The organism is Flavobacterium sp. ASV13 (assembly GCF_000745775.1).
Taxonomy (GTDB): domain Bacteria; phylum Bacteroidota; class Bacteroidia; order Flavobacteriales; family Flavobacteriaceae; genus Flavobacterium.
The window spans coordinates 1-57,671 of record NZ_JQJY01000010.1 but is presented as its reverse complement, the minus strand read 5'-3'; the positions used below and the strand labels follow the sequence as shown (position 1 = coordinate 57,671).

Genomic DNA, 57,671 nt, shown 5'->3' with positions numbered 1-57,671 from the left:
TACCGAACAGGCAGGTGTAAAGAACTATGGTTTATCATTAAGTGCCACAGTGGGCGATTTAAATAATGACAGCTGGCCTGATATCTATGTTTCAAATGACTTCAACTCACCAGATTTCCTGTATATAAACAATCAGGATGGAACTTTTAAAGAAGTTGTAAAAGAGGCAATGGCGCATAATTCATTCTACGGAATGGGCGTTGATATTTCAGATTTCAATAACGATGGAAATTTAGATGTTTTTCAGGTAGATATGGATGCGAAAGACAATCGTCGTAAAAAAGCAAATATGTCCAGTATGAATCCAAAACTTTTTTGGGATGTAATTGATGCAGGCTTTAATTACCAATATATGCACAATTGTATGCAGTTAAATACCGGAGTTTATGAAAACGGAATTCCGCATTTTGGCAATGTATCACGCATCACCGGAACATCATCTACAGATTGGAGTTGGGGACCTTTATTTGCCGATTTTGACAATGACGGAAACAAGGATTTGTTTGTAACGAATGGAACAAGAAGAGAAATCAATAACAATGATTTTTTTCATAGTCTTGAAACGTTAAATCTAAAACCAAAAGATTTGCTTAAAAAATCTCAGGAAATTCCATCTGAGAAAATCGATAATTTCATGTTTCAAAATAAAGGAAACTTAAATTTTGAACAGGCAAATAAAAAATGGGGAATTGAATTTAAAGGCTTTTCAAATGGCGTAGCTTACGTAGATTTAGATAACGATGGCGACTTAGACATTGTAGTAAATAATATCGATGATTATGCATCAGTTTTCGAAAATTCAAGTTCAAAACTCAACAATTATATCAAAGTAGATTTTAAAGGCAATTCAAAAAATATTTACGGTCTCGGAAATCGTGTTTATGTGAGAACCAAAAAAGGAACTCAAATGCAAGAGCTTACTTTAACAAGAGGATTTCAATCATCAGTGGCTCCTGAACTGCATTTTGGTGTAGGTAAAGAAAATACAATTGATGAAGTAAAAGTGGTTTGGACAAATGGTAAAGTACAAAAGTTAAACAATGTAAAAGCAAATCAAACGCTTCATATAAAAGAGCAGGATGCTAAAGAAGAAGCCGTAGCTGCTACAAACCCGAAAAAACAATTATTTACGACTGAAACCAAAATCTTCCCAGTTTTTAAACACGAAGAAAATAAATATGATGATTTTAAAGATCAGGTTTTGTTGCCTCATAAAATGTCAACTTTCGGGCCTGTCATTGCTGTAGGTGATTTAAATAAAGATGGTCTTGAGGATTATTTCATTGGAGGTTCAGCAACTTATTCCGGAAAAATGGTTTTTCAGACTAAAAATGGTTTTGTAGAAAAAAATATTCCGGCATTGGAACTGGATAAAGCTAGTGAAGATACGGGTGCGTTAATTTTTGATGCTGATAATGATGGAGATAACGACTTATATGTAGTAAGTGGCGGTTATGAATTTTTGATTAATGATCCAAAATTACAAGACAGATTATATATCAATAACGGAAAAGGCGATTTTACCAAAGCACCAGCAGGAGTATTGCCAAGAATGTTGGTAAGTGGTTCAAAAGTGTATCCAATCGATTATGATAAAGATGGAAAACAGGATCTTTTGGTTTTAGGAAGACAAGTTCCAGGACAGTATCCTTCGCCAACTACAACCTATTTGTTGCATAATTTGAGCACTTCAACACAGCCAAAATTTGAAATTTCTAAAAAGGCACCAAAAGAATTTATAAATCTGGGAATGGCGACAAGTGCCGTAATTACGGATTTCAATAATGATAAATTAGATGATATCATTGTAGTAGGTGAATGGATGCCAATCCGTATTTTCCAAAATACAAAAGCAGGTTTCAAAGAAGTTACAAAAGATATGGGACTTAACGATGACACGACAGGCTGGTGGTGGAGCATTCAGCAAGGCGATTTTGATAAGGATGGCGACATGGATTATATTGTTGGAAACAATGGATTGAATTACAAATACAAAGCGACTCCGAATGAGACCTTTGATATTTTTGTGAAAGATTTTGACAACGATAAACACAAAGATATTGTATTGAGCTATTATAATGATGGTAAGCAATATCCGGTGCGCGGACGTGGTTGTTCGTCACAACAAATTCCGAATATCAAGAAGAAATTCAAAGATTATGAAAGTTTTTCAGAAGCCACTCTTGTTGATGTTTATACCGAAAAATCGCTTAAAGAAGCCTTACATTATAAAGTAAAATCCTTTGCCAGTATTTATTTGGAAAATAAGAACGGAAAATTTGTAATTCATGAATTGCCTGTTGAAGCACAACTGAGTTGTATCAATCAAATAATGGTTGATGATTATGATAAAGATGGAAATTTGGATGTATTAATTACAGGAAATATGTTTAATTCTGAAGTCGAAACTCCTAGAAACGATGCCGGTCACGGATTGTATTTAAAAGGAAATGGAAAAGGAAAATTCAAATCGGTAACAGCGGTTGAAAGCGGATTTTTTACTCCGGGAGACGTTAAAAACATGGAAAAAATAAAAGTACAGGGAAAAACCTATCTCTTAGTCACTAAAAACAATTCGTTTTTACAAAGCGTCAGGATTAATTAAAAGCAAAAAACAAGTCAAGAAAAATTTTCGAACTCCTTGTTCTGGGTTCAGACTTGACTTTTAAAAACAATACTTACAGTATCATATAGACATTGTAAGGAATTGTTTTTAGATACTCCTAATTAATAATCCAAAACTTGAAGAAAAATGAAAACTACTTTTAACTCTTTCTATTTCTCATTAAGTGATAAAATAGGAAAACACAGTGTTTACTTAATGCGTATGGCGCTTGTCATAATTTATATTTGGTTTGGACTTCTTAAAATTTTCGGTCTTAGCCCTGCAGGTGACATGGTCGCAAAAACTGTTTTTTGGCTAAAGCCAGAATTTTTTATTCCAATTCTTGGAATTTGTGAAGTATGCATAGGCTTGGGATTACTCGTGAGAAAATTGATTCCGGTAACTATTGTACTGCTGTTATTGCATATGGCGGCTACGTTATCCACTTTTTTTATTCTAAAATCCAGTTGTTTTGAAATCTTTCCTTATGAACCAACATTAGCGGGTCAGTATATTATCAAGAATATTGTCTTGGTTGCAGGAGCGCTGGTTATTGCCGGAAAATACAACGAGGATTATTATACAGCAATGAGTTTGAAAAAAGAGCAGGAAAAGTTTACTGCAAATTCTGCCATTCAGAATCAGCAAATGCTAAATGAGTAAACAGAAACAAACTATTAACCAACAAAAACGAATTAAAAATGAAAAAAATATACTTGTGTTTTCTCTTCATAATTCCCCTTATGATGAATGCACAAACCGATATTGACGCGCTTATGATGAATAAAAATAATTTTTGTTTTGGGGCGGTCTATCAATATAGCAGTTGGGACAAATACTGGGAAGGAACTTTTAAAAGAGAAAATCGTAATCTTGGAACGGTATCTGCTCAAGGCCCTGCTTTTATGGGAGATTATGGAATATTAGACAAGCTGAATTTTCTTGTCAGCCTTCCTTATGTTGAAACCAAGGCTACAGCAGGAACGATGAAAGGTCAAAAAGGAATGCAGGATTTAACAATGACTTTGAAATACATGCCAATGAAAAAGAAAATTGGTTCAGTTACTTATTCTGTATTGGCTTTAGCAAGTTATTCACTTCCTACCTCAGATTATGTGGCTGATTATTTGCCACTAAGCATCGGGATGCGCAGCAATACTGGAACATTTAGATTAATGGGAGATGTGCAGTATCAGCATTTTTTCACCACTTTTTCTGCGGCTTATCTTAAAAGAGGGAACATCACAATTGATCGAAATTCTTATTTGGACGATGAAATTCATTATACCAATGAAGTAAATATGCCCGATGTTATAAATGTCAATTTAAGATTAGGATACCGTTCTTCAAGATTAATTGCAGAAGCTGTTCTCGATAATTCGGTTACACAATCGGGAGGTTTTGATATTACAAAAAACAACATGCCTTTTCCAAGCAATACGATGAATGCTTTCAAATTAGGTTTAAATGGAAAATACACGGTTATAAAACAACCTGAATTAGCAATTGTAGGCGGCTATAACGTAGTGACAGAAGGCAGAAATGTTGGCGAAGCAACTTCATTCTACGGAGGCATTTTCTATCTGATTAATTTTAATAAAAAAAGCAAATAAGATGAAAAATAGTATTCAAAAAATAGTCTTAAAAAGTCTGGTTCTTTTAGTTTTTGCAGCAGGACTACTATATTCCTGCGATGATGATATTATAGAGCGTAATGAGGAATTTCCACAATTGAATCCTAAAAACACAGATGCAGATGCGGGCAGCTGGAAAACATATCTTTTAACTGCGCCTGATGAATTCTCAATAGATGTACCTGTAGCGACAAATTCAGCTGCCTATACAAGGGAAATTAATGAAATTAAGAGTTTTCAGGTTAGTATCACCAAAGAACAAAAAAGCATTATAGAATACTGGAGTGCAGGAAGTGTACTGCGTTGGAATGAAATTTTGAGAACATTGGTTGCGAGACATAATCGTCCGCCATATCAAAATGAAGACGGAACTTATCCAGCTCCTTCAGCAGCAAATCCATTTGCTTATCCTCAATTTCCATTTTCTAATCCTCCTTATGCTGCGAGAGCTTATGCTTATGTAAGTGCTGCGCAATATGATGCGCTCATTGCTGCCTGGCATTACAAAAAACTTTATAATAGAGCAGCACCTTACACTGTTGATCCAAGTTTGCAGGTTTTAGTTCCTAAAAGCACCCTGCCATCTTATCCTTCAGAAGATGCTGTTGTAACGGGAGTTACTGTTGAACTTTTAAAATTATTATTTCCAACTGAAATCGCTTATGTAAACGAAAAAGCAGAAGAAGAAAAATTATACCGCATTATAAGTGGTGCCAATGTTCGTTCCGATGTTGACGCCGGAATAATTTTAGGAAGAAAGGTTGCTGCCAAATTTATAGCTCGAGCTTCAACAGATGGAGCCGGAGCAGCTATTGGTACACCGGCAATTTGGGCCGCATTAGAATCGCAAACTGCAGCAACAGGAGAAGTTCCATGGAAATCATTAGAAATACCAGCGAGACCGCCAATGTTGCCATTATTCGGAAAAGTAAAATCATTTTTGATGACAGAAGCAGATGTTGTGGCAAATCGTCCGCCTGCACCGCCATCCACAAAATCCGAAGCTTTTGCCAAAGAATTAGCAGAGATTAAAAATTTCAGTCAGGACAAGTCTCGTGAACATTTGGAAATTGTAAGTTTCTGGGCCGATGGAGTAGATACTTATACACCTCCGGGGCATTGGAACGCCATTGCTTCTGAAACTTTTGTACAGCAATCGTATAGCGAAGTTCGTTGGGCAAGAAATTTAGCTTTGTTAAATGTTGCCATGATGGATGCTGCTATTAGTTGCTGGGATGCAAAATATGCTTATTTCAATCCACGTCCATGTCAAATGGATCCTTCGATTAAAACCACAACAGGAGTTCCTAATTTTCCAGCGTACGTTTCGGGTCATTCTACTTTTAGTGCTGCTGCCTGTACAGTTTTATCACATTTTATTCCCGCTAAAAAAACAGAATATGAAGCTATGGCATTGGAAGCATCAAACTCAAGAATGTATGGCGCTATTCATTACAGAAGCGATTGTGAAAAAGGATTAATACTTGGTAAAAAAGTGGCTGGTTTTGCTGTTGCAAGAGCTACGACTGACGGAGCTGAATAATTGAAAAGTAAATAATTGATCGTAAAATAGAAATTATTGTTTCTAATTTTAAACCTGGCATGTGTCAAAACGTGTCAGGTTTTTTGTATTTAGTCGGATAAATAAAGGCCAGGCGATATAGAATGCTCCATAGTGAATTATAAACTTATTGTAGTTCCGTTCCTCTTCTCTCTTTTAGATCGGTTTCAATCTGGATTTCCATTTTTTTATCAATTACGTAGTAACATAATAAAACGGCACTTATAATGAATATAAAGCCCGGATAAATGCTTACAGAAAGTTTAATTCCTTCTACTGCTGCCGGAACCTGATTGACTTCTTCGGCAACATAGCCATATTTAGACAAAAAAGCGGCTCCTAATGCGCCACCAATACTGATTCCAATTTTCAGCCCCAATAACATGGCCGAAAAAACAGTAGCAGTTGCTCTTCGATTGTTTTTCCATTCGCTATAATCAGCCACATCAGCAATCATAGCCCACAATAAAGGAATTGTTATACCGTAAAGAAAGCCATGAACTAATTGTGTAATAAAAACCATTTTAATAGCAGTTCTGCTGTAAAAATTAAAAAGCAGCAAGCTAATTGCCGATAAAAAAATAAAAGCGATATAGATATTTCTCTTACCAAATAAATCTGCTAGCGATTTTGAGAAAATAATGCCTATAATCATAAAAATAATTCCTCCCGCATTAAAAAGACTAAACGCTGAAGTTGGAACATCTGTTGGCCACTGAAAATTTACAAATCCCATATTTATTAAAAGAATATTCAGTTTTTCGATGAATGAAGTAAAACCAATATCATTCAGAAAAACGGTTTGAGCAGTAGGATCCAGATAATATTTAAAGTAAAAAACATACATTCCGCCTTTTAATGAAAGGGTTATAAATACTAAAATTGTAACCAGAACCATAATCATCCAAGGTCCGTTTTTGCACAAATCCAAGAAATCCTGCTTCACAGATGATTCCTGATTTTTTGATGGTATGATTCTTTCTTTGGTTGTAAAAAAAGTAATCAGCAGACAAATTGTGCCAATAATGGCAAATAAAATCATGGTATTTTTAAAACCAATCGCTTTATCGCCGTGCCCAAATATCAACACTAATGGCAATAAAAGGGACTGAATTACAAATTGAGCAATCAATACCGCGACAAAACGATAAGAAGAAAGGCTGTTTCTTTCTTTCATATCACCCGTTAAAACACCACTTAAGGCTACATAAGGCAAATTGTTGGCGGAGTAAATCAGTACTAGGAAAAAATAAGTCAGTAATGTATAGATAATTTTACCGGTTTCAGAAAAATTTGGCGTTAAAAAGGTAAGAACAGAACCAATTCCAAAAGGCAATGCGGTCCATAAAATCCAAGGCCTGAATTTTCCCCAATGACTTTGAGTACGATCAGCAATAATACCCATGATGATATTAAAAAATGCACCAATAAAACCGCCAATAAATATGATAATACTTGCAGTTCCGGCAGGAATCTTATAAACATCGGTGTAAAAGAAAGCTAAAAAAGTAAGCAATGTTTGAAAAATCAAATTCGCCGCAAAATCCCCCACACCGTATCCTATTTTTTCTATTACAGAAAGTTTTTCAGATGTTTTACTAATACTTATGTATTGTTTTTTGTTTCTATCTGTGAATTGGTTTATAGTTAAAATAGTACTGAGTTTTCTCATCTGTCAAAAAATTTCCCTTCTTTATAATTTGAATAAAATGCTATCTGTAAAAATAGCTTGAAACTTGAAATAAGTTTGTCACTTTTGAAGCCTTTAATACAACATTTGAAGCATTCTTTTGTTTCGATAAATCTTTTAAATATAAATTGCTATTTTCGCTTCATAAGTTTTTAAAAGCTTCTAAAATTCAAATCATTATACTCACTTTTATATTTTATTTTTTATGCGCATTCTACACCGTTTACTACTTGTTTGCTGCTTTTTTTTAAGCTGCAATAAAAAACAGGATGATAAAGAATATCATAAATTTACAAATGATTTGATCAATGAAACAAGCCCGTATCTTTTGCAGCATGCGCATAATCCTGTAAATTGGAAAGCGTGGAATAAGGAAGCTTTAGATCTCGCAAAAGCAGAAAATAAACTTATTATAATTTCAGTAGGATATTCTTCTTGTCACTGGTGTCATGTAATGGAAAAAGAAAGTTTTGAAAACGATTCTGTTGCCAAATTAATGAATGACAATTTCATCAGCATAAAAGTAGATAGAGAAGAGCGTCCCGACATTGATCAGATTTATATGAATGCCGTACAATTGATGACTGGCGAAGGCGGATGGCCGTTAAATTGTATTGCACTTCCAGATGGCCGACCTATTTTTGGCGGAACTTATTTTACAAAAGAACAATGGACAAAAGCTTTAACCGAGATTTCTGATTTATATAAGAAAGATCCAAATAAGGCGAGTGAATATGCAGATAAATTAGTAAAAGGAATTCAAGAATCTCAATTGATTGCTGTCAATAATAAAGATGCAAATTTTAATAAAACTGAAATTTCGTCGGCTGTAAAATTATGGAAAGAACATTTAGATTATAAAGATGGAGGTTTAGTTGGTCAAACCAAATTTCCAATGCCGGCTTCTTTGCAATTTTTGCTTCGTTACAGTGTTCAGAATAAGGATAAAACAATTCAGAATTTTGTTGACAATACACTTACAAAAATGGCTGATGGCGGAATGTATGATGCTATTGGAGGAGGATTTTCGAGATATGCTGTAGATGCAAAATGGCACATTCCTCATTTTGAAAAAATGCTGTACGATAATGCGCAATTGGTCAGTTTATATTCGGATGCTTATCTGGTTTCAAAAAATGAACTTTATAAAAAAACAGTTTACGAAACACTGAATTTTGTAGAAAAAGAACTCATGGCTGTGAACGGAGCGTTTTATTCTTCGATAGATGCTGATAGCAAAAACAAGGAAAAAAAACTAGAAGAAGGCGCTTATTATGTTTGGGATAAAAAAGAATTGCAGTTTTTATTACAATCAGATTATCCGCTTTTCCAGGAATATTATAATATTAATGAACACGGTTTATGGGAAAACCAAAAATATGTCTTGTTTAAAAATCAATCCGATAAAGATTTTGCTGCCAAAAACAAATTGACTTCAGCTCAATTGGATTCAAAAATTAAAAATTGGAAGCAAGTGCTTTTAATAGAAAGAAACAAGAGAGCCCGACCGCATGTAGACAATAAGACATTGACTTCATGGAATGCTTTAATGATAAAAGGTTATATGTCTGCATATCGAGCATTTAAGAATCCACATTATAAAGAAATCGCTTTAAAGAATGCCAACTTTATTGTAGAGAATCAATTGCAAAAAGATGGAAGTTTGAATCACAGTTATAAGGAGGGAAAAAGCAGTATTTCTGGTTTTTCAGAGGATTATGCTACAGTTGTCGATGCTTTTATTTCGCTGTATCAAATTACACTTGACGAGAAGTGGTTGAACAAATCCAAACAATTGACAGATTATGCTATGAAACATTTTCAGGATAATAAATCAAGTCTATTTTATTTTACATCACAAACTTCTGCAGATTTAATTGCAAGAAAAATGGAAGTTGTGGACAATGTTATTCCGAGTTCTAACTCAATTTTTGCGCATAATTTATTTTTATTAGGACATTATTATTCTAACGATACTTATTCAAAAATGGCACAACGTATGCTGAATAATATAAAAACGAATGTTTTGGAATCTCCTATGGAATATTATTATTGGCTGGATTTAATGCTAAATTATACTGATAATTATTTTGAAGTTGCCATCTCAGGAAGAGATGCCATGGTCAAAACGAATCAACTTCAAAGTTATTATTTGCCTAATATTTTGATTGCCGGATCCACAAAAGAGAGTAGGCTTCCTTTATTAGAAAATCGTTTTGATGAAAATGAAACTTATATTTATATATGCGTAAACAAAGCCTGTAAAAAACCTGAAGTAGATGTTGTAACGGCGGTTAGTAAAATCAATAGCAATATTCAGTAAATAATATTTAAATGTTTCTGATTAATAGGGTTTTACTAGAAAAATACTTTTGATTTCTTTTTACGACTTGTTCAAAGAATATTTAATAAGGTTTGTAAATCTGTAATTTTTTTTATCAAAGCCAAAGATAAAATACAGATATTTTATTTTTTTACTATAAAAAAGATAGACATTGTTTTTTTAAGCTAATTTTTTTATCAAAAATTAATATTTTTTATCACACAACCGGTTGTGTATCGAATAAATTTTTTATATTTGTAATAAATACACTTATTCAGAAACACCAAATATTATCTTCAGTTTTAAAGCGAATAAATCGTCGCATGTTATAAATATTGGATAGCAATACATTGAATGAGAAAACTAAGTTCAGTTTATAATTAAAGTTATAAATATTTTACTGTGAGCCAGTTAAATATTGAAACATAAAAAATGGTTTAAAAGTTGGTTGTGGAGTTATAAGTGTTATTTTACAGAATTTGTTTATAACTAAGCGCCTGTTAGTTTTTAAATCGTAAAGCCGGAAGCTTAATCCCTTTCGGCTTTTTCATTCTTTAATAATCAGACTATTTATAACGTGATTAATCGATGAAATAATAATAACAGAATTATTTAAAATCATGAAAATAAAAATTATTGTACTGCTTTTCGCTTTCATAATCTTTTCTCCGGGTTGGTCGCAAAATATACTTCTACAGTCACCAAATAAAAAAATCATGGTGGCGTTGCAGGCTGTTGACGCAAATGCTAAAGGGGAATGGTATTTAGAAGTGTCTTATAAAACCGATGCTCATACAGTAAGTATAATTCCAAAAATAGATTTAGGTCTTTCAAGAAGCGATCAGGATTTTTCAAAAGAACTTCGGTTTTTAAAAGTATCAAAGCAAAAAGACATCAAAGAGCATTATGAACTCCCTTTTGGAAAGAAGTCACTACGTGAAAATGAAGCCAATGAAATAGTTGTTTCCTTTGAAAATCCCAGTAAAGCTAAGCTGAATCTTATTATTAGAGCCTATAATGATGGTATTACCTTTCGATATGAATTTCCAGAAAAAACAGGCAATTACATAATTAATGATGAATTAACGGCTTATCAAATACCAAAAGAAAGTAAGCGATGGTTAGAGAAATGGAATCCAGCCAATGAAGGATTATATGCTTCGAGCAGTGATGATAAAATACTTCAGCAAGAATGGTGTTATCCGGCATTATTTAATTCTTCGGATAAATCATGCTGGTTTCTATTACATGAAGCGGATTTAAACCGCAGTTATTGCGGGACAAAATTAAGCAATACCAAAGACATGAATATTTACAAACTTACATTTCCCGATCAACAAGATGCAAGAGGTACTGGCGAATCAAAACCAAAAACTGCACTTCCGTGGAAGTCACCATGGAGAGTGATTGCTGTAGGTAGTTTAGCCGATATTGTCGAAAGTACTTTAGTAGAAGATGTTTCAGCTCCAACTGCTTTTAAAACAACAGAATGGATCAAGCCAGGAAAAGTTTCATGGAATTACTGGTCTAGTAATCATGGAACTAAAGATTATAAAATTGTATGCGAGTTTACTGATTTAGCCGTAAATATGAATTGGCCTTATACACTTTTGGACTGGGAATGGGATGCTATGGCAAACGGCGGAAATCTAGAAGATGCTTTAAAATATATCCATTCAAAAGGTATAAAACCATTGATGTGGTATAACTCAGGAGGCGATCATACATGGGTGCCTTCGACTCCAAAAGATAGAATGCTGACGCATAAAAATAGAGTTGAAGAATTTACAAAACTTAAAAAATTAGGTGTAGCCGGAGTAAAAGTTGATTTTTTTGAAAGTGAAAAACAGGACATGATCAACTATTATTTGGATATTTTGGAAGACGCAGCTCAATTTGAAATGATGGTTTATTTTCATGGCTGTATTGTGCCACGCGGCTGGTCGCGAACTTATCCAAATTTAATGACTTATGAAGCTGTACGTGGGGCAGAATGGTACAATAACGGACCTGAATTTTCAACCACAGCGCCAGAACATAATACCATTTTGCCTTTTACAAGAAATGTTGTTGGAGCAATGGATTACACTCCAGTTACTTTTACGAATTCTCAATTCCCACATCATACTTCTTATGGACATGAACTGGCTCTTTCTGTGCTTTTTGAATCTCCTTTGCAACATTTGGCAGACAGGCCGGAAGGATATTACGAATTGCCTGATGAGGCGAAAACTTTCTTAAAAGAAGTTCCCACAACTTGGGATACTACCAAATTAATAGATGGCTACCCGGGCAAAGATGTGACAATAGCACGCAAAAAAGCAGACACTTGGTATCTTGGAGGAATTAGTGCATCTGATCGTGAGGAAATTACTAAAAAAATCAAGCTTGACTTTTTAAGTGCCGGGATTAAATACCGCGCCGTTGTTATTGCCGATGGTATTCATGATAAAGCATTTATGTCGCAAGTTTTGGAAGTAAATAAAGACAGTACTATTGAGGTAAAATTACTGCGAAGAGGAGGCTTTGCAATTTCATTGACTCCAATTAATCAATAGTTTCAAATGAATAAACATTACATGCATTAACTATAAAACCAAACCAAAAAACAATAAAATGAAAAACCAAACCAAAATTTTATTTGCACTGCTATGTTGTCTGTCAGTAATAAAAATAGAAGCCCAAAATCCTATCATCAAGGATATTTTCACTGCTGATCCGGCTCCAATTGTACATAAAGGAATATTGTATTTATATACAGGACACGACGTAGCAACGGAGCAGGATACGAATTATAAAATGGCCGACTGGCATGTGTTTTCGACAACCAATATGAAAGACTGGAAAGATCATGGAGCATTGCTTTCACCAAGCACATTTTCCTGGGCTACAGGCGATGCTTATGCAGCGCAATGTATCGAGAGAAATGGAAAATTCTATTGGTTTGTTTCTACGTTTCATAAAAAAAGTGATGTAAGTGCTGGCGGTGCGGCAATAGGCGTGGCAGTTTCAGATAGTCCTACAGGTCCTTTTAAAGATGCCATTGGTAAAGCGCTTATCATTAATGAAATGACTACCGATATGACATATGCTTGGGACGATATCGATCCGACTGTATTTATCAATGATGATGGACAAGCGTATCTATTTTGGGGAAATGGTAGCTGTAAATGGGTAAAACTTAAAAAGAATATGACAGAAGTAGATGGAGCCATTACTACTTTCAAACCTAAAAATTATATCGAAGGGCCTTGGGTTTACAAAAGAAAAGGACTTTACTATCTGGTATATGCGAGTGCAGGCACAAAACCAGAAATGATAGAATACTGCACCGCTAAAAAAATAACAGGTCCATGGACTTACCAAGGAATCATTCAGGAAAATGTACCCAATAGTTTTACCACACATCCGGGCATTATTGACTATAAAGGCAAATCCTATTTTTTCTATCATAACGGAAGCTTGCCAACTGGCGGTAGCTACAGACGTTCAATTTGCGTCGATTATATGCATTATAACAAAGACGGAACCATTCAGAAAATAATACAAACTACTGAAGGTGTAAGCGAAATCAAGTAAAAAAGTATTTCAATTTAATTTTTATACCATGAAAAAAAGTATTAGAATGATTTTTACCTTCTGTATTTTGATGATTCAGATGGTTACTTTTTCACAAGAAAAAAAGGCTCAAAATCCAATTATTTTTGCCGATGTACCTGATATTTCAATAATTAGAGTAGGGAAAAATTATTACATGAGTAGCACTACGATGCACATGAGTCCGGGTTTGCCTATTATGAAATCTACAGATCTTGTCAATTGGAAACTGATGAATTATGCCTATGATATTCTGGCAGATGTGCCGGAATTAAATTTAACCGAAGGAAAAAGTACCTACGGAAGAGGTTCATGGGCAAGCAGTTTGCGTTTCCATAATGGGATTTATTATGTTGCAACTTTTGCGCAAACAACAGGTCAAACCTATATTTTTAAAACGAAAGATATAGAAAAAGGAAATTGGCAAAAAGTTTCTTTTCAACCTGCTTATCATGATCATTCCCTTTTTTTTGATGACGATGGAAAAGCGTATTTAATTTACGGAACGGGTCAAATCAAATTAGTTGAGCTAAACGATGACTTAACTGGAATCAAACAAAATGTTCCTGAAAAAATTATCATAGAAAATGCCAGTGAACCCGCTGGAAATAATATCATGCTCCGAGCTGAGGGTTCACAATTATTCAAAATTAAAGGGAAATATTATTTATTTAATATCTGTTGGCCGAAAGACGGAATGCGAACCGTAGTTATACATAAAGCAGATCATATTACCGGCCCTTGGGAAGGAAAAATAGGTTTACAGGACTTAGGTGTTGCACAAGGCGGCCTTATCGATACTCCCGACGGACGCTGGTTTTCTTATCTCTTCCGCGATTTTGGTGCTGTTGGGCGAATTCCATATTTGGTTCCCGTAAAATGGGAAAAAGACTGGCCAATATTAGGCGAAAATAATAAAGTTCCTGAAAATTTAGATTTACCGGCCAGTAAAGGTTTGATTCCGAATTTAGTGGCTTCTGATGAATTCAATCCTAAGAAAGGACAAGAAACTCTTCCATTAGTTTGGCAATGGAATCATAATCCGGATAATTCACTTTGGTCTTTAAAAAAAAGAAAAGGTTATCTGCGTCTTAAGACGGGAAGAATTGATAACGATTTTCTTTTAGCCAGAAACACACTTACTCAACGCACTATCGGGCCAACGAGCAAAGCTTCTGTTTTATTGGATGTTTCACAAATGAAAGATGGAGATTTCACCGGATTAAGTGCTTTGCAAAAAGAGTATGGTTTGGTAGGAGTAAAAGTTGAAAATGGGCAAAAAGTGATCGTAATGGTTAGCGCTCAAAATGAAAACCCTATTGAAAAAGAACGAATTTCATTAAAACAGAATCAGGTTTATTTCAAAATTGATTGTGACTTTACGAATAAAAAAGATGAAGCAAACTTCTTCTACAGTTTAGATGGAAAAGTTTGGAATCCGATAGGCGAAACATTAAAAATGAAATATACACTTCCTCACTTTATGGGTTATCGTTTTGGATTGTTCAATTATGCAACAAAAAATAGTGGCGGATATGTAGATTTTGATTGGTTTAGAATTAACTATTAAAATAAAAAAAATCATGATTATAGATAAAAATTTCATAAGCGAATCTTTGGTTCGACTTCACTTTTTAGTATTGTTTTTGGGATTGATTTTACCAGTTTTGGTCATTAGCCAAAATAAAAAGAAGGAAGGTAAATCTGAATCCAAAACACCTCAATATCGTAATCTTTTTAAAGAAGCCGGTTATAGCCAAAATGATATTGATAAAAAATTAGCCAAAGCCTATTATGATGTTTTTGAAGGGCCAAACAAAGTTTATTTTGAAGAAGGTGATTCTTTAGGATATGTATCGGATGTTAAAAATAATGATGCCCGTACCGAAGGAATGTCTTACGGAATGATGGTTGCGGTTCAGCTCAATAAAAAAGAGGTTTTTGATCGAATTTGGGGATGGTCTGTTAAATACATGCAACATCAGGAAGGTCCAAGAGAAGGCTATTTTGCATGGAGTGTAAATCCGCAGACAAAAAAACAAAATTCGGCAGGCTCTGCTTCAGATGGAGAATTATATTTTGTAACAAGTTTGCTTTTTGCTTCCAATAAATGGGGAAATACTACTGGAATAGATTATTACAAGGAAGCCAGAAGAATATTGGATAATATGTGGAAAAAAGACGGCAGTAATAATGTCCATAATATTATAAATACCGAGCATAAGCAAATTTCATTCGTGCCCGAAGGCGGTGGTTATAACTGGACAGATCCTTCTTATCATGTTCCTGCATTTTATGAAGTATGGGCGTTGTATGCAAAAGACGGTCACGAGCAATTTTATAAAGAATGTGCCAATGTTTCTCGCGAATTTCTACATAAAGCGACGCATCCTGTAACGGGTTTAAATTCAGATTATACTGAGTTCACCGGAGAACCTCATCCTACACCTTGGATGCCACCTGGCTTTCGATATGATTCCTGGCGCGTTCCCATGAATATTGCGATGGATTATACTTGGTATGGAAAAGATAAAAAATGGCAGGAAGAGTACGCTTCAAAATTTCAAAATTTCTTAAGATCAAAAGGATTAGATACTTATGAAGATCAATTTAATCTGGATGGTTCTAGACCCGATTTTATTCTGCAAGCTGGTACGGTTAAAAAACTCAGACATTCAATAGGATTAGTAGCAACAGCTGCTACCGCATCATTAGTTAATAAAGATAAAAAAAGTATCGATTTTGTTCATGCTGTCTGGAATGCAAAACTTGAACCTTATGAAGACGGCTACTTTGATCCCTATTATGATGGATTGATGTACCTCTTTAGTTTAATGCACCTCAGCGGGAATTATAAAATTATTGCCCCATCAGTTAAATAACTTTTAAACTTAAAAAATAAAAATATGAAACAGTATGTAATTGTTATGTTGCTATTTATTTTGTCAGCAGGAGCAGGTTTTTCACAAACAAACCAAACTTCAATTACCGAAGATTTTAAACCTTCAACAGTTAATCAGCCCGGGCAGGAATATCCACAAGTAAATTCTCAGGGATATGCACGTTTTCAAATTTTAGCTCCAGAAGCCAAATCTGTTGTGGTAAGTCTTGGATTGGGCGGAGCAAAAGGAGGTACCCCACTTATAAAAGCGGAAGATGGCTTTTGGAGAGGTACTACTTCCGGAGCAATGGATGAAGGATTTCACTATTATCATGTAACTATCGATGGAGGAGTTTTTAACGATCCGGGAGCACTAAACTTTTATGGTTCAACCCGATGGGAAAGTGGGATTGAAATACCGGCCCATGATCAGGACTTTTATGCATTGAAAAATGTCCCTCACGGAAATGTACAGCAAATTCTTTTCCCATCAAAAAGCACCAACACATCACGCAGAGCTTTTGTGTACACACCACCATCTTATCATAAAGATAAAAATAAGAGTTATCCGGTTTTGTATTTACAGCATGGCTGGGGAGAAGACGAAACGGCTTGGAGTAATCAGGGACACGTTAATTTAATCATGGATAATTTAATTGCAGAAGGTAAAATTAAACCATTCATTATTGTAATGACTTACGGAATGACAAATGAAATTAAATATGGTGGGCTGGCAAGTTTTAAAATAGAACCATTTCAAACGGTTCTTGTAGAAGAATTAATTCCGTATGTTGATTCAAATTTCCGTACACTCGCCACTCCGGCTAATCGTGCCATGGGGGGCTTATCAATGGGAGGCATGGAAACAAAAATGATAACACTTAATAAGCCTGAAGTTTTTTCTCACTATGCACTGCTTAGTGGAGGAATTTATAAGCCTGAAGACATTAAAGATAAATCAAAAGTTAAACTTGTTTTTTTAAGTTGTGGAAGTAAAGAAAACCCTGACGGTATTAAAAATGCGGTATCAAATCTTAAAAATACGGGCTTTAATGCTGTTTCCTATATTTCAGAAAACACAGGTCATGAATTTCAAACCTGGCGCCGAAGCTTCAAAGAATTGGCACCACTTTTATTTAAAGAGTAGTGATTTTGAGGATTACTAATCCGTTCATCAAATTTAGAGTATCTGGCGATGAATTGTACTAGCCCCAAAACATGACAAATAAACAATTCATCAGTCCAGGTACTTGTTGTTGGCTTTAATAATTAAATATAAAATTATGCGTAAACTTAATAGTATAGTAGTGGTAATTTTCAATGAATCTTTATTGAAAAAAGTAATTATATTTTTTTGTTTGTTTAGTCTTACAAACAAGTCATTTTCTCAGAATTTAGTAGTAAACGAAAAAGAATATTTCGAAACTCCGGGCCTGAATGTCTGGGTTTTTAATAACGAATACAACGGAATGTTTTTTGACGAAAAAACGGCCGGAATAGAATTTATTCATCATGGTGTCAGAACGGTAACCGGCGGAGCTATCAGACTTCAAAACACACCAGAACAATGGGATTTGATTCCAAAAATGACGAGTCGAAAAGTAGACAAAGCAAATAATACCATTGAAGTTACACTACGATATGAAGAATTTGATTTTGATTCCAAAATAATAGTGACTTCAAAAGGAAAAGGTTTTGTAATCACTGTTTTTTTGGATAAACCTGTTCCAAAGAAATTAGAAGGAAGAGCAGGATTTAACATGGAATTTTTGCCTTCTTCTTATGTCGAAAGTAATTATCTGGTTGATGGAAGAGCGGAAACATTTCCGAGATATCCTTCAGGCAATACTGAAATTCAACCTTTATCTCAAAAAATACCTCAATTTGCAGGACATACCACTTTTGATGATCGCGGAAGAAATGAATTTATAGTGACACAACCATTGGCATCTGGCAAGGATTTTTTATTTGCTCCTGAAAATCCTGAGCGAACTGTAAAAATTCAATCTGAAGATCAGGAAATTTTGCTTTTTGACGGAAGAAACCTTGGGCAGAATGGCTGGTTTATTGCGCGAAGTATTCTTCCTTCAAATAAAACAGGAAAAGTGTTGACTTGGTATGTAGAACCGAATGCAATTCCCAAGTGGAAAAGAGAACCTGTAATTGGATTTTCGCAAGTAGGTTATATGCCAAACCAAACCAAAGTGGCTGTTATTGAATTGGATAAAAATGATAAAGCATTAAGCAACGCATCGATATTTAAGCTTGGCGAAGATGGAAAATTTACTGAAAAACTAAAAGGCGATGTCAAAGTTTGGGGAAATTATCTAAGATATAATTATGCTCAATTTGATTTTAGTTCCATAAAAGAAAAGGGACTTTATTACATTCAATATGGAAATCATAAAACCAACACTTTTCAGATTGAAGATGATGTTTATTCACAAGTATGGCATCCTACAATGGATGTTTGGTTTCCAGTTCAAATGGACCATATGGAAGTTAATGAGGCTTACAGAGTTTGGCACGGAAAACCATTTTTAGATGATTGTCTTCAGGCGCCTTTGAATCACGAACATTTTGATGGTTACAAACAAGGTCCGACCACGGAAACTAAATATAAACCTTTAGAACGTATTCCAGGAATGTCTGTTGGAGGTTGGTTTGATGCGGGTGATTTTGATATACAAACTTTTTCGCATGTCAGCGTAATCAACAGTTTTGTAGAATCATGGGAACAGTTCAAAGTAAATAGAGATGAAACTTATATTGACCAAAAAACGCAGTTTGTCGATATTCACCGTCCCGATGGTCAACCCGATTTATTACAACAAATTGAGCATGGCGTTTTGAATCTTGTGGCACAAGTCGATAATATTGGTCATCCGGTTAGAGGAATTGTTGTGCCTAATTTGCACCAATATCATCATTTGGGTGACGCTTCTACAGAGACAGATAATCTTCCGTATAATGCTTCTTTGAAACCATATGAATCCAATGGCGTTTCAAGTGGAACGCTTGATGACAGATGGGCATTTACAAATCGCTCTTCATTTCTTGATTACAGAACAGCAGGAGCATTAGCCTCAGCAAGCAGAGCTTTAAAAGGCTACAATGATGAACTTTCGGCTAAATGTTTATCTCTTGCCATTAAATTAACAAACGAAGCAACCGAAATAGATAAAAAAGCAAAACCAGATAATAGTCCAATGGCAAGATGGGGAAAAGGCAGTGATATGATTGCGATTTTGCAGCTTTATTTAACCACAAAAGATAATCAGTATAAAAAAGGTTTTTTAGACCGAATCTGGAAAGCATTGGATGAAAACATTGAATTTAATCTGAATGCTGCTTTATTGGCTTTGCCAGCTATGGATGATAATTATAAAGTAAAATTGCGTAGCTACGTCATTAAGTATAAAGAAAAAACCGACAAAGAAAATGCCGGAAATCCTTATGCTGTTCCTATTGCATTGAGAGGCTGGGGAGGGACTTCTCAGGTTATAAATTGGGCCAGTACGAATTATTACATTCATAAAATTTATCCTGACATCATGGATAAAGAAAGTGTTTATAGAGGATTGAATTATATTTTAGGTTGTCATCCTTACTCCAATTTATCTTTTGTGAATGCAGTAGGAAACAGATCCAAAAAAGTAGCTTATGGAAACAACCGTGCCGACTTTACAACCATTGCCGGAGGAGTAGTACCAGGTCTTATTTTCCTAAAACCCGATTATTTAGAGAATAAAGATGACTGGCCGTTTTTTTGGGGTGAAAATGAATGTATCATAGACGGTGGAGCATGGTATGTTTTTCTTGCGAATGCTGTAAACGATTTGGCAAGAGAGAAATAATAACCTAAAAAAAAAAGCAAAGATGAAACGATATTTAAATATAGTCATTATAGTTTTAAGCTTGTGTTTTCAGTTAAGCTGGAGTCAGGAGACACAAATAGTTGAAGATTTTAAGCCTTCATCATTAAACCAAGCCGGAAAGCAATTTCCAGAAGTAAATTCGCAAAGACGTGTTCGTGCCAGTATTTCGGCGCCCGATGCCAATAAAGTACAGCTGGATATTGGTGGTGTAAAATATGATTTGCGAAAAGATGACAAGGGAGTTTGGACGGGACAATCGAATCCGCAGGATGAAGGATTTCATTATTACCAGTTAAATATTGATGGCGCTTCAGTGCCAGATCCTGGAAGTTTGTATTTCTACGGCGCAGGAAGATGGGGAAGCGGAATCGAAATTCTGTCGGCGGATCACGATTTTTTTGCCTTGAAAGATGTGCCTCACGGTCTTGTCAGCGAAAATATTTATTTCTCAAAGCTGACCAATTCTTTTAGACGTTGTTTTATATATACGCCTGCGGGTTATTATGAAAATACAAAAGCACGTTATCCTGTTCTTTATTTACAACATGGAAGTTTTGAAGATGAAACAGGCTGGTCTTCTCAAGGCAAAGCAAATTTAATTTTAGATAATCTAATTGCTTCAAAAAAGGCAACACCGATGATTATTGTAATGGATAATGGTTATGCTTTTAAACCACAAAGCAATGAAGCCAAAGAGAAAAAAGAACGTCCCGAATCTATTTTTGAAGAAGTTCTTATTACCGAAGTTATTCCGATGATTGATGCTAAGTTCCGTACTATTTCTAATCGGGAAAATCGTGCTATAGCAGGTCTTTCGATGGGTGCTAATCAGACAATGAGAATTATGATGAATCATCTTGAAACTTTTTCTTATTACGGAGGATTTAGCGGTACAGCTAATTATCCGAATAGCGATGTTCTTGATGCTGCTACTTTTTTAGACGGAAAATATAAAGACGGCAATGCATTAAATAAAAAAATGAAGCTTTTTTGGCTAGGATTAGGAACCAAGGAGCCAAATCCCTTTCCTAAATCAATTGGAGCATTTAAAACTATGCTAGACCAACAGGGAATCAAATATGTTTATTATGAATCCTCAGAAACTGCTCACGAATGGCTAACATGGCGCAGATGTTTATATCAGTTTGCTTCTAAGTTGTTCAAATAGTATTAGAGTCAGTAAGAAAAAAAGGGATAAATTTTTAGACGATTATTGCTAAAGATTTATCCCTTTGTTTTTGCGTAAATTTAATTCCCGAAATGTTTTTGAACTGCGAGTACTAAAAACATAAAATCAGTAGAGCCGCCACCCATAACATATTCTGTTTGCTGCCAAAAGTAAGGCCATTTTTTTAGCTCAGGCAAGTTTGGCCTAATAAGCGCCGTACCCGAAGTAACTCCGCCCGGAATATAAGACCAATCTGCGCGATTCATACCATACGCTACCAATACTGAATTAGATCCAATTCCCGAAGCAAAAGAAGCTGTATTATTACCCGGATGAACTCCAAGTATGAAATTTAAAGCGTTACTGTATACTTCATAGTTGGCAAACTCTGGCCATGATTTCGAAAAATAATATTGCTGTACACCAAACTCCTGCAAAGTCCATCCAGCTCCCCAAATATTAGGCGTATAAGGAACTCCGTACGGAGAATCTTTAAGGGAATTGTTTTTGGTTTTTACACTCCATTTTTGTGCCTCAGAATTCAACTTGTCAAGGAAGGATTTCTCTTTAATAAGATGTTTTATTCTTCCAACTCTCCATCCTAAATTTTCGAAATCTTTTAAAACATCTCCTTGTAAATCGATAATTTGATTAATGTAGTTTGCTTCGTTAGTGGCCTGCGCCAATTCAACAAGCAATGTTATTTTACTTTCCGCTCTTTTTGATTTTGCAAAAGACGTTTTATATAATGCCTTGGATATTTCCAGACATTCTCTAGCTAATTTTGGATTACTGTTTTTTAAAACCCTATACGAAGCTGCAAGTCCGGCCGCGACATACAATTCCCGATCAGGATTGTCTTCGGTAAAAACCCATCTATCATCATCTTTACCACTTGGATTTGCGGTCCATTTGTTATCAGTAACTCCTCCAAAATCTCCAAGAAGTACATATTGTTTTAAATCATTAGTAATAATTCCTCGATACAAACGTCCCATAGAACGATAACCTGCCAATATAGACGCGAGTCCGTGTTCCATTTGCTGTAATGCATCAGATTTGCCATCGGGCTGGTGAATTTCAACAATTCTCTTATCTATATCAATACTTGTAGCATCATAAGATTCAATATTAAACTCCTCTAACATGAGTGCCAGATTCCATACCGTTCCTATTTGAGATTCTACTCTTAAGTCATCGTCTCCGGCATCGTGCCATCCGCCTTGGTTTAAATTCGGAACAACTTCATTCGATTTATATTTTGTAAGTGTTGAGGGCCCCTGAACATAGCCATCAAAATGATTAAGATTCGTTGGTGCCATTTGAGCATCATCTAAATGACAGAAGTTATGCCAAATTCGGTACTTTTCATTCACTCTCACGTGACACATTTGAACAGGTAAAAAGTATTCGAGAATAGGTTGCCAAACATTTCTATCATAAAGCTTTTTGCTTATTTGGAAGGGAGAAGTTTCATTTCCTTTATAGCTTAATGTATACATTCCTTCTTCCTTTATTTCAGAAAAGTCTATTTGGTAATAATTATATCTTAAAAAGTCGCCCCATTTTTTCGGTTTTATAGTTTTGATGTTTTTCTTGCCAAACTCGTCATGTTTGATCAAAATTACTTCAGAAGGTTCAGTATCATTTGGATCTGTTTCCAAAATAGCTACTTTAGATTGTGTTGGATAATAACCAACTTGCGAAACCTGAGCAATTGGCTTGTATGTCCAATTTGGAATTACATTTGGAGAAACAACAATATCAATAACCCTTTTTCCTGATGTTGCAGCAATAGGAGCACGGATAATAAACCATCCATTATTATGATTGATTCTTCCGTCCCATAATGCAATGTCTTCTAAATTAGACTGAATCGTTACTCTCGATAAATCGCTTTCAGGGGCAATTGTGATTTTTTTTCCTTTACAGAGAGGAGTGCCAAGATTCTGTCCATCCATTTGTGATTGAAGAGGCCCATAAGGAGAATGGGTGAAAATTCCGAAATTTCCATCGCAGATATAAGATTTTCCAAATAACTCGCCCGGAAATAATTCGATATTAAACCCAATTTTCCCCAGCCATTTTGCATCTAAATTATTTTCCAGATCAACCGTAATTCTAAAATTATTACCGTCTCTTGGCGTTACATTTACCTTGTATTTTAATTTTAAATCGGGATATTCAATTGGATTAAAACCAATACGATTTTTAGATTCGTCCGGATAAGATAATGTCTGAGAAATTGTATTAGAGCCAGAATCTATCTTTTTTTCTACTTCCTTCGGCACAGGCGACCATTGACCAGGTGAAATTTCAAGGCGTAAATCTCCATTTGCCATAACGCGCTCTCCATGTTGAATCATCGTAACACCTGTTTGATGCCCATCGGGATATATATCGTCAAAGACGGTTACATCTAATCCGCGGGTAGTAAAATAACCCTTTGGATGAAGTTTTAAATTTTGTCCATTCATTTTTATTTGTAGCATCGTGGCTATTAACACAAAAACAATAAGCGCATTATTTTTCATTATTCTTTTAGATTATTTTGATTCGTATTTTGTAGTGAGTGTAAATGATTGAATGTTAATTTGTTGGAGGGTCAAATAATAGCATTAAACTTGTAAATGTAGTTTGATACTAATAATCAGAATAACAAATTTGAAGCATAATATAGTACAAATGGTGTCTTATTCATCTTCGAAGATTGAATTATAAAAGATCAACTTTTCATTAACTATTTTATTGAAGAGTACTTTATTTAGATTTTAATTTTATGATGATTTGGTAAAATTTAAATAAATTTTATCTTTGACTTTGAAATGCTCCAACAAACACTAAAAAAATGGTTGAACCAGTTTAAGCAGTACTTTTTTACGTACAGCAACGGCTTCTATCATCTTCCTTACAGCAGTAAAACTCCAGAAGATCTTGTGGAGAGTTTAGCCAATTACCCTTTTATGAAGCATGATAGAGTAAAACAGAGTGTTTACGCTAACACGCCATTTTGTTCGGGAGGCTTCAATTATCAAAAATTAGAAGAAGGACTTTGGGTTATTTATTCTAAAATGAGGTATAAAACTAATGTAGCTTTTGACCTCGTTTATGATGACCCGGCAGAAATGAAAATTGAGGATAAAGGCTACTATATGCTTAGTCTTAATAATGTGACAAGTCAGCCAATAATCGATCTTAAAATTTGTGAAAAGCAATTATGTTTTGCAAATTATAGCTGGACATTCTTTAAGCCAAAAGAACGTAATTGCGATGTAAATTTTAAAGGAGCAAATAACAAATACATTACTTTGTATTTTAATGAAGAATGGCTACAAAAAAACTTGCTTCAAAATAGTTTGTTCTCAGAAGCTGGATTGGATAAATTTATAATGTCTGATCAGCCTTATATTGCTTGGCCTGTTGATGAGAAGGATGAGCTGGTGAAAAACTTCGGTATTTTTGATGAGGTTATGAATATGAATAATGAAGCGAGTCATATTGATTTTCTTCAATTTAAACTCTGTACTTTAAATCTTATTTTCGGTTTTTTAAGAACTTGTAGAGATCAGCAAGTGTTTGAAAAACATTTTGCAATTGATTATGAAAATAAATTCAGCATCAATAAAGTTGAAAATTATTTGACGAGTAATCTTTATGATAAATTTCCAGGAATTGATTTCTTGGCTGAAAAATTTAAAATTTCAGAAAGTAAGCTTAAGTCTGAATTTAAACAGTTTTTTGGAAAGCCAATCTACAAGTATTTTCAGGAAAAACAGATGATATTGGCTAAAGAACTTATTATCGAAAACAAACTTTTGATAAAAGAGATTTCGTATAAGTTCGGTTACGAAAATACCAGCAAATTTACAGCAGCTTTTAAAAAATACCATAATATCCTTCCATCAGAACTGCAAAAACAGGAATTTGATATTGCAGTTTAGAATCTAATTTTTTCTTTTCCTATTTTTTTCTTCCCAAAAAAAACTTTTTGGGCTATAGATTTTCTTGATCAAAACTTTTTGGAGTGCTTTTGAGCTTGTTCGCTTATCTAATTTTGTGTACAAATTAAACTAACCCCAAAATATGAAGAAAAAATTACTTTTAATTTTCACATTTTCAATTATTCTTTTTGTTTCATCCAGTATGTTTGGACAAATGAGAGTTGATTTAACTAAGACAGACATAACTTCTCTTTCGTCAACTGGTTCGATTACTGCTAATATTGTTGATGGACTTTATCCTCCTTACACTTATTCTTGGTCAAATGGAGAAGCAACTCAAACAATATCTAATTTAAGTGCAGGATATTATTCAGTAACTGTAACAGATTCACATTATAATATTGCTTATGCAAATATATCCATAGGACAATGTTCTGGGAAAGAAAAAGCAATAGCAGTACAAACGAATGCCTCTTGCGCAGGAACCGCAACTGGCTCGGCAACTGTCGCAGTTAAAGGAGGTTCCGGAAATTATAGTTATAAATGGAACACACCAACAGTACAAACCACACAATCGGTAACTGGGCTTTTAGCAGGAACTTATACGGTAACTGTAACAGACAATCAAACACATTGCACAACTACAGGCAGTGTAGATATTATTTTAGGGGCTACAACTCCGGTAGGTGATGCTTCCGTTTATGGTAATAATATTTGGAATGTGTATGCTTGGAATAAGGGAGTTGTTAGTAGAAGTGCATGGGGACAGGATTATTCGGGTTATTTTACAGCTAATACTTTAAGTTTTAATTCTGAAGATTATTTTGAAGATTATGATGTCCCATCTTCAGTTACGGGTTATCAAGGTTGCAGGGTAAATGGTGATGATCATTCTTGGAGTGCAAAAAGACAAGGATTTCCATGCGGATATTATAAAATCGATATACCAATGCATGATGATTGGGTGAGATTATATATTGATGGTGTTTTAGTTTTTGGTGATGATAATTGTTGTGAATCGCATGCAAAGGTTTGGGAAGGTTTTTTAGATAGTAACAGCAGAGTTGAATTCCAAATTGCTGAAGATAAAGGTCAGTCTAGAGGAAATATTCAATTCACTATGATTCAACCTACAGGAGTTATTACCAATGTATCATGCAATGGTGGAAGTAATGGCGCGATCACTTTACCAAGTCAAACAAATGGAACATATACCTATAATTGGGGTGACGGCATAACAACAAAAGATAGAACAGGACTAGTAGCGGGAGATTATACGTTAACTATTACCAGTCCAAATGGTTGCGCAAAAACTAATACATATACAATTTCGCAGCCCGATCCTATGACCATTGTTCCATCGCAATCCAATATATCTTACATTGGTGGAAGAGATGGTTATGCTCGTGCGATGGTAACCGGAGGAATGGGACCATATTCTTATTCATGGTCACCATCTGTACCAATTGCAATTAATGGAGAAGCTTATTATCTTGATGCGGGAACGTATAAAGTAACCGTCACGGATGCAAATAATTGTACAGCCACACATAGTTTTACTATTACAGAACCAGAAGTACTTGAAGCAACATTAGTTTCGCAACATAATATTGACTGTAATGGAGCAAATACAGGATCAATAACAATAAACGCAACTGGTGGAACAGCCCCATATTCATATTATTGGTATCCTTCAGGCGAAACTGGTACAACAGCCTCTCATCTTTATGCTGGAACTTACACAGTATATGTTTACGATGCAAATTATAATTCAATAACTAAAAGCTTTACAATTACAGAACCAAATGTTCTAACTGCAACAGCAGCTGCTCAAACAAATGTTGCATGTCATGGAGCATCGACGGGATTAGCAACTGTTAGTGCAAGCGGAGGAACAGGAACTTACAGATATTCATGGTCGCCTTCTGGCGGAAGTGATGCAACAGCTTCAGGGCTTTCTACGGGGAATTATACCGTAACTGTGACTGATGATAACAATTGTACAGCTACGCAGAATTTCATTATTACAGAACCCAATACTATCGTTATTACTCCGTCACAAACAAATGCATCCTGCAAGGGAACAGCCAATGGTTCAGCTATTGCATCTGTAACAGGCGGTGCAGGAAATTATACCTATCAATGGTCTCCTTCGGGTGGAACAAATGCCTCAGCAACCGGGCTTGCAGCAGGTACATATACTGTAACAGTAACTGATACAAATTTTTGTACGGCAACGCAGAGTTTTACTATTACAGAACCAGATAAACTTGTAGCGTCAAAAGGTTCTCAGACAAATATTGCTAGTCGTGGAACAGCGACAGGATCGGCAACAGTAAATGTGACCGGAGGAACAGGCCCATATTATTATTCGTGGGCTCCATCTGGCGGAACTTCAGCAACAGCAACAGGTCTTAGCGCAGGAAGTTATACGGTTACAGTGACCGATGATAATACATGTACTGCAACACAGAGTTTTACTATCACAGAACCAGATGAACTTATAGCATCGAAAGTTTCTCAGACAAATATTGCCTGTCATGGAGCGGCGACAGGATCAGCAACAGTGAGTGTAACTGGAGGAACAGGTTTATATTCTTATTCTTGGTCACCTTCTGGCGGAACTTCAGCAACAGCAACAGGTCTCAACGCAGGAACATATACAGTAACAGTGACCGATGCCAATGCATATACCGCAACGCAGAGTTTTACTATTACAGAACCTGTAAATCCATTAACCGCTTCTCAAGGAACAATTGTCAATATAAATTGCCACGGAGAAGCAACCGGCTCAGCTACTGTAAATGTAACTGGAGGAACTGGTTCTTACTCTTATTCTTGGGCACCTTCTGGAGGAACAGGAGCTACAGCTTCAGGATTAGCTTCAGGAACTTATACAGTAACTGTAACCGACAGTAATGGATGTACAACAACCCAAGGTTTCACTATCAATCAGCCAGCGTCAGGTCTTTCAGCAACAACGGCATCAGTTGGAGTTAGTTGTTTTGGTGGAGGAAATGGGAGCGCGAGTGTAAGCGTATCAGGAGGAAGTCCAAATTATTCTTATTCATGGTCTCCATATGGCGGAACTTCAGCAACAGCAACAGGACTTAGTGCCGGAGATTATACTTGTACAATAACAGACTCAAAAGGGTGTACATTGACAAAAACTGTTACTGTTGCAACTCCGACTAAAATATCTGGTACAATAACAAAAGTAGATGTTTCGTGTAATGGAGGAACAAATGGTTCTGCAACTGTAACTGCTTCTGGTGGAGCTGGTTCATATTCTTATTCTTGGTCACCTACCGGAGGGAATGCTGCTACTGCATCAGGGCTTTCTAAAGGAAATTATACTGTAACAATTCAAGATGGAAATACATGTGTATACATAGCTAGCGTTACGATAGACGAGCCATCTGTTTTAACAGCATCAATTTCTCATACAGATATATTATGTAATGGTGGAGCAACCGGAACAGCAACAGTAGTTCCTTCAGGCGGTACTGGTATATATTCTTATTTATGGTCACCTTCGGGCGGTACTGCAGCAACTGCAACTGGTCTTGTAACGGGAACCTACAGCTGTAAAATTACAGATTCTAATGGTTGTTTCGTAACTAGATCAATCAGAATTGATGAACCTGCCATATTAAGCGCTACAACAAGTCAAATAGATGCAACTTGTATGACAGGTGGACAAGCAGCTGTTAATGTTAGTGGAGGTGTAGGTCCTTATACTTATTTATGGTCACCTTCTGGCCAAACAACAGCAATAGCAACGGGATTAAATAATGGCAGCCATTCATGCTTAATTACAGATAGTAATGGATGTACAATTACTAAAACCTTTTTAATTAATACAACCAATACCTTAATTGCTACAACAAGTAAAAACGATATTTTATGTAATGGCGCCAACACGGGTTCTGCTTCGGTAGTTCCATCTGGAGCGCCAGGTCCTTTTACTTATGTTTGGGCACCAACTGGTGGTTCAAGCAATACTGCAAGCAATCTTGCAGCAGGTAATTATAGTGTTACGATAACTTCTGCGAATGGCTGTTCGATTGTAAAAAACTTTACAATTACAGAACCTTCTGCATTAACAGTTACTCCATCTCAAACTAACTTATTATGTAATGGAGCAAATACAGGATCAGCAAGCGTAAGTGTAAGCGGAGGAACAGGATCTTATAGTTATGCATGGGCTCCATCTGGTGGAACTTCTGCAACTGCAACTGGACTTGGTGCAGGAATTTATACAGTAACAATTACCGATGCAAATTCTTGTACAGCAACGCAGAGTTTTACAATTACAGAGCCAAATGTTCTTACAGCAACAGCAGTTTCTCAAACAAATATTGCTTGTAACGGAGCAAATACAGGGTCAGCTACAGTTGGCGTAAGCGGAGGAAAACCGGGATACAGTTATTCTTGGGCTCCATTTGGAGGAAATTCAGCAACAGCAACTGGACTAAGTGCCGGAACTTATACAGTAACCGTTACCGATGCAAATTCTTGTACGGCAACTCAAAGTTTTACAATTACAGAGCCAAATGTTCTTATAGCAACAGCCGTTTCTCAAACAAATATCGCTTGTCACGGAGCAAATACAGGATCGGCGACAGTTGGCGTAAGCGGAGGAAAACCAGGATATACTTATTCTTGGGCTCCATCTGGAGGAAATTTAGCAACGGCAACAGGACTTAGCGCCGGAACTTATACAGTAACAGTAACCGATGCAAATTCTTGTACAGCAACGCAGAGTTTTACAATTATAGAACCAAATGTTCTTACAGCGACAGCTGTTTCTCAAACAAATATTGCCTGTCATGGTGCAAATACAGGATCAGCTACAGTTGGCGTAAGCGGAGGAACTGGATCTTATACTTATGCGTGGACTCCATCTGGAGGAAATTCTGCAACAGCAACAGGACTTAGTGCTGGAACTTATACAGTAACCGTTACCGATGCAAATTCTTGTACAACAACACAGAGTTTTACAATAACTGAACCAGCATTACTTGAAGCTATAACTTCAAAAACGAATGTAACTTGCTATAGTGGAAATGATGGAACCGCATCTGTAAATGTCAGCGGAGGAAAAGGAGTTTATACTTATTTATGGTCACCGGAAGGAGGAAATGAAGCCACTGCAAGCGGACTTACAGCAGGAACATATTCTATAACAATTACCGATGCAAATTCTTGCTCAATCTCAAAAACAGTAGTAATTGAAGAACCTGCGCCATTTACAGTAAACGCATTAGCTGCAACAAATATAACTGTATCCGGAGCGGTAATTTCTGGAACAATTTCTTCGGAAAATAATGATGGAAAATGTTTAACTGAAACAGGATTTGTTTATTCGCTTAAATCAAATCCGCTGCTAACAGATAATAAAATTATTGCTGGCAGTTCATTAGGATCAATTACCTCAACGTTGACTAATTTAAAAGGAAATACAATTTATTATGTAAAAGCCTATGCGATAAACAGTAATGGATTTGAAGCCTACGGAAATGAAGTTAGTTTTACCACAGATAAATACACTCTTACTATTACTGCTTCAGCGGAACAACAGAAAGTTTTTGATACAACTGACCCAGTTTTTAAATATACCGTTTCAGGACTTGCAAATGGTGATACAAATGCAATTATAACAGGAAATCTTTCAAGAGAAGTTGGAGAAAATGCTGGAAAGTACAAAATTAACGTTGGAACAATTGATGCAGGCAAAAATTATAAAATTGTTTTTGAAAGTGCAGCTTTTGAAATCACTAAAGCCGATCAATTAATTACGTGGAATCAAGATTTAGAATTTGGCTGTGAAAGCGAAAACAACATAAATCTTATTGCAGAATCAAACAGTGGATTGCCAATAACTTATTCGGTTGTGAATAGTAATATCGCTGAGGTTTCAGGTAATAATTTAGCGATAAAAAATTCGGGAAGCACTTCAATTACAGCATCTCAGATTGGAGATCAAAATCATAATCCAGCGGTGGCGGTTATAAAACCTATAGAAGTTACACAGGGCGGATTTATAGCGCAGCATTGGTCGGATGTTCTTTTCTTTGATAATAAAAATAAAGATTTTGTTTCTTGGCAATGGTATAAGAACGGAACAGCGATTTCAGGTGCAACTCGACAGTATTTCAACGAAAATCAAGCTTTAAATGGCGCTTACTATGTTATTGCTACTGATAAAGACGGAAATAGAATTAAATCTTGTTTGTTTGAAATAACTGGGAAAATGTTTTCAAATAATATCAAAATATATCCGAATCCGGTAAAAGCGTCTACTGAATTTACTTTAGAATGTAATTTTAGTGAAGCACAACTAAAAGGTGCTACTATTGATATTTTTGATATAAACGGAAAATTGATTCAGACTGTTTCTAATATAAAAACTCAGAATCAGATAATTGCACCTTCACAAACTTCTATTTATGTTGTATTGCTGACTTTATCAAATGGTGAGAAAAAGACAATTAATGTATTGGTAAAGTAAAATGAGTTTTAATTTAAGATCAATGAAAATCAAGACAAAAATGAAAATCAAAATAGCAATCGCAATATTTTTATTATGTAGTTCGATGCAAGCACAGGAAATTAATATAAAACTTAGCGGAGGTCCATCAGGAATTCTTTACGAAAGTTCTGAAGGGAATGGAAATTTAAAAGCTGGCGGAGGTTTAGGTATTGGATATATTTACTTCTTAAATAATCATTGGGGAATCAATACAGGTGTTGAGGTTCTTTACAATCAAAATAGTTTTAAATTGAATGAAGGAACAACAATCAATTCGAATGAAATTGATGATCAAATGTCGGCGTTCGAATATAGAGTGACGCCAAAAAATTATCAGGAAAAACAGCATTTTATTTCTTTGGCAATTCCAGTTCTTTTACAATACAGAACTCCAATTTCAAGCCAATCACAATGGTATTTGGGTTTTGGCGGAAAAGTTCTATTTCCAGGAAAACAAACCATAAAAGCTTCTGCTGATGAATTACAGTTAAGTGGTTATTATCCAGATATGGACATCATAATTGATGATTTGCCTTCTCACGGATTTGGGAAAGTTAACAATTGGCAGGATAAAACATCGGCAGATCTTAAAACTTCATTTTTAGTAAGTTTAGAAACAGGTTTAACTTTTAAACTAAAAGAAAATCTACAGCTTTACACTGGTATTTTTGCGGATTACGGCTTTTCTGATTTAGCAAAAAATACTGAAAATACGAACATCGTTTTGTATGACCCAAACGGAATTGAAAATACGCAGGCAAATGGTGTTTCAGGAAATAAAACATTAGTGCAAAAGAATAATTATTTTTCTGCTGGACTACAAGTCAAATTCGGGTTTTCATTTAAAAAAGCGAAAGCGAATTAGAAATAATAAATTAGTAATAAATACTTGAAAAATAAAAGGTGCAGTTTCGTAATGAAATGCACCTTTTGTTATTTCATAAAGCTTTTTTTGCATAGAATTTAATAATATGCCATCGATGGGAGTTTTCTATTTTTCAGATTATATAGCACTAATCTTTATAGAACTCGTTTTATCATTAAAACTTCCTAAACAGCTATTGTTCCCTGTTATTACAACAGATTCTCCTCCAAAATTATCATTCTGATACATTGTAATTTTGTATCCACTTTCTAAACGAACAGAAGACAAATCATCATTTACAATACCGTATGATTTTAGCTGAGCCAATGTATAATTCCCAGCAGGTAAAGCAATCGCATAACCTGTGTAATTACAATTTTGGTAAACTGTTACAATACCTCCGGCTGAAGCGTTATATTTATTATCAGTATAAGTACGTGATAAATTGCCAACACCATCAAAATAATTATCCGCTAATTTTGCAGGATCCGTTGCAAATTCTCCACCTTGTACAATGGCATCATTTCCATCGTCCCATGCCCACGGAGCATTAGCTCCACCAGTTTTAAAATCATTTCCTTTAAATCCTCCAGCTGGGCTTGAAAATAATTCTGTATTAAATCGCTGGTCCCATAATCCTCCGTTTTCAAAAATATCGACAAGTTTGTATTCTACATAATTATCATAATTATCAGCAGGTATTTGTGCCACTCCGCTTGCTGAAGGATAATATATAATTCCATCTCCATCTATATCATGTTGTGGCCACGCTTTAAGACTATGTCCTTTAGAATCTTGTGCTGTAATAGGATGTAATTCACCATTATAATCTCTCATTTGTAAGGTTCCATCAACACTTTCCAATCCGCTAACGTAAGAACTTCCAGATGGTACATAAGAAAAGAAATCAGAATGACTTATTGTAACAGCTCCTTTTAAAGCGCCATAAGTAGTGCCATCTTTTTCTACAATCATTAATACACCTTCTAAATCATTTTCATGTTGGTCTAATGAGTATAAAAATGGATTATCCGTCCAGTCACGCGGATGAAAGAAAGCATAAGTAATAAACCAGTGCGTATTTGATTCTACTACAGAATAATAGCAATGAGCAGCTAATGAATTGGCATAAGCAGGAAGATTGTTCCAGTTGTTTTCGCCATTCCAGTCATTATCATAAGTGATAGCAGTCAGGTAATCAGATTTTCCGCCTTCGGCATAAGTTCCTGTAGCGTCTACATCTTGGTAATGAATTGGAGCCCATCTTCTGGCCAAATCAGAACTTGCTGCTACACTTAGTTTTTTTGTAAAGTTTTGCTGTTCTTTTACCACAGCAGTAGTTTCTGTTTCATTTAATGTCGTGTCCTCACAAGAGAACGTAATAGCCGACAGCATAATAACTAAAGCTGTACTTAAGATCTTTTTTGGATTCTGTTTTTTCATAATTCTAGTTTTAATTGTTTATAACATATTTAAATTCATGGATTTTGATAAATTATTTAATAGCAATAATCAACTGAGAAATAAAAATAATCACCAGCAGAAGGAACTTTATTTTCTGAAAAATTTGTCGATAGAATGTCTTGTTTTGAATTATAATTCTTACTACTTGTAAGTACTATAAAAGAGAAATCGTACTATTTGAGTTGTATTATAATACCATTAACAAAAAGTTAATAAGAAAAAGAAGAATGTTGTTGCCGAGATAACCAAAAAGGAGTGGGTATGTATGGTTATATCTTTGATATTGTAGTGATTAAGATATGTTATGAATAAATTAAATTATAGTTAACTGCTTGTCTGCCTTTACATTTTAAATTATTAATTCTCAAATTTACAACTGTATTAAAAGCAGCAATCAATTTATATTTATTCAACGTGCAAAACTATCTTATACCTTCAGAAATCTCATGGCTTTCTTTCAATGACTGTATTTTGGGTGAGGCTGATGACTCAAGTAATTCATTATATGAAAGAATTAAATTCTTAGCCATTCATTCGTCTAATTTGGATGAATTTTTTAGAGTAAAAATCAGAAAACTGCTGATTAAAAATTCAAAAAAGAATAAAGACTTACTGGATAAAATTTTAACTGAAGTAAATCTCCAACAGAATAGATTTGGAACAATCTGGAATACTTCGATATTACCAGAATTAGAAGCTAATAATATTATTTATTATGAAAATCAAGAACTCTTAAGTGAACATTTACAGGAGATTGAATATTATTTTAAAAGTATTATTTTGTCTTATATTCAGGTAATTTATATTTCAGTAAATCAGCCTAAAACGTATTTTTTAAATAATCGCAGTTTATACTTTTTAGTAAAATTAAAAGATACTTCGGGTAATGATAATTATGCTTATTTAAATATTCCTTCGGATAAACTCGATCGCTATAAACAATTGCAAAGTCAGGGAGACACGTATTATATTATTTCGATTGATACTATAATAAAAAATTGTTTGTCGCTCATATTTCCTATTGGAAAAGTTATTTCCTGTAATGCAATTAAATTAAACCGAGATGAAAATTATCTGATAGAAGATGAAAACTCAGGAGATTTAATAGCAAAGATTGAAGCAAAAATTGAAGAACGAAAACGTGGTTCATCGACAAGATTTTTGTACGATTCAAATATGGATACTGAAACAATTTCAGTATGCAAAAAAGCTTTCCGACTTAAAAAAGAGGAAATGATACAAGGAGGAAGTCATCATAATCTTTATGATTTATTCAAGTTTCCAAATCCAGTTAAACCGAATCTTCAAGGCGCAAACTATCCGGGTCTTAAACATCTTCCTTTTGAAAGCAGCAAATCTATTTTTGAAATTATTAATAAAGAAAATCAATTGTTACACTTTCCGTATCAATCGTATTATTATGTACTTCAGTTTTTTAATCAGGCGGCAATCAATAGAAATGTTCTTGAGATAAAAATTACTTTATATCGCATTTCATCAGATTCGTTAATTGCAAATGCATTGATAAGTGCGGCAAAAAATGGTAAAAAAGTTACTGTTTTTGTAGAAGTAAAAGCGCGTTTCGATGAATATAATAACTTATTCTGGTCCCGAGAAATGAAAAATGCCGGCATAAAAATTATTCAGAGTATGCCGAATTTAAAAGTTCATGCTAAAGTTGCAATGGTTACAATGAAGGATAAATACGGAAATAAAAAACACTTTAGTTATTTGTCGACCGGAAATTTTAATGAAAGTACAGCAAATATTTATTCGGATTTTGGATTCTTTACTGCAGAAAAAAAATACGCAGATGATTTAAAAACAGTCTTTGCATTTTTGAAATCCAAGAAAAAAACAGCTGCACCAAAACATATTTTAGCAGCAGGTTTTAATATGAAAGATAAATTAATAGAATTAATAGATAACGAAATCAACAATAAAAAAGAAGGCAAAGAAGCTTATATCTTTTTAAAAGTAAATGGAGTTGATGAAAAAGATATTATTGATAAACTTATTGAAGCAAGCAAAGCAGGTGTAGATGTAATAATGATAGTACGCGGAATTTGCACGTTATTGCCGGGAATTAAAAATGTATCAGAAAATATAGAAATCTATCGCATTGTAGATATGTTTTTAGAACATTCGAGAATCTACAAATTTGCCAATAATGGCGATGAAAAAATCTATTTATCATCTGCAGATATGTTAAACCGAAACTTAAACCGAAGAATAGAGGTTGCTTTTCCTTTATCTGATGAAAAACACATTGCAGCAATTAATACTATAATTCGATTACAATTAGAAGACAATACAAAAAGGAGAATTATAAACAGTGAAGGAAAAAATGAAATGGATATTCAAAATTTAGATGAGCCGAGGCGCGCACAGACCGAAATTTATAATTGGATTGCTGGGGCCAATAATGAATAACGCCAAAAGAATATTTAAGCTTAATTTCTGCAGAAGCATTAGCTCTCTAAAAGGATTTTACGGTTTCTTTGAGAATTAAATCTTCTGGTGCGAATTTTTATTCTTTTTATCTGAATAAGACAGTCGCTAATAAGATTTTTTATTTCAGCATAAGAAACATTATGAATTGAAGCGATATTATTTTTTATTCCGTCAACATAATTTTCTGCTGTTAACAAATCTCTTTCAAGATTTTTTAAAATATTGCTTTTTATGTTTTTGCTTTTCTTATAGTAGTAAATGCAATTATGAAGATCTTCTATTTGTCCCTGAAGATCAAATACTGCATTTTTTGAAATAGCACGCCTGTAATAATTTAAAAATTTCAAAGGATTATCTTCAATTACTTTGTCAAAATCTTCAATTGCTTTGTAGTGATAATCTAATTTTTGAAAGCATTTAGCCCTAAGTTCATATACCGAAATATCGAATCCCGAGCTTACGGCAATATCAAGATGGAGTATGGCATCATGAAATTTGCTGGCTAAATAAAGTTGTCTTCCCTTTTTTAAATCAATCAGATCTTGAGTAGGATTTGACTTTGATAATTTACTTTTAAACTGTATTCCTAAATTGATAAACCATTTCATATACTAACATTTTAGATGGTTGAAGCGCTTAGATTGTAAATCAAAGCTGAAGATTAGGGGGAAGCTAAAGTTAAATAAAAATTTGATATACAGTTGTTTATAATGTGTTTTGTTGATAAAAAATTACCCGGAATATTGTTCATCCCTATTTTTTAAAGGGATTATGAGAATAATTAATTGTCAAAAAAATAACATTTATGTACTTGCAGTTTGTATTTTTGCCTTCATGAATGATAATTTTATAAATGAATATTTTGGCATAGGAATACAAAATGGTAAAACACCTGAAAACTTAGGAGTTTTGTGGCGATCAGCCCAAAATTTAGGTGCTACTTTTATATTTACCATAGGTAATCGGTACGCTAAACAAGCCTGCGATACTCATGATGCGGTAAAGGCAATTCCTTATTTCCATTATGAAACTTTTGAAGCTTTTTTCGAAAATTTGCCAAAGGGAGCACGTTTGGTTGGTGTTGAATTATCTGAAAATGCGTCTGATTTAGAAACCTTTGAGCATCCAAGACGTTGCGTTTATTTATTAGGTGCAGAAGATCATGGTTTGTCTAAAAAAGCAATGGATAAATGTCATCATTTAGTAAAATTTAAATCTGAGAAAAGTTTAAATGTGGCTGTGGCGGGAACGATTATTATGTATGATAGAAATTTGCCTAAACCTCGTTCTTAGAATAAAACAATCTAGAAATCATCTTTGATCTAGAAAAACGAGCAATTAAAGAAAGATTATTTACTTACTGATGCAGAACAGATAAAATAGTATACGATTATGAAGGGATCTATTGCTTTGTGCTGAATATTTTATAAAGTTATTTTTGAATAAAAATAATTCTAAAATTGCCATTATTATTTTAAGGAGTTTCTGCCATACGTTTAGATAGTATTATAGTTATTCTTCTGTTCTCATCGTTAGAAGAAACTTTTTTTAATGGATGTCCAGTATACAATTCATATTTGGGAACAGCGTTTCCTGCAAATTGTACTTTTTCTACACTAATAATCTGATCGGGAATATTTGCGCCATACCATAGTGAATCTCCTTTTTGTTTCCAGGTAACTTCGTATAAAACAGCTCCGTTAGGATAAGAACTGTCTGCTTTTATTTTTGCATGCTGAAAAGCAATTTTATTACCATATAAAGTTGACATAGTTGCTTTATTCGGATTTATAGAAAATGTAATGGGTGATAATAATAAAGGGTTTTCAGGCAGCGCATCTAATGCAGATACTGAAGCTTTTTCATTGAGATTATCTTTATTATTTCCTTTACATCCAGAAAGTATAATAATAAGCGCGATTATAATAGAGTGAAGTGGTTTCATGTTTATTTGTTTTTATTGTAGATATTAAATTTATTGATATCAAGATGCAGTGGAGTAGTAAAAACGTAATCATTTTTTTTAACAGGATTATGACAAGAAATGCATTCCTGATCAAAGTTGGCGTTATCGCCGTACGGTTTTAAGTCATTTCCTTTCCATCTTGCCCATCCCCATCCTTTTGTAGATTCATATTTTTTCGTATCTTTTATCATAAATTCAACCTGAATGAATGCCCCGGCAGGTACAGTTCCATCGGCTTCTGTTTTTTGTTTCCAAGCTGTTTTGGCAAAAATAGCACCATCGGGCCAAGGATTAGTTTGATGTTCTGCAATAGCTTTTACGGCAATTTCGTTTCCATAAATGATGCGCATACTGCCGTTGTCAAAACGATCTGATGTACTAACCGCTTTCCAGTTTCTAAAATCGGGTATGTATTGAATTTTATTTAGTGTAGGCTTAATTTTAGTGTAATCTGTTATTTTTTTATTTGGAAGTATTTTTTCAACATCTTTTGGAGTAGAAATAGGCAATGTTTCCGGATTTGGTTTTCGGGCTGCTATCGTTGTTAAATAATTCTTCAGAACTTCAATGGAACTATCGTCTAATTTGGCAGAAGGATGAAGAGCCGTATAACTTTTGATTGGCATTTCACCCGATAGTATTTTATTAAAAGCGTAATAAAGTGTAGCACTTTGCTTTGGCTTTTCTAATTTGTCCCAATCCGAAAAATTCAACGCTTTTCGACCATCTTTAATATGAGAAGCTACTATAAAATTTGCAGGCGTAATTTTATCAAACCAGGCAAGATTTACAGTGTTAGAATGACAGTCAAAACAAGAGTTTCTTAAAATAGTATTTACTTCTGCAGGAACGTTAGTTAAGTTCTTTGTTGGTGTACTATATTCAATTTCTTCAGGTTTCCAAAATTGTAAAGCAATAAATACTAGCAGTAAAATTGCGAAGATTTTAAGTCCTTTTTTCATTTGTTTTATTTTTAGATGAAATAAATAATCAATTCAAAATTAGGCCTAATCCCAGTGTTTAAAAGATTTAATTGGTTCAAAGGGGATTTTTTGACCTTGAAGCCGAAATAGTATAAGCTAAATAAATTGCTTATTTTAGCCTAAGTAAAATTTTCTAAACAGGTTTCATTTTAAGGACTATAAATTTACATGAAAAAAGCACGCCTTTATACTTTGACACTTACAGGCATTAGTATTGTTGTTCTAATTATTAGTTTGATTTCTTCCAGTTATCTTTATTTGTCTGCCAAAGAAAAGTTGTGTAATAGTAAATTAGAATCGGGCGAGAGGGAAGTTCGGGAAATTTCACGTCTTTTAGAACAGCAACTTCGCAGCGGATTGTCTAAAGATCAGGTAATTCATAATCTTCAGTTAAGTATTGAAAATACAGATATAAAGAGTGATTTCATTTGTATGTACAATCAAAAAGGAATTGAACTCTGCCATCCTAATCCGGCGTTAATTGGGATTAAAATCCAAGAGAATAATTCTCAGGTAAATGGAATAAGCAATCAAGAGTTTAAACCGTTAAGTACCGTTTTGGAACAAGGAGAAAAAATAGGAGGGATACGTACATTTCCAAATGATCCAAAAAGAAAATCGGAAATAATAAATATAAATCCCGTTGCAGGAACAGACTGGATGGTGGCTTCGCATGCTAACTTGGCTGTTTTAGAAGAAGAATTATCAGATTTGTATCTGCAGTTTGTTGTGAGTCTTTTATTAAGTACAGTATTCATCAGTTTTTGCTGCTACTTAATGATTCGACTTATTTATAGAAAATACGAAAGGGTTTTTGATCTTGAAAAAGAGGATTTAAATTACAGGCTAAACGAGCTCCAGATTTTGAATTTACAGTTAAATTCAAATCAGCAGAAATTACAAAATCTTGCAGATAACACTATTTTAAATGATACATCAAAAGAGTCTGAAATTCCAAAGAAAAGAATTCTTACTTATCATAAAGATGAATTGATAAAATTAGATATAGAAGAGATTGCCTATATTTTACTGGATACCGGAATTACTTATATTTATACTTTTGACAATCGTCAGTTTAACAGCAATAACAGCCTTGATGAAGTTATGAAATGGCTTGATCAAACTACTTTTTACAGAGCAAACAGGCAATTTATAGTCAATATAGGGTCTATTAGCAGTATATTACTTTATGGAAAAAATCAGTTGAAACTAATTATAAAACCAGATCCCAAAATAGACATTATCATCAGTAAAAATAAAGTATCGGAATTTAAAAACTGGCTCGATCAATAAATTGTATAAACTAATTCTATTCAGATATATTTAAATTTCTTCTTTGTTGGCTGATGCTGGAAATTTTTTAATAATTAACTTCCTTAGCCTTTCTTGGTTTTCATCTCCCCAATTACCTAAAGCGCTAATGACAGGAATCAAACTCTGACCAAATTCCGTTAAACTGTATTCAACTTTTGGCGGCACTACAGGATATATTTTTTTTGTAATTAGCTCATGCTCTTCCAATTCATTCAATTGGACATTTAGAACTCTTCTGGAAGCATCGGGTATTTTTCGCTGCAGTTCGCTAGGTCTCTTATGGCCTTCATTGATGAACCAGAGCAAACGAATTTTCCATTTACCGTATAGCACTTCACCGATAAGGTCAAGTCCGCAATTTAAGTTCGGTATTGTTTTTCTTTCATACATATTGTAAAAATAACAGTATGCTTGGAAATGTGCAATAGGGGATAAATTTATCTCTATGTGAATCGTAACTCCGTACTTGTGAGAAAGTTGTGTACTTCTGAAATTTGCACAAAAGAAATCACAATGGAAAAAAAATTAGATTATCAGAACGAGTTATCAGGCAAGATTGCATTGGTAACAGGTGGAACAAAAGGAACAGGCAAAGCCATAGCTGAGCGTTTAAAAAATGCAGGAGCTAAAGTTATTGTCATTGCGCGAAATCAACCAGAAAATCCAGATGAAAATTTATATTTCATTTCGGCAGATTTAAGTAAACCTGAAGCTGCGGATAAAGTTGCTTCTGAAGTATTTGAAAAATATGGAAAACTGGATATCCTTATTAACAATCTTGGAAGTTCTGAAACTCCGGGTGGAGGCTTTTCGGTATTAACCAATAAAGATTGGGAAGAAACACTGCAAGCTAATTTATTAGCTCCAGTTCGATTGGATCGTGCGTTTCTGACTCAAATGCTTCAAAATAAAAGCGGTGTAATTATCCATATTGCCTCTATTCAGGGAAAATTACCTTTGCATGATTCTACGTTGCCTTATGCAGCAGCAAAGGCTGGACTTATTAATTACAGTAAAGGTTTGTCGAAAGAAGTATCTCCAAAAGGAGTGCGTGTGTTAACTGTTTCTCCAGGCTGGATTATGACAGAAGCTTCCTTAAGAATGATGGAACGCATTTCTGAAAGTAGTAATATAACAGTTGAAGAAGCAGAAAAAAGCGTAATGAATGCATTAGGAGGAATACCCTACGGAAGGCCTGCCAAACCGGAAGAAGTGGCTGAACTTGTCGGATTTCTTGTTTCATCGAGAGCAGGCTATTTGACAGGAGCAGAATATGTAATCGATGGTGGCACAGTCCCAACAATTTAATTAATTGAACTTTTAGTTTAAAGCCAATTAGTTTGAGGGCGATGCAATTTTATGAGCCGATTTAAATCAAATTTAGCTTTACAGATAAACTTTTTAAATCCTGTTCTAAAGAGCGAATAGTGGACTGTAGTTCATTTAGCATATTAGCTCTGGAATATAAATCGTCAGCGTTGTAAATACCGCCATCATAAAAGAAAAGTTTTTCGGTTTCAGCATCTATTTTTCCATCAAAATTGTATTGAAGCCATCTGTTTTTAATACTTTCCTGCAAATCATTTTTTCCAGAATTACTAAATTGTTTTTCGTTTAGTATCGCCCAAATAGATCTTGGATATGCACCGTTAGAATTGTCATTGAACCAAATATTTCTTAGCAGATTTCTCTGCAGTTTTAAGTTGATTTTTTTTCCTTTAGGAGAAATAGTCATCGCTCCTAATCCTGCGCTTAATAATCCGCCACTTATACCTACAATATTACTGGAATTATTGTTTTTTATTAAAACAGTTGCTACAGTAGTCAATGCGCCTATTGTAACTGAAGCTACAGTAAGATTTTTGGTTTTTTTATTATTGATACCGTTAACATAATCGGCTAATTTATTGATGCGCTCGCCATTACAGTCTAATTCTGAAGCGAGCGCATTTATTTCGATACCGGTAAGAATTAAGCGGTCAGTAATTTTTTGTTTTAAAACCAGTCTTTTTAAAGTGTCTTTTTTTATTTGGAGATATTCTGTCAAATAAGTTTCAATACCAATAGCATTGCTGATTAGGATATCATGTTGGGATAGATTAGCATTTAATATACTGTCTTGTTTGGGTAATTTATTTTGAGAAACTTCTAGTTTAGAATAATCATAATCAATTGTAGGCTGGCAGTAATTGCTGGTCAGATATTCAATCTTTGGGCTATTTAAAACAGTTGAACAAGAACAGGCAAGAGCGGTTGTAAACAATACAATAAATATTTTTAGTTGTTTCATGTTGACTTTGTTTTAACCCTAAAAATACGAATTAACTTTTTATTGCTATCAGTCAAATTTGAAGATATTCAAACTCCAGCGATTAGGCAATTTCTCCAACTGAATTATTAGTATTTGAAAGTATATTCTTAGCTTTTTCAATAAAAAAATAATGAATATAATTTTTGTGCATTCATTCCAGTTTCTTTTGTCATGATTTTATTCCAAGTTCACTTTCTGGCTTGTCAGCATCTTACAAAATTTATTGGAAGACAATAAAACAAACAATAAAAATGCGTTGATTGATTTCTTGAACTACATTAACTTTTTGATGTACGCCACCGGTTAGCTTTGCAGAAAATTAAACACATGAAAAAAATATTAGTAATTAACTCAAGTCCTCGTGATGGAAGATCACGCAGCAGAAAACTTGCGAATACGTTTGTAGAAATCTGGAAAAAGCAAGCACCTGATACGTCAATAACCTATAGAGATTTAGCATCGACTAATGTTCCACATGTCAGTGAAACTTGGATTGCTGCAGCATTTAAGCTTGAAAACGATAGAACAGAAGCTGAAATTGAAGCATTAAAATTAAGTAAGGAACTTATTATTGAGTTAAAAGAGGCTGATGTAATTGTTCTTGCAGCTCCAATGTATAATTGGACAATTACCAGCTCTCTCAAAGCTTATATTGATCAGGTTTTAAGAGTAAACGAAACATGGAAACTTAATACCGAAGATCTCTTGAATCCTTACATTGGTATGTTAAAAAATAAAACCTTATTCCTGTTGACCTCAAGAGGAGCTCAAGGTTACGAAAAAGGGGAGTACAATGAGCATATGAATTTTCAAACTCCTTATTTGAAGATGGTTTTCAATATTATTGGAATAACAGATATTCAGGAAATTACTGTCGATGGCGAAGTATATGGCCCAGAAGCAATTGAACTTGCAATTGAAAAATCAAATGCAAAGGTTACAAGTTTAATAGAAAGATATTTTTACAGCCATTAGAATTTATTCGGTATTTTCAATTTGATCAAAACATCGTCTAATATTCAAAATTATAAGAAATTAAAAAACGAGTTGAAGCATTGTTTATAAATGCTTCAACTCGTTTTTTTGTTTTCAATTATTTTGTTGCTCTATTTTCCTGATACAGAAATAAGTTTCAATAGCTTGTTACAAGGAGTAGGCTTGTAATGTCTTTCTTGCCCATTTCCCCCAGTCTTTCAAAGCATCCAAAAGTATTTTGTTTAGTCCTTTATTGTCAGCAGGTTTGCCTTTAATTGGTGGAGCTAAATCTTTGTCAGAAACTGGAATTTCTGTAACTTTTGTGGCAAACCATGTCATGTTTTCATGAGGCATTGCCAAGCCTAAAATAGTTCCGGGTAATCCTGTAAAAGATTCAGGGCCACCAGCAAATGGAATTTGAATAGTGTAATAGGCAACAACATAAACAGAATCGAGAACTATAGCATTTGCTCTGCGGCATTCATAACCTGCAATTTCTCTTGTTTCATCGGTAATTTTCCAGTTAATTTTGCGTAAACTATCTTTGACTAAGTATAAATCATCGTAAACGTTTTTTTGGGTAATACTGGTTTGGGTATCTAAATCTGTGGCGATAATATTTTTTAAATTAGCCATTGCATCATCTGCAATCCAACTGTTGCTGCTTGGTGATTCATTGGTTTCCTCCCATTTATATATACTTTTGTTTTTTGAAAAGCTGAGTGTACTTTTTACAGTTTTAAATTGTGGATTGGTTTTTTTATAACTCTCAAAAGCTAATTTATAGTAACTCTCAGTTTCTCCTTTTATTTTTTTTGTAATCAAAGCGTACATATTCGATTTTTTCTCAAATTCGATTACGCCATTTTGTACAAAGTGGTCATTTTGTGCAAAAGTATTACAGCTTGTCAATACAATTATTAAAATTAAGATGTGATTTATTATTGTTTTCATGTTTTTAGTTTTGTTTAATTTCTCCTCCGCCCATTTTGCTGAAGTCCCAGCTTACAGAGAACATAAAGTATCTTTGGATAGTCGTATAAGTACTTTGGTTTATATTTCCATTGAATGCAGAACGATTAAATCCTACATTTTGGTTCAAAAGATCTCTTCCCGTTATAGAAACTCTTAAATTATCTGATTTTAAGAATTTTTTGGTGATAGATGCATTCCAAATAAAACGTTCAAAACTTTCCTGAATCACTTGCGTTTTTCCATTATATTGATAATTACCATCTGTGCTAATTTCTAGTTTGAAAGGCAATTGTACACTGGTCCAGAAATTTCCATTAAAGCCCCAGCCATTACTATCACTATTTTCGTTGATGCTTGCATCAGCAACATTGTAAGTAGGTCCGAAGCTAGCATTCAAATTATATTTTTTTTCTTTATTCTTTGATAAGTTAAAATTAAAGGAATAAGTTGAATTTTTAGTTTGATTCAGTTTTGTATTGATGTAATTATAGTTTACATTTTTGTTAGCGCTTAAACCAATTCCTGCGTTCATGTCTATGGCTTTGATTGTTTTGCCAAAATTAGTATTGAAATAATAACTTGTTGCAACTTTGTCTTTTAGGTTTACAAATTGAGAAATACTTTGTCCTCTATCATTTGTAACCACATTACTTATTATTGGATTTAGCGTAAAATTATACGATCCATTAACCGAAAAATATTGATTGCTAAGTACTTTATACGAATAATAACTACCTCTAAAATTATTTTTAAAAGAAGGATCTAAATCTGGATTACCCAAAATCGTATTTAATGGGTTTTGATTATTTGGTATTGGTTGTATTTGTTCTAATGTTGGCTGATCGTTGTTTCCGTTATACGACAAACGCAGTGATTCTCTTTGTTTAAAATTATATTGATAGGTTATTTGAGGCATGTAGTTGACAAATTTTCGCTTAAAAGAAGTATCTCTATAAACATCATATTGTTTAAAGTGTACATCACTAAATTTAGAACCAAAATTAAAAACGGTCTTGTTTTTTCTGTAATTAAAAATCGCTCCAAGTTGGTTCATCGTTTGGTCTAATTCATAATTATTACTAAAGATGGAATCCAAAACATTATAATCGCCATTTGGAGATTGATTAAAAGATTTACGATCAGATTTCCCGTTACTAATGTTGAATCCATAATTAAGAATTAAAGATAGACTTTTGGATAACGGTTCAGTATAGATTAAATTTGATTTAAAAGCCGTATTGCTAATATTATTGACTTTGTTTTGATCGACTACTTTGGTGCTATCTGGACTAATTACGGATGGCGTAAAAAATTCAGCTCTAGAGTTTAAATAACCATCACTTTTGCTATCTGTACTTGATTGGTTTAAATTAAGAGATAATGTTCGGCCCTTTTTTCTAAATCTTTTGGTCAATAAAGCATTTATATTAAATGTTTTATCGTCAACATCGTTTGTAGTTGTCTGTTTCAAATTATTCAATTGGTTACCTTGTTCGTCGGTACCTTTTCGCATTTCTGCTTCACTTGAATTACTATTTTTTAATAACCCATCTACATTTAATTTTAAAGTTAAAGTAGTATCAATTTTAATTTCATAAGCTAAATCAAGTTTATTTTTAGTCATGTTTTTCTCAAAACTTTTATCTGAAGTATTATAAATACTGCTAGAATTTAAATTTTGCTGGTTAATATCATTGCGATTTCCTGAAAGTTTGATATCGCCAATTTTATAATTTATATTGATAGATTCTTTATCGTTGTTCCATTTATTGTCAAAATGTATTCCGCCAGTTTGAGCTACTGGAATTCCTTCACCATTAAATTGTCCATCCCAACTGTCAAATTCATCATTTCCAGTGTTTGTAAAATAAATACCGCCGTCATCACTTACTTGATAACTGGTTTGCGCATATTTATCTTTATCTTCCCATCCTAATCCTACTTGTCCTGTGTTGCCTAAAATGCCATAAGCTGCTAATTTTTTCTTATCCCAAAACTTATTAAACATAGCTTGACCTTTGTAAAACTTATCAGTTCCACCTCCGAGTTCTACTTTCCCGAATTGACCATTTTTTTTGTCTTCTTTAAGTTTAACATTCAGCGTTTTGGTTTTCTGACCATCATCAATTCCTGTAAAAGCGGCTTGATCACTTTTTTTGTCGTACAATTGTACTTTATCAACCATGTCAGCACGTAGGTTTTTTGTAACTAAAGTGGGATCATCACCAAAAAATTCTTCGCCATCAACCAAAACTTTGGTTACAGTTTCGCCTTGAGCAGTAATTTTTCCATCCTTATCAATTTGTATTCCTGGGAATTGTTTTATCAGATCTTCCACTTTTGCATTAGGTTCTATTTTAAATGCTTTTGGATCAAATTCTAACGTATCTCCTTTGATTTTCATGGCGGCTCTATTGCCTTTTATAATTATTTCGGATAGTATTTTTCCTTTATCTTCCAAATTAATTTTGCCATAATCCTTGATTAACTTTGTGGAATCAATAGAAAATTGATCTACAAAATCAGCATATTTAGGATAAGAAACCAGTAAGATAAATTTACCGGCTTTAATATTATTTAACTCAAAATAGCCATTTTCTTTGGCTCGGGTAAATTTTACTAAAATGGAATCTTGTGCTCTTAACAAAGAGACTGATGCTTTGGTTAAAGTAGAATTGTTTATGGTATCTGTTATATATCCTTTAATTGTGCCTGATGTTTGTGCCTGTAAAGTAGTTGATAAAAAAAGAAAGCAACATAATACTAGAATTGTTTGTCTCATTAATTTGTCTTGGTTTTTTTAAAGAGGCATTATAGTTCTATTCTATTTTTTTTAAATAGAAAATAAATGCACTTGTTATGTAATTTGTTTTTGAGTAAGAAGATAGATTGTAGATTCTATAATAGAAATTGAAATAGCCCTTTTTTAAACAGGTTTGCAGAAGTATAACGACTTGGTTTTATGAAATTCATAATTTTTTTTCGAGGTTTTGGTTTATAGCGGTGTGAATTTTAACGATTTTAATTAGTAATCGTTAGTATAATAGTTAAATATTAACATGGTTCAAATCTAAGTAAAAATACTACAATATAAAAAATGACTTTGCTTTTTTTTAACATAATTAATTATTAACAATCTTGTTTTTTTGCCAATATCTTTCAATGTTAAGCTGATCTTAAATTCTTGAGTGGACGTTCATCTAGGTTGATTAAGATTTTGTCTTGATTATCAGTAGAGTGAATATATAAAAACTTAAACTCAGTATGGGTAATTTTGCTGGAATTCTTGTTTGTAAAAATGCCATGTGCCACGATTTTGCCTTAAAACTTTGAGTACTAAAATTTTTAGGGCTACTTTATAAAATTCTTTTGATTAACGACTCTAGTTGTACTACTTCAAATTGTATCTTAATTGTACCTCAAATGTATTTAGTGCGCTTAAAAAAAAAACATTTCTGGGAGTGGAATCAACTTTGGGCGAAATAATTTGCATTAAAAATAAAACATTTTAATTATCGTTGCCATCAAACATTGTGTTTCTGTGTTCACTTTTAGGTATGAACTCTAGTACCTCTATGTGCCATAATTTGGCCAAGAAAAAAAAATTTTGTACTTCATTTTCGAAGTACAAACAAGGTCTAAATTTAATCAAAACATTGCTAAGCAACCAAAACAAAAACAAGCAAACGAGTTAAATCATTTATAATTAACATTTAACTCGTTTGCTTGTTTTTGTTTTGTCTTGCTATTTTCCTCTGTAGATGCTCATCGAAACAGAGAGAATCTTAAACTCCAGCGTGTATTTTTTTTGGTCTTTTTCATGACTGTAAATTTAGACAGTATTATTCCTTTTAAACGTTAAATTATAGCGTCAAATAATCAAGCCGTTAATCTCTTTTTCTTAAAACAGCCTTAGCTTTTTGTGGCAAAATTGGAGGTAACTCGACTACAGGTGGCTGTATAATATTTTAGGTTGCAAAATCACTATATTTTTTGCAGGTGTGACAGAATGTAATGTAGGTCTATTTTCCTTTATTTAAAAATTGGGCATAGTTATCGAAACTGACAGTCGTTGACATGATTCCTAAATTTATTAGCTGGTTTGTATCAATGTACCTTACTGAAGATTCGCAGTATAGGTTTATGTCTTCTGTCTTTGCAATTTCTTTTTCATAATGTTTATAATAAAAGGCATTCCTAAAATGTTGTTCACGTTTAATTTCTTCGTTAACTTCATCTATAAAGTCAAATAGAAACTTTGTATGGAATACTGCCCCTTGGATATTGCTTATTTGTGAATTATTAATCGCATGCATGCCATCTGTAAGATATGTTTGTTTTTGATTTTTGAATAATGAAATTTTTGATAAAACATGTGGGATCGATATATCCCCAAAAACTCTTTTACGCATTCCTCCTGTAAATGATTTAGTGTCAAAGAAAGAATAACTTTTTTTATCTATAAATCTAAAATTACCAGTTTCATAACTACGATCAAAAAACGGAATTTGTAATATGGGATTATCTCCTGCATTATAATGTGTAGATTTAATACTCTTCTCGGAATACATATCCAATAAAAAGCTTCTAATGGAGGTACTCTTTTCTTTCTCTAAAAAATTAATAAGATCTGCTAATTTTAATTTTTCCGAATAAGGAAATGCAAACAGTTCATCAATATCAACAACTAAACACCATTGGTCAGAGCCAAATTTTTTCAGTAAATACTCCATCCAAAACCAAAAATTTTTAAAATTATCTGTAGTTGAATATATATGAACATTGTCATTTTTTGAAGCAATAGATACCGAATTATCCGAAGAATTATTATCTATTATGAAAAATCTATCGACGCCAATTTTTTTGTAATATTCAAAAAAATATGGGAGTCTTAACTCTTCATTTCGCATTATTGCAAATAGTCTTATTTCATTTTTATTATCTGGAACATTTGTAAAATTAACTTTCTTTAGTTTTTTAATTGATTTCTTTCTTTTTATGAAATGTACAATTTTTGAAATATCTCTTAGCCTATTGAACGCAAATTTTTTTATTATATCCATTTATTTAAAGATTATTTTATTATTAAATTTATTATATGTTTTCTTTTGAGTTATTAAATTACTTTTAAAGTTTCATCAAATAAAATTATCTAATAAATCTTTAAATAAGTATTGCTTTTAGATAATGTTCTAATCTTTTGAGGGAGAACGCTTTTGAGTACAATCTAATAAAGCTGAGACAAAAAAGGAAGTTTAAATTTTCAGTTTTAATCTTGTAATTTGCATTGATGAATGTTCGATCATTTGTGAATTTTATTACTAGATAACGAAGTGAAGATACTAAAAAACTATCCTAATATTTGTGAGAATTTACAAAAATTTATAATCATAGTTGTTAGAAAAGTGAGTGATAAAGAAACGGACTTATTACATCAAAAGATGATAGCCCATCTATGTAGTCATCGAAGAATAGTATAAATTAAAGTCAAGCACTGAAATAAAATAACGTATTTATAAGATTATTTCATTATTCAATTTTTATAAAAATGAAGTATTTATTACTTCAACTTCGCGACCAAGAATTCATTCATAATCATGAATTGAGACTACTCAACAAAGTCATCTCGTCTATTTAAGAGCCCCTATAAGGGGGTATTTAATCTAGAACAACAGAAAGAACAGTGCGGCAAAAATATGACAAAACATCTTTGATGCAATTGTTAAAACCATTTACAAACGTAAAATACAATTATAAAATAAAACTACTATAGAAGTATATAATTATCACATCCCCAAATAAATCATGAACCACAATATGACCTCAAATCTTTCGACATCAGAATTAGAAGATTTATATGGTAATCGAGTGCGCTCAAGAATGCTAAAAATCGTTGATTTGATTGCTTTTAATAGAAAATCATGTGATAAACGATAATTAATTAGTTAATAAAAAGTTAAAATAATTAACATAATTTTCTTATAATTAATTGTAAATCAGGAATAAGTTTTTGAATTTATATTATCAAATGATTAAATTTAATTTTGTGTTAAATAAATAAATTTTTTCGTGTTAAATGATTAAATTAATTATATATTTTTGCTTTTATAAGTTTTTAATTAAAAAAAAATGAATCAAAACAATTCAAATTTAATTTCTAAATATTGGAAAAATAAATTGTTTCATAGAGATATAAATATTGGGTTGAAAAATAAAAATAATAATGTTTCAAGTATTAGTATTAATCATAATGAATTAAATTATTTTAATAAACTTACGAATAATAATGCAGTAGCCCAATATACAGTTATAATTGCTATATATAATTTTTTATTGAAAAGATTTGTAAGCGAATTTGATGGATTTATCATTTCAAATTTTAAAAATCAATCAAATTCTTTGCCGTTATCATTTTCAACGGATTTAAATTTATCTTTTAAAGGCTATCTTCAAACCGTTAAATTAGAAATTTTAGACACATTAAATAATGCTGATTTTAATAAAGATATAGTAGCTCAAAAGACAGGTTTTGAGGATTTTAGCTTATTGTCTCATTATGGAATTAATATCAACTCCAATTCTAAGTTAGAATCTAATGGCGTTTTGTTTAATGTAAAAATAAACGAGAAGGAAGATATAGAAATTCAGGTTTCTTATTTAGAAGGTTTTGTAAAAAAAACAATCGTTGACTATTTAGTTCAGCATTTTAAAGACTTCATAATTAATTTAGAAAATAATATTGAAGTAAATTTATCGGAATATCCACTACTATCTGAAAATGAAAAGCATCAATTATTAGTTGATTTTAATGATAACGATGTAGCTTATCCAAAAGATAAAACGATAGTTACTTTTTTTGAAGAACAAGTAGCGAAAACTCCATATAATGTTGCTGTTGTATCTGGAGAAGTAGAATTAACTTATGTTGCATTAAACGAAAAGGCCAATCAACTAGCTAATTATATTTCTTCTAAACATACCATTAATAAGGGAGATATAATTGGTGTCTTTTTACCTAAATCAGATGTTGGAATTGTTTCGTTATTGGCAATATTAAAGTTAGGTGCCGTTTATCTGCCAATTGACACTAATTATCCTCAGAAAAGAATCGATTATTTAATAAAAGATAGTGGCTTAAAATTGCTAATTGGAGATGATGCCGTGTTGAAAAATCACAATTGCGATATATTAAGTGTTAATCTAGTAAATTTAGAGGACTATAGTAACGACAATATAAACGCAAGTATTACATCTAAAGATTTAGCTTATGTAATTTATACTTCGGGTTCTACAGGGCAACCTAAAGGGGTGATGGTCGAACATACGAGTAATGTAAATATGTCTTTAGACCAGATCAGATCTTTTGAAATTACAGAAAGTGATAAAGTAGTATGGTTTGCCTCTGTTGCTTTTGATGCATCTATATCTGAGATTATGATGAGTTTGTATAGTGGCGCTACATTATGTATTCCATCAGAGGAGACAATAAAGTACAAAGATCAATTTATAGGTTTTTTAAAACAAACAAAAGCATCAGTAGTTACTTTTCCTCCAAGTTATTTAGGGTTATTGTCCGAAAAAGATATTTCTGGGTTAAGATGTATTATTACAGCTGGTGAATCGGCTAATCCTACTAAAGCAATAGCTGTTTTAGAATCAGGAATTGATTATTATAATGCATATGGCCCTACAGAGTGTGCTGTTTGTGTATCATGTTATAAGGTGACAAAAAATGATATTGATAAATCAATCATTCCAATCGGCAGTCCCATTTCCAACACACAGGTTTACATATTAGACGAGTCATTGCAACCATTGCCTATAGGGGTTGCAGGAAAACTGTATGTATCGGGAGCAGGTGTAGCCAGAGGTTACTTAAACAAACGAGAACTCACGGCAGAGAAATTCATTTCGAATCCTTTCATAAAAGGAACAAGAATGTATGATACGGGTGATTTAGGCAGGTGGCTGCCAGATGGCAACATTGAATTTTTGGGCAGAAACGACCATCAAGTCAAGATAAGAGGTTATCGTATAGAGCTAGGAGAGATAGAAACGGCCATATCTGAATATTCAGGGGAGCTACAACAGATTGTAGTGGAAGCTAAAGAAATCAACCAGGACAAAACTTTGGTGGCTTATTATGTGTCCAAAACAGAGATTGACAAATCAGAGCTTAGAACTTATTTGCAAAACAGGCTGCCTGAATATATGGTGCCTGGTTTTTATGTAGAGATAGAAAGTCTGCCTCTAACACCTAATGGCAAGATAGACAGAAAAGCCCTTCCAAGTGTAACTGGAGAAGATATCATTAAAAAAGAATATGTAGCCCCAAGAAATGCCATTGAACAAAAAATGGTAGAAATATGGCAAGAAGTATTAGGAATAGACAAAATAGGCGTAACCGATAATTTCTTTGAGTTAGGAGGTCATAGTTTAATTATTGCCCAAGTAATCAATAGAACCTACAAGCAATTAGGGAAAACGGTATCTTTTAAAGCATTTTTCACAAGTCCAAGTATAGAGGAATTAAGTAAACAATTACTGGAGAATGATTATTTGGCAATACCTAAAGCTCAGGAAGCACTCTCTTATCCATTAACGGCATCCCAAAACAGGTTGTGGATATTGAGCCAGTTAGAAGAATCTTCTTTGGCTTATAATATGCCAGCCACTGTTAAATTAACTGGAACTGTCGATGTCAAAAAGTTTAAAGAATCCTTTAGATTATTAATTCAACGTCATGAAATTTTAAGAACCTATTTTAAAACAAATGAAGAGGGAGAAGTTCAACAACATGTAGCACCTACGGAGAAAGGAAACTTTAAGATAATTGAGAAAGATTATAGTTCAGTTGAAAATCAGGAAGAAGAAATTGCTAATTATTTACAAGAGAAAAACAGTCAATCTTTTGATTTAGAACACGCACCGCTTATAAGGGCTTCTTTAATCAAATTAAGAGAAGACGAGTATGTATTTTTCTTATCACTTCATCATATTATTGGCGATGGATGGTCAATTGAGCTATTAATTGCAGAGGTTGTAAAAACGTACAATGCACTAATGCAAGGAAAACAATCCAATTTGCCAGAATTAAACATTCAATACAAAGATTATGCGGTTTGGCTTAATTCAGAATTGCAACAGGAAAAATATAAAGTATCAGAACAGTATTGGCTAGAACAGTTTACTGGAGAAATACCGGTATTAGATTTACCAAGTTTTAAAGCCCGTCCGTTAGTACAAACGTATAACGGAAATAATGTAAAGCATAAATTTTCAATAGCTTTTTTAGAGAAGCTTAAGACATTTTCAAAGGAGTACGATGTTACTTTATTTATGACTTTAATGGCGGGCATAAATGCTTTGTTACACAGATATACTGGTCAGAATGATATCATAATAGGAACCCCAATAGCAGGAAGAGAACACCCTGATTTGGAGAATCAAATGGGGTTGTATTTGAATACGCTTGCGATAAGAACTCAATTAAAAGACGAAAGCAACTTTTTAGATTTGCTAGCAATACAAAAAGAGACTTTATTAAGTGCCTATGACCATCAAAATTATCCTTTTGATGCATTATTAGGGAAATTGAAATTAAAAAGAGATACCAGTCGTTCTGCTTTATTTGATATTTTGGTGGTATTGCAAAACCAAGGGCAGTTAAATAATCTTAATACTGAAGAACTCATTAACCTTGAAGTAAGTAATTACGAGTTTAAGAATAAAACATCCCAACTTGATATTAGTTTCACCTTCGTTGAAGCAGAAGGGTTGGATCTTACAATTGATTACAATACAGATATTTATGATGAATACTTGATAGAAAGAATGTTTCTTCATTTAGAAAATCTTCTTACAGAATCATTAGAACAACCTGAAAGACTTATCCAAGATGTAGATTACCTAACAGATAAGGAAAAACAACAATTATTAGTAGACTTTAACGATACCAAAGTTGATTATCCTAAAGATAAAACCATCATCGATTTATTTGAAGAGCAAGTTGATAAAACTCCAGATAATATCGCTGTCGTTTTTGAAGAAGTACAATTGACCTACAAAGAACTAAATGAGAAAGCAAATCAATTAGCGAATTATCTATTAAAATTTAGTAATCTATCTAAAGGAGATTTCATTGGTATAAGTATTGAAAAATCTGAGTTTTTAATTATTTCACTATTCGGAATTTTAAAGGCAGGCTATGGTTATGTATTAATTGATTCTTCTCTTCCTGTAGAAAGATTCAATTATATTTTAAATGATTCAAAAAGTAAATTATTAATTGACAACAGATTTAGAGATGAAACTAGAAATGTACTTATTAGCGAATCGAAAGAAAAACCAAATATTAAAATAAATTTAGATGATATAGTATATCTTATGTATACATCTGGATCTACAGGTAATCCAAAAGGTGCGATAAATATCTACAAGGGATTTACAAACACTGTAAAATGGTATGCAGAGAAAATTAATGAAAGAGATAGAATAAGTATTGTTAGTAATTTAAGTTTTGATTTAACTCAAAAAAATTATTTTGCACCTCTTATTGTTGGTGCGAGGATCTATATAGATTCTGATTTTGACCCAATAAGTGCAAAAAAAATTATTAAAAAACAACAAATTACAGTTATTAACTGCGCGCCTACATTATTTTATAGTTTATTAGAGGAGAATCAGGAAGACCTTATTTCGTTAAAAAAGGTTATACTTGGAGGGGAATCAATTAAACTAGAATTGATTAGAGATTTCTTAAAGAAATATGATGTAGATATTTTCAATAGTTATGGGCCTAGTGAGGCGAGTGATGTTTCCGTAGAGTATCAGCTTAAAAAAGATGAAATAGATTTAATTCCAATAGGTAAACCTATAAGGAATACCAAGATTTTTATATTAGATAAAGAATCAAACCAAGTTCCTATAGGTGTTATAGGGGAAATATGCATTGGAGGAATTGGGGTAGGACTAGGTTATTTAGATAATGATAAATTTACTAAGGACAAATTTATATGCACATCTAAATATGGGGATATATATAAATCGGGTGATTCCGGGAGATGGTTACCTGACGGTAATATTGAGTTTTTAGGCAGAAACGACCATCAAGTAAAGATTCGCGGTTACAGAATAGAGTTGGGGGAGATTGAGACTTTTATTTTGAAGTATTCAAAGGAATTAATTCAAGTAGCTGTAGAGGCGAAAGAAATGAACCAAGAGAAAATACTGGTTGCCTATTTGGTATCTGGTAGTGAGATCAATAAATCGGACCTGCGCAGTTTCTTGCAAGAGAGATTGCCTTATTATATGGTGCCGAGCTTTTATGTTGTTTTAGAAGAACTACCATTAACACCTAATGGCAAGATAGATCGCAAGGCTTTGCAGAGTATTAATGGAGAAGACATCATTAAGAAAGAATATGTAGCCCCAAGAAATGCCATTGAACAAAAAATGGTAGAAATATGGCAAGAAGTATTAGGAGTTCAAAAAATAGGGATTACAGATAATTTCTTTGAACTGGGAGGACATAGTCTGATAGTAGTTCAAGTTATCAATCAAATTTTTAAACAATTAGGAAAAACGATATCCTTTAAAATATTTTTTGCCAATCCAACCATAAAAGCATTAAATAAACAATTAAAACAAAGCGAATATTTACGCATTCCCAAAGCAGCTGAAGCACTCTCTTATCCATTAACCGCTTCACAAAGCAGATTGTGGATATTAAGTCAATTAGAAAATGGTTCATTAGTCTATAATATGCCAGGAGCTGTTAGGTTAATTGGTGCTATAGATATAAATAGGTTTGAGGACTCTTTTAGATTATTAATTCTAGGTCATGAGATTTTAAGAACTTACTTCAAAAAAAATGAAGAGGAGTTGATTTCTCAGTACATCACACCGATTGAACAAGTAAATTTTAGAATTTCAGAAATCGATTTTAGCGCAGTAGAAAATCAAGAAGAGGTTGTAGCCAATTATTTGCAGGAAAAAAGCAATGAGCCTTTTATTTTAGAACAAGCACCATTATTACGTACCTCTCTGATTAAATTAGGAGAGAATGAGCACCTACTTTTCTTAACCATGCACCATATAATTGGAGATGGATGGTCAATGGAATTATTAATCGCTGAAATTATACAAACATATAATGCTTTAACGCAAGGAAAACAAGTCAATTTAGCTGAATCAACAATTCAATATAAAGACTATGCAGTATGGCTTAATGATGAGTTACAACAAGAAAAACTAAAATCATCAGAAGATTTTTGGTTGAATCAATTCTCAGGAGAGTTACCTGTTTTAGACTTACCTAGTTTTAAAAAACGGCCATCGGTCCAAACTTATAATGGAGCAAGTTTAACACATGGATTCTCCAAGTCGTTTTTAGATAAACTGAAAGGTTTTTCAGAGAAACACCAATCCACTTTGTTTATGACTCTTATGACAGGAGTCAAAGTGCTTTTGCATAAATACAGTGGTCAAGATGATATTGTAGTAGGTACTCCTATAGCAGGACGCGAGCATCCTGATCTGGAGCATCAAAT

General features: G+C 33.4%; 32 protein-coding genes (1 of these 32 running past the window's edge). 21 read left to right on the top strand and 11 right to left on the bottom strand.

The window, feature by feature from the left end:
• From GQ47_RS19905 to GQ47_RS19890, 4 genes are all read left to right on the top strand, one after another.
• Positions 1-2,605, top strand: partial view of a VCBS repeat-containing protein gene (locus GQ47_RS19905; protein WP_035652200.1) — the 3' portion only. 689 nt of this gene lie to the left of the window's left edge; 2,605 of the gene's 3,294 nt are visible here — the last part of the coding sequence; the start codon falls outside the window, past its left edge; the stop codon is at positions 2,603-2,605.
• Between the two features lie 147 nt (positions 2,606-2,752).
• On the top strand, positions 2,753-3,268 hold the full coding sequence (locus tag GQ47_RS19900; RefSeq protein WP_193745236.1) for a DUF417 family protein: 516 nt from the start codon (positions 2,753-2,755) through the stop codon (positions 3,266-3,268).
• Between the two features lie 38 nt (positions 3,269-3,306).
• Entirely contained in the window at positions 3,307-4,218 is a 912-nt protein-coding gene (locus tag GQ47_RS19895) for a hypothetical protein (protein ID WP_035652199.1), read from the top strand.
• Position 4,219: 1 nt separating this feature from the next.
• Complete coding sequence (locus GQ47_RS19890) at positions 4,220-5,782, top strand: vanadium-dependent haloperoxidase (RefSeq protein WP_035652198.1); 1,563 nt, start codon at positions 4,220-4,222, stop codon at positions 5,780-5,782.
• A 145-nt stretch (positions 5,783-5,927) separates the two neighbouring features.
• Here the strand turns inward: GQ47_RS19890 and GQ47_RS19885 are convergent, their stop codons facing one another.
• On the bottom strand, positions 5,928-7,472 hold the full coding sequence (locus tag GQ47_RS19885) for an MFS transporter (RefSeq protein WP_371199653.1): 1,545 nt from the start codon (positions 7,470-7,472) through the stop codon (positions 5,928-5,930).
• A gap of 223 nt (positions 7,473-7,695) precedes the next feature.
• Between GQ47_RS19885 and GQ47_RS19880 the strand changes: the two genes are divergently transcribed.
• The 8 genes from GQ47_RS19880 to GQ47_RS19845 all read left to right on the top strand — a co-directional run bounded on the left by GQ47_RS19880 (position 7,696) and on the right by GQ47_RS19845 (position 21,337).
• On the top strand, positions 7,696-9,813 hold the full coding sequence (locus GQ47_RS19880) for a thioredoxin domain-containing protein (RefSeq protein ID WP_035652197.1): 2,118 nt from the start codon (positions 7,696-7,698) through the stop codon (positions 9,811-9,813).
• Between the two features lie 620 nt (positions 9,814-10,433).
• Entirely contained in the window at positions 10,434-12,371 is a 1,938-nt protein-coding gene (locus tag GQ47_RS19875) for a glycoside hydrolase family 97 protein (RefSeq protein ID WP_152561059.1), read from the top strand.
• Positions 12,372-12,429: 58 nt separating this feature from the next.
• On the top strand, positions 12,430-13,392 hold the full coding sequence (locus tag GQ47_RS19870; RefSeq protein ID WP_035652193.1) for a glycoside hydrolase family 43 protein: 963 nt from the start codon (positions 12,430-12,432) through the stop codon (positions 13,390-13,392).
• Between the two features lie 28 nt (positions 13,393-13,420).
• Positions 13,421-14,980: a glycoside hydrolase family 43 protein gene (locus GQ47_RS19865; RefSeq protein WP_035652191.1), complete on the top strand. Its 1,560-nt coding sequence runs from the start codon at positions 13,421-13,423 to the stop codon at positions 14,978-14,980.
• Between the two features lie 13 nt (positions 14,981-14,993).
• Complete coding sequence (locus tag GQ47_RS19860; protein ID WP_035652350.1) at positions 14,994-16,292, top strand: glycosyl hydrolase family 8; 1,299 nt, start codon at positions 14,994-14,996, stop codon at positions 16,290-16,292.
• 24 nt (positions 16,293-16,316) lie between these two features.
• Complete coding sequence (locus GQ47_RS19855; RefSeq protein ID WP_035652189.1) at positions 16,317-17,438, top strand: alpha/beta hydrolase-fold protein; 1,122 nt, start codon at positions 16,317-16,319, stop codon at positions 17,436-17,438.
• A gap of 136 nt (positions 17,439-17,574) precedes the next feature.
• The gene (locus GQ47_RS19850) at positions 17,575-20,148 is read left to right on the top strand and encodes a glycoside hydrolase family 9 protein (RefSeq protein ID WP_081909391.1); all 2,574 of its coding nucleotides are present in this window, start codon (positions 17,575-17,577) and stop codon (positions 20,146-20,148) included.
• A gap of 22 nt (positions 20,149-20,170) precedes the next feature.
• The gene (locus GQ47_RS19845) at positions 20,171-21,337 is read left to right on the top strand and encodes an alpha/beta hydrolase-fold protein (protein WP_035652187.1); all 1,167 of its coding nucleotides are present in this window, start codon (positions 20,171-20,173) and stop codon (positions 21,335-21,337) included.
• 80 nt (positions 21,338-21,417) lie between these two features.
• Here the strand turns inward: GQ47_RS19845 and GQ47_RS19840 are convergent, their stop codons facing one another.
• Positions 21,418-23,814 (bottom strand): glycoside hydrolase family 9 protein, encoded by a 2,397-nt coding sequence (locus tag GQ47_RS19840; protein WP_202965025.1) that lies wholly within the window; start codon positions 23,812-23,814, stop codon positions 21,418-21,420.
• Between the two features lie 348 nt (positions 23,815-24,162).
• Here GQ47_RS19840 and GQ47_RS23000 point away from each other — a divergent pair, with 348 nt between their 5' ends.
• From GQ47_RS23000 to GQ47_RS19825, 3 genes are all read left to right on the top strand, one after another.
• Positions 24,163-25,278: a helix-turn-helix domain-containing protein gene (locus tag GQ47_RS23000; protein WP_051951671.1), complete on the top strand. Its 1,116-nt coding sequence runs from the start codon at positions 24,163-24,165 to the stop codon at positions 25,276-25,278.
• Between the two features lie 142 nt (positions 25,279-25,420).
• A complete protein-coding gene (locus GQ47_RS23485) occupies positions 25,421-31,792 on the top strand; it encodes an MBG domain-containing protein (RefSeq protein ID WP_051951669.1) in 6,372 nt (2,123 codons plus the stop codon).
• 22 nt (positions 31,793-31,814) lie between these two features.
• A complete protein-coding gene (locus GQ47_RS19825; RefSeq protein ID WP_035652183.1) occupies positions 31,815-32,678 on the top strand; it encodes an outer membrane beta-barrel protein in 864 nt (287 codons plus the stop codon).
• Between the two features lie 138 nt (positions 32,679-32,816).
• Here the strand turns inward: GQ47_RS19825 and GQ47_RS19820 are convergent, their stop codons facing one another.
• Entirely contained in the window at positions 32,817-34,121 is a 1,305-nt protein-coding gene (locus GQ47_RS19820) for a hypothetical protein (protein WP_035652180.1), read from the bottom strand.
• 435 nt (positions 34,122-34,556) lie between these two features.
• Between GQ47_RS19820 and ppk1 the strand changes: the two genes are divergently transcribed.
• Positions 34,557-36,575 carry a polyphosphate kinase 1 gene (gene ppk1, locus GQ47_RS19815; protein ID WP_035652177.1) on the top strand — a complete coding sequence of 673 codons (2,019 nt, stop codon included), beginning with the start codon at positions 34,557-34,559 and terminating at the stop codon, positions 36,573-36,575.
• 38 nt (positions 36,576-36,613) lie between these two features.
• Here the strand turns inward: ppk1 and GQ47_RS19810 are convergent, their stop codons facing one another.
• The gene (locus tag GQ47_RS19810) at positions 36,614-37,204 is read right to left on the bottom strand and encodes a hypothetical protein (RefSeq protein ID WP_035652174.1); all 591 of its coding nucleotides are present in this window, start codon (positions 37,202-37,204) and stop codon (positions 36,614-36,616) included.
• Between the two features lie 226 nt (positions 37,205-37,430).
• On the opposite strand from GQ47_RS19810, the gene GQ47_RS19805 reads away from it, so the two are divergent.
• Positions 37,431-37,889, top strand: coding sequence for an RNA methyltransferase (locus GQ47_RS19805; RefSeq protein ID WP_035652171.1), 459 nt, complete (start codon positions 37,431-37,433; stop codon positions 37,887-37,889).
• 181 nt (positions 37,890-38,070) lie between these two features.
• On the opposite strand, the gene GQ47_RS22995 is transcribed toward GQ47_RS19805, so the two are convergent.
• Together GQ47_RS22995 and GQ47_RS19795 are read right to left on the bottom strand one after the other, a co-directional pair.
• Positions 38,071-38,541, bottom strand: coding sequence for a hypothetical protein (locus GQ47_RS22995; protein WP_051951667.1), 471 nt, complete (start codon positions 38,539-38,541; stop codon positions 38,071-38,073).
• 2 nt (positions 38,542-38,543) lie between these two features.
• Positions 38,544-39,524 carry a heme-binding domain-containing protein gene (locus GQ47_RS19795; RefSeq protein WP_035652168.1) on the bottom strand — a complete coding sequence of 327 codons (981 nt, stop codon included), beginning with the start codon at positions 39,522-39,524 and terminating at the stop codon, positions 38,544-38,546.
• 189 nt (positions 39,525-39,713) lie between these two features.
• Between GQ47_RS19795 and GQ47_RS19790 the strand changes: the two genes are divergently transcribed.
• On the top strand, positions 39,714-40,838 hold the full coding sequence (locus tag GQ47_RS19790) for a LytR/AlgR family response regulator transcription factor (RefSeq protein WP_035652165.1): 1,125 nt from the start codon (positions 39,714-39,716) through the stop codon (positions 40,836-40,838).
• A 30-nt stretch (positions 40,839-40,868) separates the two neighbouring features.
• Here the strand turns inward: GQ47_RS19790 and GQ47_RS19785 are convergent, their stop codons facing one another.
• Positions 40,869-41,249: a winged helix-turn-helix transcriptional regulator gene (locus tag GQ47_RS19785; RefSeq protein ID WP_035652163.1), complete on the bottom strand. Its 381-nt coding sequence runs from the start codon at positions 41,247-41,249 to the stop codon at positions 40,869-40,871.
• 123 nt (positions 41,250-41,372) lie between these two features.
• On the opposite strand from GQ47_RS19785, the gene GQ47_RS19780 reads away from it, so the two are divergent.
• A complete protein-coding gene (locus GQ47_RS19780) occupies positions 41,373-42,167 on the top strand; it encodes an SDR family oxidoreductase (protein WP_035652160.1) in 795 nt (264 codons plus the stop codon).
• Between the two features lie 61 nt (positions 42,168-42,228).
• Here the strand turns inward: GQ47_RS19780 and GQ47_RS19775 are convergent, their stop codons facing one another.
• Positions 42,229-43,149, bottom strand: coding sequence for a hypothetical protein (locus GQ47_RS19775; protein ID WP_035652158.1), 921 nt, complete (start codon positions 43,147-43,149; stop codon positions 42,229-42,231).
• Positions 43,150-43,497: 348 nt separating this feature from the next.
• Here GQ47_RS19775 and GQ47_RS19770 point away from each other — a divergent pair, with 348 nt between their 5' ends.
• The gene (locus GQ47_RS19770; RefSeq protein WP_035652156.1) at positions 43,498-44,145 is read left to right on the top strand and encodes an FMN-dependent NADH-azoreductase; all 648 of its coding nucleotides are present in this window, start codon (positions 43,498-43,500) and stop codon (positions 44,143-44,145) included.
• A gap of 168 nt (positions 44,146-44,313) precedes the next feature.
• Here the strand turns inward: GQ47_RS19770 and GQ47_RS19765 are convergent, their stop codons facing one another.
• The 3 genes from GQ47_RS19765 to GQ47_RS19755 form a co-directional block, all read right to left on the bottom strand.
• Positions 44,314-45,099 carry a GLPGLI family protein gene (locus GQ47_RS19765; protein WP_035652152.1) on the bottom strand — a complete coding sequence of 262 codons (786 nt, stop codon included), beginning with the start codon at positions 45,097-45,099 and terminating at the stop codon, positions 44,314-44,316.
• A gap of 4 nt (positions 45,100-45,103) precedes the next feature.
• Complete coding sequence (locus GQ47_RS19760) at positions 45,104-47,902, bottom strand: outer membrane beta-barrel family protein (RefSeq protein WP_035652150.1); 2,799 nt, start codon at positions 47,900-47,902, stop codon at positions 45,104-45,106.
• 1,240 nt (positions 47,903-49,142) lie between these two features.
• Positions 49,143-50,183 carry a glycosyltransferase family 2 protein gene (locus tag GQ47_RS19755; protein WP_035652148.1) on the bottom strand — a complete coding sequence of 347 codons (1,041 nt, stop codon included), beginning with the start codon at positions 50,181-50,183 and terminating at the stop codon, positions 49,143-49,145.
• Between the two features lie 1,066 nt (positions 50,184-51,249).
• On the opposite strand from GQ47_RS19755, the gene GQ47_RS19750 reads away from it, so the two are divergent.
• A partial coding sequence (locus tag GQ47_RS19750) for a non-ribosomal peptide synthetase (RefSeq protein WP_035652146.1) occupies positions 51,250-57,671 on the top strand: 6,422 nt, incomplete at its 3' end.

Coding starts and splice junctions, on each gene's coding strand:
- GQ47_RS19900 (WP_193745236.1), top strand. CDS start 2,753: ATGAAAACTACTTTTAACTCTTTCTATTTCTCATTAAGTGATAAAATA.
- GQ47_RS19895 (WP_035652199.1), top strand. CDS start 3,307: ATGAAAAAAATATACTTGTGTTTTCTCTTCATAATTCCCCTTATGATG.
- GQ47_RS19890 (WP_035652198.1), top strand. CDS start 4,220: ATGAAAAATAGTATTCAAAAAATAGTCTTAAAAAGTCTGGTTCTTTTA.
- GQ47_RS19885 (WP_371199653.1), bottom strand. CDS start 7,472: ATGAGAAAACTCAGTACTATTTTAACTATAAACCAATTCACAGATAGA.
- GQ47_RS19880 (WP_035652197.1), top strand. CDS start 7,696: ATGCGCATTCTACACCGTTTACTACTTGTTTGCTGCTTTTTTTTAAGC.
- GQ47_RS19875 (WP_152561059.1), top strand. CDS start 10,434: ATGAAAATAAAAATTATTGTACTGCTTTTCGCTTTCATAATCTTTTCT.
- GQ47_RS19870 (WP_035652193.1), top strand. CDS start 12,430: ATGAAAAACCAAACCAAAATTTTATTTGCACTGCTATGTTGTCTGTCA.
- GQ47_RS19865 (WP_035652191.1), top strand. CDS start 13,421: ATGAAAAAAAGTATTAGAATGATTTTTACCTTCTGTATTTTGATGATT.
- GQ47_RS19860 (WP_035652350.1), top strand. CDS start 14,994: ATGATTATAGATAAAAATTTCATAAGCGAATCTTTGGTTCGACTTCAC.
- GQ47_RS19855 (WP_035652189.1), top strand. CDS start 16,317: ATGAAACAGTATGTAATTGTTATGTTGCTATTTATTTTGTCAGCAGGA.
- GQ47_RS19850 (WP_081909391.1), top strand. CDS start 17,575: ATGCGTAAACTTAATAGTATAGTAGTGGTAATTTTCAATGAATCTTTA.
- GQ47_RS19845 (WP_035652187.1), top strand. CDS start 20,171: ATGAAACGATATTTAAATATAGTCATTATAGTTTTAAGCTTGTGTTTT.
- GQ47_RS19840 (WP_202965025.1), bottom strand. CDS start 23,814: ATGAATGGACAAAATTTAAAACTTCATCCAAAGGGTTATTTTACTACC.
- GQ47_RS23000 (WP_051951671.1), top strand. CDS start 24,163: ATGCTCCAACAAACACTAAAAAAATGGTTGAACCAGTTTAAGCAGTAC.
- GQ47_RS23485 (WP_051951669.1), top strand. CDS start 25,421: ATGAAGAAAAAATTACTTTTAATTTTCACATTTTCAATTATTCTTTTT.
- GQ47_RS19825 (WP_035652183.1), top strand. CDS start 31,815: ATGAAAATCAAGACAAAAATGAAAATCAAAATAGCAATCGCAATATTT.
- GQ47_RS19820 (WP_035652180.1), bottom strand. CDS start 34,121: ATGAAAAAACAGAATCCAAAAAAGATCTTAAGTACAGCTTTAGTTATT.
- GQ47_RS19810 (WP_035652174.1), bottom strand. CDS start 37,204: ATGAAATGGTTTATCAATTTAGGAATACAGTTTAAAAGTAAATTATCA.
- GQ47_RS19805 (WP_035652171.1), top strand. CDS start 37,431: ATGAATGATAATTTTATAAATGAATATTTTGGCATAGGAATACAAAAT.
- GQ47_RS22995 (WP_051951667.1), bottom strand. CDS start 38,541: ATGAAACCACTTCACTCTATTATAATCGCGCTTATTATTATACTTTCT.
- GQ47_RS19795 (WP_035652168.1), bottom strand. CDS start 39,524: ATGAAAAAAGGACTTAAAATCTTCGCAATTTTACTGCTAGTATTTATT.
- GQ47_RS19790 (WP_035652165.1), top strand. CDS start 39,714: ATGAAAAAAGCACGCCTTTATACTTTGACACTTACAGGCATTAGTATT.
- GQ47_RS19785 (WP_035652163.1), bottom strand. CDS start 41,249: ATGTATGAAAGAAAAACAATACCGAACTTAAATTGCGGACTTGACCTT.
- GQ47_RS19780 (WP_035652160.1), top strand. CDS start 41,373: ATGGAAAAAAAATTAGATTATCAGAACGAGTTATCAGGCAAGATTGCA.
- GQ47_RS19775 (WP_035652158.1), bottom strand. CDS start 43,149: ATGAAACAACTAAAAATATTTATTGTATTGTTTACAACCGCTCTTGCC.
- GQ47_RS19770 (WP_035652156.1), top strand. CDS start 43,498: ATGAAAAAAATATTAGTAATTAACTCAAGTCCTCGTGATGGAAGATCA.
- GQ47_RS19765 (WP_035652152.1), bottom strand. CDS start 45,099: ATGAAAACAATAATAAATCACATCTTAATTTTAATAATTGTATTGACA.
- GQ47_RS19760 (WP_035652150.1), bottom strand. CDS start 47,902: ATGAGACAAACAATTCTAGTATTATGTTGCTTTCTTTTTTTATCAACT.
- GQ47_RS19755 (WP_035652148.1), bottom strand. CDS start 50,183: ATGGATATAATAAAAAAATTTGCGTTCAATAGGCTAAGAGATATTTCA.